Genomic DNA, 57,671 nt, shown 5'->3' on the forward strand with positions numbered 1-57,671 from the left:
CGGGCGCTGAGCCCCTGGAGCACCGGTTCACCCTCACGGTAGCCAAGGGCCACCTCGTGCAGCTCAAAGCCGGTGACCGGCCCGAAATCCTCCTCCGGCTCCGGCAGCTGCTGCTGTGGTGCGCTGCTCACCCCACGGTCGGCCAGGGTCTGGCGCAGTTCGGCCAGTGCCCGGGCCTGTTGGATCGAGGCGACGCAGGCGGCGGCGGGTTCGGACAGGGCCAGGGCCAGCAGGGCGGCCACCGCGGTCAGTTCGGGCGTCACCTCGCTCAGGGCCACGCAGGCGGTGGCCAGCACGGCTCCGGTCAGGGTCATCAGGTTCGCCCCGACGCCCTGGCCCAGGGCGTGCCAGCTGGCCTTGCGGGTGTTTTCCCGCTCGGTGTGCCGCAGCCGGGCCAGCAGCTCCCCCAGGGAGCCGTTGGCCCGCAGCGAGGCCCGGTTGCGCAGAATGGCCAGCACGCGTTCGTTGACCTGCAGCCGGTGCTCCAGCTGCTCGGTGGTGCTGCGCCCCTCGATGCGGCGGATCAGCGGAACAATGACAATGAGCATCAGCAGCAGCGCGCCCAGTCCCGCATACCCGAAGGTCGGCTGGATCAGGAAGAGCACCACGATGCCCAGCAGCCAGACGATCAGGGCCTGCAGGGGCGGGAAGACCACCCGGGTCAGCAGGTCGCGCAGTTCATCGACCTCGGCCAGGAAGAAGCGCAGCACCACCGGGGAACGGGAGACGACGCCCCAGCTGGCGGGCTTGGCCACCATGGCGTTCCAGATCTTTTCCCGCAGCTCGGCCGCGTACCCCAGCACCGCGTCGTGGATGGCCAGCTGCTCCAGGTAGCGCAGCGCCGCCCGGCCAATGCCCAGGGCGCGCACGCTCACGATCGCCACCATCAGGTGCAGCACCGGGGGCATGTAGCTGGCCTTGACGATCAGCCAGCCGCTGACCGCGGAGAGGGCCACGGCGAAGAGCACCGACAGCACCCCCAGTAGCACGGCCTTGCGGGCCCCGGTGTAACGGGTCAGCAAATCCCGCACCGGGGTGAATCCGGTCGCCTGCTGTCCGCGCGGCGGCCGGGGCGCCTGCGGCAGCGCCGCCGGTTCGTCCTCATCCACCGGGGCGGTGGTGGCCGTCGGTGCGGTGCCGGGCACCTGGCGGGCGCCCAGCAGCGGGTCGTGGCTGGCCACCAGGACCGCGCAGCCGGCAGGCAGTTCGCCCAGCAGCCGGCGCACCACGGATGCGTTGCGCGCATCCAGGTGGGCGGTCGGCTCATCGGCCAGCAGCAGCCGGGTGCCGGGTTCGCTGTGGATGCGCAGCAGGGCGCGCAGCACCTCAAGTCGGCGCAGTTCGCCCGGGGAGTATTCGGCGATGGGCCGCTGCAGCATCGTGTGCAGCCCCAGCTCGTGGGCCAGACGCTGGATCTGTTCGGCACTGGCCTGGGGCGCATCCAGGGCCAATTGCCGTACGCCGGTGTCCTGGCTGAATTCCGGGTGCTGGCTGATCAGCGCGAACCCGCCGCGCAGCCGCAGCCGGCCGCTGGTCTGCTCGGCGTCCAGCGCGTTGGCGCTGGCCCCCTCGGCGATGGCCTTGAGCAGGGTGCTCTTCCCGGTGCCGCTGGCCCCGTCCAGCAGCAGGCGCTGGCCCGGTTCCAGACGCAGCGTGTAGTTGCGGTAGAGCGGCGCCTCGGTGCCGTAGCGGAAGGAAAAGTCCTCCAGCTCCAGGATCGGCTGACGGTTCCCGGCATCCAGGGGCAGCCGTTGGACGCTGATGGCCGGTTCGGGGTTCTGCCCCACCATCTGCTCGTAGCGCTGGTAGGCGGCCAGCCCGTCATCGGCGGCGTGGTAGGCCGAGCCGACCTCACGCAGGGTTCCGAAGACCTCGGGGGCCAGGATCAGCACGATCAGCCCGGCGGCCAGGTCCATGTGCCCGCCGACCAGGCGCAGGCCGATGAACACCGCCACCACCGCAACCGAGAGCGTGGAGATCAGTTCGAGCCAGAAGCTGGAGAGGAAGACCGTTTTCAGGTTCTCCATGGTGGCCTTGCGGTAGCGTCGGCCCAACCGGGCGATCGCCGTTCCCTGGGCGCGGGCCCGGCCCAGGCCCAGCAGGGCCGGCAGCCCCAGGGCCAGTTCATACAGCTGGTGGGCCAGCGCGTCGAGTCCCGCCTGGCTTTCGCGGATCTTCTCCTGGGTGTGCATGCCGATCAGGGCCATGAACAGCGGCACCAGCGGAATGGTGATCAGCAGCACGATGGCGCTGGTCAGATCCACGGTCAGGACATAGATCCCCAGCAGCGGCGGCAGCACCAGTGCGCTGACCATGGCCGGGATGAACTTGGTGAAATAGTCATCGAGCTTGTCGATGCCGTGCGCCGCCAGGGTGGCGGTCACCGGCACGGAGAACTTCTTGGACGCCACCGGGACGATGGTGCTGACCCCTGCGGTGCTCGCCACCAGCTGTTCGCGCATCCGCTCCTTCGCGCCCAACCCCATCCGCCGGGAGGACACGTTCAGCCCCCAGCCGCCAGCGGCCCGCAGCAGCGCGCCGGCCAGGGCCAGCCACAGCAGCCGCGGGCCGGCCGGCGCACCGGAGCCGGCCAGGGAGGCGATCCAGGTGCCCAACGCGAAGGCGAGCAGGATCAGCCCCAGGGCCTTGCTGATCGACCACACGGTCAGCAGCACCAGCTGCCGGCGCTGCAGCAGGTTTGAGGGCAGGAAGCGTGGTGCGGCCATCTTCTCTCCTTGGCGTTGGGCCATCGACGGTTACTTGACCACGGGGATGATCAGATGGGTCTCCGGGATGTGCTTTTCGTGGATGCGCTTGCGGAACACCCAGTAGCTCCAGGCCTGGTAGGCCAGGACCAACGGCACCCCGAACGCGGCCACGATGCTCATCAGCCGCAGCGTGTACGGCGTGCTGGAGGCGTTCATCACCGTCAGGTTGAACGCCGGGTCGATCGTGGAGGGAAGCACCACCGGGAAGGCGGCGGTGAAGATCGCCGCGACCCCCAGCGCCAGGGCCGCCCCCAGGGCGATGAAGGAGAATCCCTCGCGGCCCGACCGGGCGGTGCCCCAGGCGGCCACCATGGCCAGCGCGGCCAGCCCCAGCAGCGCCCAGGCGCCCATCGAGTCGTTGCGCAGCACCACCGCGAGCGCCCACAGCACCAGCGGCAGCAGGCCCAGCGGCAGCCACCTGACCAGCAGCGAGCCGCTGCGTTCGCGGATCGGCCCATCGGTCTTCAGGCGCAGGAAGGCCAGCGCCTGGATCAGGCAGTAACCCACGACCGCCAGGCCACCAAGCACCGCTTCCCAGCCGAACCAGGCGAACGCTCCGCCGACCCGGTCGCCGTTTTCATTCAGCGGCAGCCCCAGGGTGGTCAGCGCCAGCATGGCGCCCACACCGAAGGCGGCCACGAAGGAGCCCAGGCTCATTGCCAGGTTCCACATCCTCAACGCGGTGGCGGTGTGCGCCTTGCCGCGGTATTCAATGGATACGGCACGGAAGATCAGTGCGGCCAGCACGATCACCAGCGGCAGGTAGAGCCCGGAGAAGAGCGAGGCGTACCAGTAGGGGAAGGCGGCGAAGGTGGCCCCGCCGGCGGTCAGCAGCCAGACCTCGTTGCCGTCCCAGACCGGGCCGATGGTGTTGAGCATGACCCGGCGCTGGCGTTCATTGCGGGCCATCACCCCCATGAGCATGCCCACCCCGAGGTCGAAGCCCTCCAGGAAGAGGTAGCCAAGCCACAGGACGGCGATGACCACGAACCATAGTGTTGGAAGCCATTCCATTGTCAGTTTCCGTTCCCGCTAGTAGGCGAAGGACAGCACATCATCATCGTGCTTGTCCTCGTCCTTGCGCTCGTCGTTGTTCAGTTCGGGCATGGTGGAGGCCACCCCACCGCGGATAAACCGGGTGAGCAGCACGAGTTCGACCACCAGCAGCACTGCGTAGATCAGCGTCAGGCTGATCGTGGAGAAGAGCATCTCCCCCGCACTGACGGTCGGCGAGACCGCGGCGGCGGTATACATGAACACCTGGTCAATGCCGCCCATCTGCGGGTTCGGCGCCACCACGAAGGGCTGGCGTCCCATTTCGGTGAAGATCCAGCCGAAGGAGTTCGCCCCGAACGGGGCGGCGATGCCCAGCAGGGCCAGCCGGGAGATCCACTTGTTGTGCGGCACGGTGCCCTTGCGGGTGAGCCACAGGGCCACCGCGGCGGCGACGGCGCTCAACCCGCCCAGCGTGATCATCAGCCGGAAGCCCCAGTAGGTGACCTCCATGACCGGAACGTAGTTGATTTCCTGGCCGGCGTACTGACCCAGGTATTCCTCATCCGGGTAGTGGGTGCCGTACTTTTCCTGGTATTCGGGAATCAGCGTGTTCACGCCCTTGACCGGGGTTTCAAAGTCGCCGTTGGCCAGGTAGGAAAGCAGACCGGGCAGTTCGAAGACCGCGGTGACGTCATCGCAGCTGGTGCTGCCCTGGGTGCGGACATCGCCCAGCGTCAGCACCGAGAACCCGGTGCCGTCGTGGCAGGCGGCCTCGGCGGCGGCCATCTTCATCGGCTGCTGCTCGAACATCAGCTGGGCCTGGGTGTGCCCGGAGAAGGCCACCCCCAGGAAGGAGACCAGCGCCACCACTGCACCGATGCGCAGCGAGGAGAGCCACACCTTGTGGTCGGTCTTGTCGCGGTTGCGGCCCTTGCTCAGGTCTTCCCCGACGATGACGCGCCCGTTGGCGTCCACCGTGTCGACGCCTTCCGCGCGGCGACGGTACAGGTGGAACCAGGAGATGCCGAGCAGGAATCCGCCGGCCACGGCGAAGGCGCCAAAGACGGTGTGCGGGAAGGTGACCAGCGCCGTGTTGTTGGTGAACACGGCCCAGGCGTCGGTCATGACCGCGCGCCCGTCAACGATTTCGGTGCCCACCGGGTGCTGCATCCACGAGTTTGCGACGAGGATGAAGTAGGCCGAGAGGATGCTGGCCAGCGAAGCGGCCCAGATCGTGGCCAGGTGCAGCTTTGCCGGCAGTTTCTTCCAGCCAAAGATCCACAGTCCCAGGAAGGTGGATTCGACGAAGAACGCCAGCAGCGCCTCCATGGCCAGCGGGGCTCCGAAGACGTCGCCGACGAATCGGCTGTACTCGCTCCAGGCCATGCCAAACTGGAATTCCTGCACGATACCGGTGGCCACGCCCATGATGAAGTTGATCAGGAACAGCTTGCCCCAGAACTTCGTCATTCGCAGCCACTGTTCATTGCCGGTGCGCAGCCATACCGTTTGCAGCACCGCTACGACCAGCCCCAGCCCGATCGTCAGCGGCACCATCAGGAAGTGGTAGACGGTGGTGATGCCAAATTGCCACCGCGCAATTTCCAACGGGTCCATCGGTTTCCCTTCGAGTGTAAACACGTTTTCTACGGAACGTAGAAAAGCCGTTCACCACCACGATAGGCCAATTTCGACAAGACGTAGAAATCGCGGGTAACCGCCCTGTGGCCTGCAAAACAAGCCGCTGACCAAACCGCGTGATGCCAGCAACAGGCAAGCGGCAAATTTGCCCAGTTCTCAAGGTATGCCCAAGAAGCTATGTCCAAATGTGATTTTGGCAACAATAATCTACTCAGACCCGATTTTTACGAAGTGTAGAAAATTTGGTCAATCCCCTATAGAATGGACTGCACGATACGTTCGTTGGCGCTTAAAGGCACCGGACGTTTTAGCACTAGTAGGCAAGTGAGGTACTGCCCTGTGGCCAGCCTTGGCGATCTGGAACGCTCAGTCATGGAACTTCTGTGGGACTCCGCAGAACCACTGACCGCCAATGATCTGCGCGATGAACTCGCCGCACCCGGCGATGCTGCGAAGGAACTCGCAGTCACCACTGTGCTGACGGTACTCGCGCGGTTGGAAAAGAAGGGCCTCGTCGCCCGCGAACGCTCCACGCGTCCGCACCGCTACACGGCCTCGTCGACCCGCGAGGATCACACCGTGAACCTGCTCAACGAGGCATTGGGAACCGCCCAGGACCGCGAAGCTGTTCTGGCGCGCTTCATCGGCGGCATTTCCCCCGACGAAGCGGCGGCACTTCGTGCTATCTTGGACGCACCGAAAACCGTCTAAATCCTTCACGATATAGAGGGCTGAGTGCTTCTCACCTCATACTTTCTTGCGGCGTTGGCCATCGCATTAGCGTGGCCAACGCCGTTGGCGTTGGCCAAAGCGAAATGGCCAGCCCGCTCCCCGGTGGCCGCTGTCCTGTTGTGGCAGGCCATCGCCCTGGCCGGTGGGCTGTCAATGATCGGCTCCATGCTCGTGTGGGGTCTGACTCCACTGGGCGATGACCTGCTCAGTGCCCTGCACCAGGGATGGCGCTTGCTGCTCGGGGACCCCGATGCCCCGTCCCCCGGGGTGGTTCACCTCTTTGCGCTCAGCGCCGCACTGCTCTTTGCCACCCATCTGGTCCTGACCCTGCTGCGCGCGGCCTGGCGGATCTCCCGGCAGCGGGCCAAGCACCGCCAGCTGCTGATGCTGTTGACCAACCCCGCCGAGGACCGGCCCAATACCCTGGTTCTGGACCATGATGTGCCGGTTGCCTATTGCGTTCCGGGCATGACCCGCTCGGTCACCGTCCTGTCCCGTGGCCTTCTGGACCAGCTCTCCGAGACCGAACTGCAGGCGGTGCTGGCCCACGAGCGGTCGCATCTTGAACAACGCCACGACCTGCTGATCCTGGCCTTCACCGCCTGGCACGAAGCCCTTCCCTGGCTGCCGACATCGCGCCTGGCGTTGGACGCGGTGCGCCAGCTGACCGAGATGCTGGCCGATGACACGGCCCTGCAGAAGGTGCAACGCCCAGTCCTGTTGCGGGCCATCGTGACCGTCGCGTCCTCCGTGGCCCCCAACCCGATCCACGATCCCGCCCAGCAGGGCGGCTCGGGCGGCGACCTGGAAACCGTGCCGAACGGAGAATTGTCCTCCGGACGCCTGCAGCGCCTGCTCAATGATCCGAACCCGCTGAGTGTTTTTCAGACCACGGCGATCGTCTTTTGCTCACTGATGCTTTTGGTCTGCCCCACCGTGTTGCTGATTGCGCCCAAGCTGCTGGGCTAGACGCAATCACAACCGGCCGCGGCTGAAGTCCCGGAACACCGGGCAAAAGGAAACGCCGACCGGTCCCCACGGGTAATACCCGAGGCAAACCGGACGGCGTTTTCGCGGCTGGCACCCCTAAACGTCGATACGTTCGCGTTCCAGGTTGTCAGCGCCGGAGATTATGAACTCCTTGCGCGGTGCCACATCCGTGCCCATGAGCAGGTCGAAGATTTCCTCGGCCGCCTGGGCATGCTCCACGCCGACCCGGCGCAGCGTGCGGTGCCGGGGATCCATGGTGGTTTCGGCCAGCTGGTCCGCGTCCATCTCACCCAGGCCCTTGTAACGCTGGATCGGCTCCTTGTAGCGCCGACCTTCGGCCTCGATCTTTGCCAGCAGGCGGGTCAGCTCAGCTTCGGTATACGTGTAAACCACTTCGTTGCTCTTCGAACCGGGATTGATGATCTCAATCCGGTGCAGTGGCGGCACCGCGGCGTAGACCCGGCCCTCCTCCACCATCGGGCGCATGTACCGGTAGAAGAGGGTCAGCAGCAGGGTCCGGATGTGGGCACCGTCCACATCGGCATCGGTCATCAGGATGACCTTGCCGTATCGGGCCTGGTTGATGTCAAAGGTGCGGCCCGATCCGGCGCCGATGACCTGGATCATTGAGGCGCACTCCGCATTCGAGAGCATGTCCGAAATGGAGGCCTTCTGCACGTTGAGGATCTTGCCGCGGATGGGCAGCAGGGCCTGGAAGTCGCTGGACCGGGCCAGGCGGGCGGTACCCAGCGCACTGTCACCCTCAACGATGAACAGTTCGGAACGCTCGGTTTCCTTCGTCCGGCAATCCAGCAGCTTGGTCGGCAGGGATGAGGACTCCAGCGCGGTCTTGCGGCGCTGGGTTTCCTTGTGCACGCGCGCGCTCACGCGGGACTTCATCTCATTGACGACCTTCTCCAGCAGTGTGGCCGCTTCCTGCTTTTCTGCACGCTTCGTCGAGGCCAGGCGCTCGTTGAGCGCCTTCTCCACGACGCGGGAGACGATCTGGCGCACCTGCGAGGTACCCAGGATCTCCTTGGTCTGGCCCTCGAACTGCGGTTCGGCCAGCCGGACGGTCAACACGGCTGTCATGCCGGCCAGGACGTCGTCCTTCTCGATCTTGTCCTTGTTGCCGAACTTCAGTTTGCGGGCGTTGGCCTCCACGGCCTTGCGGAAGGACTTCAGCAGCGCCTGTTCAAACCCGGTCTGGTGGGTGCCGCCCTTGGGCGTGGCGATGATGTTTACAAACGTGCGCACCGTGGTGTCATAGCCGATCCCCCAGCGGACGGCGAGATCGACTTCGCAGACGCGCTGCAGATCTTCAATGTGGCTGCGCCCCTCGGCGTCGAAGACCGGCACTTTCTCATGGAATGAGCCGCTGCCCTGGATGCGCCAGATGTCGGTGACTGCCGAATCGCTGGAGAGGAAGTCCACGAATTCGCTGATGCCGCCATCGTGTTGGAAGACCTCCTCGTAGGGCCCGTCCTCACCCAGGGTGCCGGGCAGGCCGCGCTCGTCGCGCAGGGTCATGCGCAGGCCGGGCACGAGGAACGAGGTCTGCCGTGCGCGGTTTTGCAGGTCCTCGTAGGAGAAGCGGGCATCGGAGGTGAAAATGTTGTCATCCGCCCAGTAGCGGATGCGGGTCCCGGTGACGCCGCGCTTGGCCTTGCCCACCACGTCCGGTTCGGTGGCCTTCTTGAAGGCCTCGAAGGGAGCATCCGCCCGGGGTTTGCCGCGATCGGTGAAGCGGCCCGGTTCCCCGCGGCGGAACTGCATGCCGTAGGTCTTGCCTCCGCGGTCAACTTCCACGTCCAGGCGCGCCGAAAGGGCGTTGACGACCGAGGCGCCCACACCGTGCAGGCCGCCGGAAGCGGTGTAGGAGCCGCCGCCGAACTTGCCGCCGGCGTGCAGCTTGGTGAAGACGACCTCGATGCCGCTCAGGCCGGTCTTGGGTTCGATGTCCACCGGGATGCCTCGCCCGTCATCGCGCACTTCCACCGAACCGTCGTTGTGCAGAACGACGGAGATGGACTGGCCATAACCGCCCAAGGCCTCATCGACCGAGTTGTCGATGATTTCCCACAAGCAGTGCATGAGTCCGCGCGAGTCGGTGGATCCGATGTACATGCCGGGACGCTTGCGTACGGCTTCGAGTCCCTCGAGCACGGAAAGATGGCGGGCGTTGTAATTATCGGCTTTGGCCACGTGGTTACTAACTCCTACTGCTGCCTGACGGGGATCCTGCCCCCATTCTAGTCGTCAATGTGTTCGAATTCTGTGAGCCGGACACCCGTGAAAACGGGAACTTGGCCACTATGAGCTTATCCACAAGCAGTACGCGGTGAGCGAAAGAGCGGCCCGAGGGGCATAAAGTTCGGGCCATAACTGGTTGTATTGAATACACCAAGATTTAAGGAGGCTGGCAATGACTACTACAACTGCAAGTCGCGAACTCAATGCCCTCGACCGGTGCGACCGTTGCGGCGCACAGGCCTACGTAAGGGCCGTGCTAGCCTCCACAGGTGGCGAACTGCTGTTCTGTGCACACCACGCACGAGCCGTAGAGGATAAGCTTCGCCCGCTCACCTCGGAGTGGCAGGACGAAACTTCGCGGCTTTACGAGAAGCCGAAGGTGGACATCCAGGACTAGCTCGCGCCGTCCGTTGTCTGCCAAACGCTGGGATCCGCCGAAGGGCGGGTCCCAGCCTTTTTGTTATGGGCCAAATATTGCTCCGCAGCGCCAGTGCCGCTCAGCAACCGCCAAGCAAGGGCCGGCCACTCATCGGTGTGCGAATTGCAGCGAAATGTTGGGTTTAACGACCGCGGCGGACGAAGCCACAAAGAGCTTCGTCCGCCGCGGAACGATCGTTTTAGTCCAGGTAGTCGCGCAGCACCTGAGAGCGCGACGGGTGACGCAGCTTGGACATCGTCTTGGATTCGATCTGACGGATGCGTTCACGGGTCACCCCGTAGACCTTGCCAATTTCGTCTAAAGTCTTCGGCTGACCGTCGGTCAGGCCAAAGCGCATCGCCACAACGCCGGCTTCACGTTCCGAGAGGGTGTCCAGCACCGAGTGCAGCTGCTCCTGCAGCAAGGTGAAGGAAACCGCGTCGGCCGGAACCACGGCTTCCGAGTCCTCGATCAGGTCACCGAACTCCGAGTCGCCGTCTTCACCCAGCGGGGTGTGCAGGGAGATCGGTTCGCGACCGTACTTCTGGACTTCGACAACCTTTTCCGGGGTCATGTCCAGTTCCTTGGCCAGCTCTTCCGGAGTGGGTTCGCGGCCCAGGTCCTGCAGCATCTGACGCTGGACGCGGGCGAGCTTGTTGATGACCTCGACCATGTGCACAGGAATACGAATGGTTCGTGCCTGGTCGGCCATGGCGCGGGTGATCGCCTGACGGATCCACCAGGTGGCGTAGGTCGAGAACTTGAAGCCCTTGGTGTAGTCGAACTTCTCAACCGCACGAATCAGACCCAGGTTGCCTTCCTGGATCAGGTCCAGGAACAACATGCCGCGGCCCGTGTAGCGCTTGGCCAGCGAAACCACGAGGCGCAGGTTGGCCTCCAGCAGGTGGTTCTTGGCAATCTTTCCGTCGTGGATGATCTGTTCATAGTCCCAGCGCAGCCGCTGGTCCATTGACCCGTCGTCCTTGTTCAGCTTGTCCTGAGCGAACAGCCCTGCCTCGATGCGCAGCGCAAGATCCACTTCCTGCTCGGCGTTCAGCAGTGCGACCTTGCCGATCTGCTTCAGGTAGTCCTTGACCGGGTCGGCGGTGGCACCTGCCACCATCACCTGCTGCTGAGGGGCGTCGTCTTCGGACGAGCTGATGACGAAGCCAACGGAATCGTCTTCAGTCTTTTCTTCAGTTTCGGCGTTGTCGGTCTGAGCCTCGGTCTGCTCTTCGTTGTCAACGACTTCTTCTGAGGCCTTACCGGCGGCCTTGCTGCTTGCCTTGGCCTTGGTTGCGCGCTTCTTCGCGACAGGTTTCTCTGCCACAGCCTTGGCGTTGGCTTCCTCAGCCGCAGTTGCGTTGGCAGCCTTGCGCTTAGCGTTCGTCTCAGTTGATGACACGAATAACCTTTCTCACGATGCGTCCCAGATGCACCTACCGGTAACACCACTATGACCCTGTCAAGTCCGTTAGCGGAAATAAGGAGTTTCCGCCATGGCGACAGTCACGTATTTCAACGCATCTACGCCTTCTTTTGTTCCCGCTGTGAAAAGACGGAACGCAAAAGAACAATCGGACCTAACCGGGTCTGTTGTCCCATTATCCACGAATAACCACGTAGGCACCACTTGGCACGGCGGGATTTCGCGCTCCTAATGGAAACTTGAACGCCAGGCGCGTTGGGGATCAGTCGCCCACTCCGGCATGATTCCGCGGTAAAGCAGTTGCTGCAGCAACTGCGCAAGACGGTATTCAGGGTCACTATCCAAGGCGGTCCGCAAGAGCGCCATGGACATGCTTCCCCTGCCTTTGGCCCATTCAATCCACGCCAGGATGCACAGCAGCGCCGAACGCTGTCCGGCTCGCGCCACCCCCAATAGGTCTCGGCAGATGAACCACAGGTTCTCCAGCCGTTTCCACTCCGGAGTGTTCGCCCCACCGCCCAACAGGAAATCGGCCAGTTCCTGGGCGCGTTCCTCGGTGTCGCGCAGCGCCAGTTCACGCACCGCCGTGCGCGCCGCGACCGCACCCACGCCAGCCAAGTAGGGCAGGATGTCGCGCACGAGCCGGATTTCCAGGCCAGAGAGCAGCCGTGCCGCGACCAATGGTTCGGAGCGCATGGTTGCCTCGGACTGGTAGGCGTCTGTTTCCAGCAATGCCGCCCAGGTATCCAGGCAGTCGTAAATGTCGCCGTCGAGCGAATCGGCGAGGCTGCGGATGGTTCCGGCGTTCTCCCATTCCGGGACGCCCTGCCCGTCCCAGGGCTCGTGCAGTGGGGCGGAACCGGCCAGGACCATTCTGAGGTAAGTGTCGCTGAGTTCCGGGCAGGCCGGGTTCTCGCGCTCTTCTGGCACCGCCCCGTTGTAATTCCACACCATGCCCCGGTTAACAAACCACGCCTGATGCAGTGGCGTACGGCGCGCATCAAAGCTCTCGCTGAGCTCGGCAAGCAATTGGTGATAGGGCAGTTCCCGCCCGGTAGGTGACGGGTCGTTGGAGTACAGGACGCACAGTGCTCCGGTCAGCTGCGGCAGCTTTCCCACCAACTCGCAGACCTGCTCCACCCACGGCCGGCGCTCCCCCGCACTGTCGTGTTTTGGCAGATCAACGCGCAGGGTCGCTTCCAGCTTCTTGTCGACCATCAGCAACAGCACGGCCGATTCGGAGGGATGAAACCCCAGCGCGTGGGGCACGTAGGCAAGGATGTCTTCGGCGCGCTCCAGGGAGAGCGGCTCTTGTTCCGGTGTAGTAGTCATGACCCGACAGTGGGCCAAGACCGAGGTGCCCACGGAATCGGGGACCCCGAGTGTGGACAACTCGGGCCGCAGCCACCAGGGAAGCTAGTGGCCGGGATTTTGCTGGCGCCGCGCCTTCTTACGTGCCATGAGCATCCCGCTGATGCCCACGGCCACGAACACGAACTGGACGCACAAGGCCAGCTTGAACGCACCCAGGTTGTACAGTTCCCGTTCACCGCCGGCCAGCTGGAACTGGAAGTCCAGCAGCATGCCGATCAGGTACATGCAGATGAAGGCCCCGGAGAATCCTCCGACGTTGACCAGGCCCGTGGCTGTTCCCATCACGTGCGGCGGGTTGAAGGTACGGGCAAAGTCGAAGCCGATCACCGACGCCGGCCCGCCAGCGGCGATGCTGATCATCAGGATGATCAGCACCCACAGCGGCGCCCGTCCGGGCCACAGCAGCACCACGGCCCACATCACCGTCATCCCCAGCACGATGGTCAGGGCGATCAGCGACCGGCGGGTCGGATAGCGGGCGGTGAGGGCCCCGAGGATCGGGGCAAGGACAATCGCGACGACAACGAAGATCGACAACAGGCTGGAGGCCAGCGCTCCGGAGACCCCCTGGCCTTCGACGAGGAAGGGGAAACCCCAGGTAAGCATGAATACGTTGACCATGAACGCGGTGCTGAAGTGGGTCCAGAACCCCAGCCGGGTGCCCGGTTGCCGCCACGCCGCCGCCAGCCGCGCCCGGGTGCTCAGCGGGTCCTCTTCCCCGGTGCCACGCCATTCGTGCCCATTGTGCACAAAGGTGATGACCAGCAGCAGGGACACGAAGGCGATGACGGCAAGCATCGCAAATGCCGGGGTCCACCCGACGTGGATGAGCATCGCGTGGAACGGGAAGAGGCTGATCAGCTGGCCCAGCTGCCCTACCGTGCCGGTGATCTGGGTGAGCATCGGGATGCGGGAGCCGGAGAACCACATGGGCAGCAGCCGCAGCACCGAGACGAAGACCATGGCATCCCCGGCACCGACCAGCACACGCCCAGCCAGGCCCTGGGGCACGTTGTTCGCAAAGGCCAAGAATGCCTGGCCCAGGGTCATCAGGATCGCCCCGCCGACAATCATCCGGCGCGGGCCGACCTTGTCCAGGATCAGCCCGACCGGCACCTGGCCGGCCGCGTACACCAGCAGCTGGACGACCGAGAAGGTCGCCAGGATCGAGGCGGAGGCGTTAAAGCGTTCCGTGGCCTCCAGCCCGGCCACGCCGAAGCTGGTGCGCTGGGCGACCGCCGAGAGGTAGGCCAGCAGCGCCACCGTGTAGACGATCCAAGATTTTTTTGAATTCAGCTGGTCATGGCTCAAGGGGTCGGGTCACCGGAACCATCGGACGAACCTTCGGGGCCGTGCGGGTCATCGTCCGAATCGGCGCCCTCATCGGCGTCGGTGTGCGTGGCGTCCTCGTCACGGTCCTCGGGCAGGGGGCCGGTTTCGGCCAACCAGGCATCCAGGTCCTCGATCCCGGCCAGGAAGGATTCGGCGCGGGCAGCGATCTGCTCGGCGTCGGGAAGCTCATGGTCCTCATCAAGCAGCAGCGACCGCGGCTGGTGCTCCTGGGCGTGGGCGTCAAAGCGCTTCTCAAACCCGGCCACCATCTGGCGTACTTCGGTGTTCGCGTCGATCTGTTCGGCCAACTGTCCTTCGATCAGCCGGCCGGCTTCACGCAGGCTGTCGGTGGGTAGGGCCAGTTTCAGGGCCGCCCCCACAAATTCCAGGGCGGCCACGGCTACCGGCGGGTATTCGGCCTCGGCCAGGTAGTGCGGGGTGTGCAGCGAGTAGCCGACCACGTCGCGTCCGGCCTCGGCCAGGCGGATCTCCAGCAGGTCAGTGAAGGCGGCCGGCAGTTCGGCGGTCGGCGACCAGGTGGAAATCTGTTCGATCAGGTCCTTGCGGTTGCCGTGGGCGGTCACACCCACCGGACGGGTGTGCGGGACCGGCATCGGCAGCGAACTGGTGGAGACCACCGGACCGATGTTGAAGGCCTCGATCAGCGCCAGCAGCTGCGAGCTGAGCTCTTCCCATTTCAGGTCCGGCTCAACGCCGGTGAGGAACCAGAAGTCCCGGTCCATGCCATCGGTCATCAGGTACAGTTCGATGACCGGCTCCTGGTAGGCGGCGAAGTGGTCCCCCAGGTAGGTCACCCGGGGCCGCTGGGCGGAGTAGCACACCAGCTGATCGGCGTCGAAACGGGCCACCAGCTCGCCGGCCAGCTGCCCAAACAGCTCGTTGTGCACCTGCACGTGGGCGTTGCCCGCGTCGCTGGCCCCCTTGAGGGAAATGTACATTCCCAGCCCCTGCAGGCAGGGGTCATCGAGGTCTTCGGCCATCAGCTTCATCAACGACGAACTGGTCATTCCACCCCGATCCGAGATCAGCCGCCGGATCATTCCGACGGATCACTACTTGTCCTACCCGTTGGGCCAACGGCACCGTCGTGCACTTCGTGCACGCCTGCCTGCCACCCAACGATTCTTAGCAGAACCCGGGCCCCCGGGTCATACTCCAACGTCACATTCTATCTCTTCGGGGCAACAGCCACTGTGAACTGGGGCACGCGCGGGGTGTACCTCGGCTAACATCTACTAGAGGGACACGGTGCAGATGCCGCATGCCGCCATCCGCGGCGCCCGCTCCGCCCGGTCCCCTACCCTTACAGATCCTCAAACCCTACAAAGGCTTAGAAGGAATGATTTCGTGATCAACTCCAGCGATCTCAAGCTGACCGCAATCGGAACCGACATCAAGCGCAAGAACGCCGACGCACTGGTGCTGGGCATCTATAAGAGCGATGGGAAGGTTCACATCGCCGAATCGGTGCTTGACCCCCAGACCACCGCAGAACTGGAAAAGTCCCTGGCCGACATGGGCGTCGCCGCCAAGGCCGATGAACTGACCCGGATGCCGGCGGTGGAGGCCTCCAAGGCCAAGTACGTGGCCTTCATCGGCCTGGGAGTTGATTCGCTGCAGGAGCTGACCGACGAGAAGCTGCGCCGCGCCGCCGGTTCGGCCGCCCGCCAGCTGGGCAGCGTGAAGAGCGCCCTGTTCGCACTGCCCGCAGCCACCGTGGCGCGCGCCGCCGCAGTGGCCGAGGGCATCGCCCTGGGCAGCTACCGCTTCGAGAACTTCCGCTCGGAAAAGAACGAGAAGCCGGTGCTCAGCGACGCGATCGTGGTCACCGCCGCCTCCGCGGACAAGCAGCTGCCTGCGGCGCTGAAGCGCGCAGCGGTGCTGGGCCGCGCCGTGCGCGCCACCCGCGACCTGATCAACACCCCGGCCAACGCGCTGTACCCCGAATCCTTCGCCAACGCGGTCAAGGACTACGCCAAGTCGCTGCCGCTGAAGGTCACCGTGTACGACGAGAAGCGCCTGGCCAAGGACGGCTTCGGCGGGCTGATGGGCGTCGGCGGCGGCTCCGAGCGGGCCCCGCGCCTGGTCAAGGTCGAATACTCCCCGGCCAAGGCGAGCAAGCACCTGGCCCTGGTGGGCAAGGGCATCACCTTTGACACCGGCGGCATCTCGCTGAAGCCGGCCGCTGGCATGCACGCCATGAAGTCGGACATGTCCGGCGCGGCGGCCATGTTCCAGACCGTGGCCGGTGTGGCCGAGCTCGGCCTGGACCTGAAGGTCACCGCCTGGCTCTGCCTGGCCGAGAACATGCCCGGCGGGCGTTCGACCCGCCCGGGCGATGTCATCACCATCTACGGCGGCAAGACCGTGGAGGTGCTGAACACCGACGCCGAGGGCCGCCTGGTGCTGGCCGACGGGCTGGTCGCCGCCAGCGAGGAGAAGCCGGACGCGATCATTGACATCGCCACGCTCACCGGCGCCCAGATGCTCGCCCTGGGCCTGCGCACCGCGGGGGTCATGGGCGATGAGGCACTGCGCGACGAGCTGGTGTCCGCCTCCGATGAGGTCGGTGAGCTGGCCTGGCCGATGCCGCTGCCCGAGGACCTGCGCGCCTCAATCGATTCGCAGGTCGCCGACCTGGCCAACATTGGTGAACGCATGGGCGGGATGATGACCGCGGCCGTGTTCCTGCGCGAGTTCGTGGGCAAGGTCGATGAGACCCCGATCCCCTGGGCCCACATCGACTTCGCCGGTCCGGCCTTCAACGAGGCCAGCGCCTGGGGCTACACCCCGAAGAACGGCACCGGTTCACAGGTGCGCACGCTCATCGGATTCGCGGAGCGCTTCGCCACCCGTTAAACGGGATTGATGAGTCACGAAATACACCCCGGTGCGGGAGGCGTCACAGCTTCCCACACCGGGTTTCGTGCAAAAATATAGGGGAAACTGACTTTTCGCTGTCACGAGGTGACTGATGGCGGTTCACCGGACTAAGGTAAGTTTTGAAACATCACGGCACGCCGCCCTCCACCCTCCACCGGGAGGTGTTGTGCGCGGCGTGTCCCACCCGATCCCCGGTCGGCCAGAAGTCGACCAGATTAGCTATTACGAGGGAGCGTTCACGTGGCCGAATCGGCAGCAACGCAAGAATTCGATGTCCTCATCCTCGGTGGCGGTTCCGCTGGATACTCGGTCGCCCTGCGCGCCGTCCAGCTGGGCCTTACCGTTGGCCTGATCGAGAAGGGAAAGCTCGGCGGCACCTGCCTGCACACCGGCTGCATCCCGACCAAGGCCTACCTGCACTCGGCGGAGCTGGCCGACAACGCACGCGAAAGCGCCAAGTACGGCATCAACACCACCCTTGACTCCATTGACCTGGGTGCGGTGCGCAGCTACAAGGACGGCATTGTGGCCGGCAAGTTCAAGGGCCTGAGCGGTCTGCTGAAGATGAAGAAGATCAACGTCATCGAAGGCGAAGGCCGCCTGGTCTCCCAGGACACCATCGAGGTCAACGGCAACCGCTACAAGGGCAAGAACATCGTCTTGGCCACCGGTTCGACCTCCAAGACCTTCGGCCTGGAGATCGGCGGACGCGTGCTGACCAGCACCGAGGCGCTGAACATGGACACCATGCCCAAGAGCGCCATCGTGCTCGGCGGCGGCGTGATCGGCGTCGAGTTCGCCAGCGTGTGGAAGTCCTTCGGCGTGGACGTGACCATCGTGGAGGGCCTGCCTTCCCTGGTCCCGAACGAGGATCCGGCCATCATCAAGGTGCTGGAGCGCTCCTTCAAGAAGCGCGGCATCAAGTTCAACACCGGCGTCTTCTTCGAAAAGGTCGAGCAGGACGAGAACGGCGTGAAGGTCTCGCTGGCCGACGGCAAGACCCTGGAAGCCGACATCGTGCTGGTGGCCGTGGGACGCGGCCCGGTCACCGAGGGCTTCGGCTTCGAGGAGCAGGGCATCACCATCGACCGCGGCTTCGTGATCACCGATGAGCGCCTGCACACCGGCGTGGGCAACATCTACGCCGTGGGCGACATCGTCCCCGGCCTGCAGCTGGCCCACCGCGGCTACCAGCAGGGCATCTTCGTCGCCGAGGAGATCGGCGGCCTGAAGCCGACCATCATCGAAGACATCAACATCCCGAAGGTCACCTACTGCGAGCCGGAAATCGCCTCGGTGGGCTACACCGAGCCGAAGGCCAAGGAGAAGTTCGGCGCCGATCAGGTCGAGACCACCGAGTACAACCTGGCCGGCAACGGCAAGTCCTCGATCCTGGGCACCAGCGGCATCATCAAGATGGTGCGCGTGAAGAACGGCCCGATCGTGGGCGTGCACGGGGTCGGCAGCCGCATTGGCGAGCAGATCGGCGAGGCCCAGCTGATCGTGAACTGGGAAGCCTACCCGGAGGATGTGGCCCAGCTGGTCCACGCCCACCCGACCCAGAACGAGGCCCTGGGCGAGACCGCCATGGCCCTGGCCGGCAAGCCGCTGCACGGCTAGTTGCCCGTCATGAAGCAGCGTGTCCGCAACGGCACGCTGCTTCGTCCGCTAGGCTCGGAGGCAACGCCTCCATCAACCACGTGGGCTCGCGGGCCGCTTGAGGCAAGCCGGCACCGCGGACCAACCTAATAGCTTTTAAATTTTCAGAGGAGATACGGGAAGATGTCTGAAACCGTAAACCTGCCCGCATTGGGTGAGAGCGTTACCGAAGGCACGGTGACCCGTTGGCTCAAGCAGGTCGGCGATCGTGTCGAGGTCGACGAGCCATTGGTGGAAGTTTCCACCGACAAGGTCGACACGGAGGTGCCCTCCCCGGTTGCCGGCGTGATCGAGGAAATCCTGGTGGCCGAGGACGAGGAAGCCGAAGTCGGCGCGCCGCTGGTGCGCATTGGCGACGGCTCGGGCGCAGGCTCGGATTCCGGTTCCGATCAACAGCAGGCCGAGGAACCGGCCGCTGAGGAGCCGGCGCAGGAAGAGTCCGCACCGCAGCAGGAATCGGCCCCGGCCGCCGAGCAGTCCACCGAGTCGGCTCCGGCCGCTTCGGGTGACGCTTCGGGCACCGAGGTCACCCTGCCGGCCCTGGGCGAATCGGTCACCGAAGGCACCGTCACCCGCTGGCTGAAGCAGGTCGGCGACGACGTGGAGGTTGACGAGCCGCTGCTGGAGGTCTCCACCGACAAGGTCGACACCGAGGTCCCCTCCCCCGTGGCCGGCAAGCTGCTGGAAATCCGCGTGAACGAGGACGAGGAAGCCGAAGTGGGCGCCGTACTGGCCGTCATCGGCTCCGGCTCGGCCGCACCGGCCGCCAAGGAAGAGGCTCCGGCCCCGGCCCCGGCGGAGAAGAAGGAAGAAGCCCCGGCCCCGGCCGAGAAGAAGCAGGAAGAGGCTCCGGCCGCTCCGGCTGCTCCGAAGCAGGAAGAGGCCCCCGCAGCTCCGGCCCCGGCCGAGAAGAAGCAGGAAGCTCCCGCTGCCGCCCCGGCTCCGGCCACCGGCGGTTCCGAGGGCGCCGGCTACGTCACCCCGCTGGTGCGTCGCCTGGCCAACCAGAACGACATTGACCTGAGCACCGTGACCGGTACCGGTGTCGGTGGCCGCATCCGCAAGCAGGATGTGCTGGACGCGGTGGAGGCCAAGAAGGCCGCCGCCCAGTCCGCTCCGGCCGCTGCCGCGCCGTCGGCTCCGGCGGCCAAGGCCGCTCCGGCCGTCGAGGCCTCCTCGCTGCGTGGCACCACCGTCAAGGCTCCGCGCATCCGCCAGGTCATTGCCCGCCGCATGCGCGAGTCGCTGGATGTCTCCACCCAGCTGACCCAGGTCCACGAGATCGACATGACCCGCGTGGTCAACCTGCGGGCCAAGGCCAAGGCCGGGTTCAAGGCCACCAACGGCGTGAACCTGACCTACCTGCCGTTCATCGCCAAGGCCGTCGCCGAGGGCCTGAAGCAGCACCCGTCGCTGAACGCCGAGTACGACGAGCAGAGCCAGCAGATCACCTACCACAATGCCGAGCACCTGGCATTCGCGGTGGACACCGATCGCGGCCTGCTGGTTCCGGTCGTGGCCAACGCCGGTGACCTGAACCTGGCCGGCCTGGCCTCGAAGATCGCCGATGTCGCCGAGCGCACCCGCAGCAACAAGATCGGTCCCGATGAGCTGGCCGGTGGAACCTTCTCCATCACCAACATCGGTTCGGTCGGCGCGCTGTTCGACACCCCGATCATCAACCAGCCGCAGGTTGCCATCCTGGGCACCGGCGCGATCGTCAAGCGCCCGATGGTCATCACCGACGCCGAAGGCAACGACTCGATTGCCGTGCGCCACATGATGTACCTGTGCCTGACCTACGATCACCGCCTGGTGGACGGCGCCGACGCCGGTCGCTTCCTGCAGACCGTCAAGGCCCGCCTGGAAGGTGGCGCATTCGAAGGTGATCTTGGCCTCTAGGCCCTGATCGGCTCGTCTTGCCCAAGGCCCGCTGACACGCGTCACCGCGTGTTCCAGCGGGCCTTCGGCATTTCTACAATTTGTCGAAGCAGACTATTCTTGAAGCATGACTTTCCTGTTTAACGTTCTGGTAATGCTCCATATCCTGGGTGCTGCGGCCATCTTCGGCGGCTGGCTGGCCAACTTCAAGACCCCTACCGTCAACCTGTGGCAGTGGATCGGCGCACTGACCCAGTTGATCACCGGCCTGGCCCTGGTCGGCGTCATTGAAATGCAAGACGGCAACCTCAACCACATGAAGATCGGCATCAAGCTGGTCATCTCCATCGCCATCGTGGTGACCGCGTTCCTGGGCCGCAAGAAGGTCAAGGCCGGCGAGGAGGTTTCCACCGGCATCGCGCATGCCACCGGCGGCCTGGCCCTGGTGAACATCCTGATCGCCACCCTCTGGAACTAGTCCTCGACAGGCCCGGTTTCATACCCGCTCATGGGATCGCCGTTCGCGGCGGTCCCATTTGTCGTCTCCCGGGCAAGAATCCGCGAGATGAGCCACTGCCCGGTATGCTGGCGCAGTTCGAAGCGGACTCGCTCGGCCCGGGCCTGCTGGGCCCGGTGAACATCTTCCTCGCTCGACAGGCTTCGATAGGCGTACGGGTCAAGCACACTATGCGCCTCCAGGACTACGGTGTCCGGGAAGCTTCGCGCCACGACTTCGATCCTGCTCAGTCGGGTTCGCATCCCGGTGACCCCCAGGTCCATATCCTTCAATTCCTGCAGGACCCGGGCATCTTCACCCAGTTGTTTAGCTTCCGGCACATAGAGCTTGGAGAGCGCCTGATAGTCGCCCGAATTGAACGCCCGGTCCCGCGCGTGGGTCAGTTTCAACAAGGCTGCCCCGACGGCGTCCGGTGACTGAGCGCAGGGCGGCAACTGGGCATCGGACTGAATGGAGCAGGTTCGGGAAGCATCCACTGGTGCCTGCTCGCCGTTGGCGGCGTTGGCATCGGTTTGCGACTGCCAGTGATTCACCCCCAGCCCGGCAATGACGACCATGAACAAACCGAGCAATGCCGCGGCGATCAGCCGTCGACCACCGGGCGTGGGTTTCAGGGCGTGCCGGTCCTCGAAGCGTCGGGCTTGTTCCTGGGTGACTTCGGGCCGTTCCGGAACCAATCGTTGCCGACGCTCCGGCCGCGGACGCATGGCCCGGCGTCGGCCGCGGGGTGCTGGCGGATGAATGGTCGCCATCAGGTGTGATGCCTGGGCGGGAACCGATTCAGTCCAGTTCAGTGGTTCGGCCTGCCCGCTGGCGTACAGGCTGCGGGCGAATTGGTCGGCACTGGGACGCGCGGTCGGTTCCGGGTGCAGCGCATCCAGCAGCAGGTCCAGCACGGTTTCCGGCAGATCCTCAAACACCAGCGTCACCGGCGCACGCAGCGCCGGAGGGTCGGGGACCTTGGCGCTGAGCAAGTACCACAGGCAGGCTCCGAGCGCGTAGACATCCCGCGCCTCGCCGTTAGCTACCGCATCGGGCGCTGTTGCCGGTGATTCCCCTGCTTCGGGCGCGATGAACCCTGGGGTGCCAGCCCTGTGATTATTTTCGCCCAACAGGTTCACTTCTTGGAAGTCACAAAGCTTGGGCATCCCCTCGGCGGAGAGCAGGATGTTGTTCGGGGACACGTCCCCGTGCGCCAGCCCCTGGGAGTGCAGGCGCGCCACCGACTGGGCGACCGGAGCCAATGCGGTAATCACCTCCCCCAGCGGCAGTGGGCCGCGGGCAGCGACCATTTGGCCCAAGCTGCCCCCGGGACAGTATTCCACCAGCAGCGCCGGCCCCCGGTTGGTCATCACCGTGTCATGAACCTTGATGGTGTGCTGATCGTTGGGCCCGTCGGTCCCCTGCCGGATCGTGACCAGCGTTTCAGCCTGACAGGCCAACTTCATGACCAGAAAGCATTGGTCGGCTTCGCGCTGGACGAGCCACACCCGCGAATCTTGGGCATCGTCCAACGACCTGAGGGTCAGGTAGCCTTCGCATTCGGGCCACGCGAACGGGCTGAGTTCATATTCCATGACTCAGTTGTAAAGCAAACTTGTATTACGCGTTTAAGTTATCCACATTCGTTGTTTCGTTACCAACTCGAGCCCTTTACGCATTAGGCGTAGGCTGAAGCTCATGACGATCGAATTCGAACGACTCGGTCTAGGCGAATCGCTGGTTCCCTACAGGGAAGCCTGGGACTACCAAATACGTCTCCACGACGCCGTGGCTGCCGACGAAGAAACCCCCAGAATCCTTCTGCTGGAACACGAGGCGGTCTACACCGCTGGACGCCGTACCGAAGATGAGCAGTTGCCGCAGGACGGCACCCCCGTGGTTGAGGTTGACCGCGGTGGACAGCTGACATGGCATGGACCGGGGCAGCTGATCGGGTATCCGATCGTCAAGCTCAAGAAGATCAACGCCATCCGCCTGTATGTTGAAACCCTTGAAGAAGCCTTGATGAACGTCCTGGCCGAACTGGGCATCCGAACCGTCCAGATCAAGGGACGCTCCGGAGTCTGGGTTCCGGGTGACGGCGTGCAGCAGGACCGCAAGATTGCCGCCATCGGCATTCGCATCAACCATGGGGTGACCATGCACGGTTTCGCCCTGAACTGCTCCAACTCCCTGGAACCCTACGAGCAGATCATTGCCTGCGGCATTACCGATGCCGGGGTCACCTCGATCTCCCAGGAGCTGGGACGCACCGTGAATCCCGTAGACGTCGCCGACCGGGTGCAAGAAGAGCTGGACCGCCTGCTCACGCCCCAGGTTGTCACCTCCCTTCCCGTCGCTTAAGACCTTCCTACTTCCTCAGAAAGAGCAATACACATGAGTGTCGCCCCTGAAGGCCGTCGAATGCTGCGCGTCGAGCAACGCAACTCCAAGGTTCCGGTGGAACGCAAGCCGGAGTGGATCAAGGCCAAACTGAACATCGGACCGGAGTACGTCGGTCTGAAGAACCTGGTCAAGTCCGAAGGACTGCACACGGTTTGCGAAGAGGCTGGCTGCCCCAACATCTTCGAATGCTGGGAGGACCGCGAGGCTTCCTTCCTCATTGGCGGGTCGGAATGCACCCGTCGCTGCGATTTCTGCCAGATTGACACGGGCAAGCCCTCGGCGCTGGACCGCTCGGAGCCGTTCAAGGTGGCCATGAGCGTGAAGAAGATGGATCTGCGCTACGCCACCGTCACCGGCGTGGCCCGTGATGACCTGGAGGATGAGGGCGTGTGGCTGTACGCGGAAACCGTGCGCCGCATTCACCAGTTCAACGAGAACACCGGCGTGGAGCTGCTGATTCCTGACTTCTCCGGCAAGCCGGAGAACCTGGACGCGATCTGCGATTCGGCCCCGGAGGTCTACGCCCACAACGTGGAAACCGTGCCGCGCATCTTCAAGCGCATCCGCCCGGCCTTCCGCTATGAACGGTCAATGGACGTCATCACGCACGGTCACAAGCGCGGGCTGATCACCAAGTCCAATCTGATCCTGGGCATGGGCGAGACCCGTGAGGAAATTTCCGAGGCCATGGCGGACCTGCATGAGGCCGGCTGCGACCTGCTGACCATCACCCAGTACCTACGCCCCACCGAACGCCACCTGCCGGTGGACCGCTGGGTCAAGCCCCAGGAATTCCTGGAGCTGCAGCAGGAAGCGGAGGAGCTCGGGTTCCTGGGGGTCATGTCCGGCCCGCTGGTGCGTTCCTCCTACCGCGCCGGACGCCTGTGGGCCGGGGCAATGCGCAAGAAGGGCCGCGAGATCCCCGAAGCGCTGGCGCACATTGAGTCCTCGGGCAACACTCGCCAGGAAGCAGCCTCCCTGGTCACCAACTAGCGTTACTGCCCCACGAGGCGCCCTGTAACCCGAGCAAGGTCCCGATCACCACTGTGTGGTCGGGACTTTGCCGTTCCCGGATGGAACGCGGGCAGTGGACTCGGGTAGAATTGAGTCACTATGGCCAAAAACTCCGACAATGTCGCATCCAACACAGACCCGCAGCCCAAGCGTGGCCTGTTCTCGCGCAAACCAAAAGCCGATAAGCCGAATAAAGAGCCCGGTCGCCTGAAGCAAATGGGCCAGGTGTTCCAGATGACTCGTCGCAATGACCCGATGGTCGTGTGGTGGATGTTGCTGGCTGGCCTGGGTGTTGTTGCGGTGGGTCTGCTGATCGGCATCCTGCTGAACAACTGGATCACGATGCTGCTGATCTCGATCCCGTTGGGCTTGTTGGCGGCCATGTTTGTCCTCTCCCGTCGCGCCGAGAAGGCCGCGTTTACGCAGTTGGAGGGGCGCCCGGGTGCTGCCGGCGCCGCGATGAGCGTATTGCGCCGCGGCTGGATCCTGAAGCAGGAGCCGGTAGCCGCCAACCGCCACCAGGACCTGGTGTTCCTGGGTGTGGGCCGCGCCGGAGTTGTGCTGGTCACCGAGGGCCCGAACGGCCGTGTTCGCGAGCTGGTCAGCTCCGAGCGCAAGCGCATCGGCCGTGTGCTGCCCAACGTTCCGATCACCGTGATCAATGCCGGCAGCGGCGAGAACCAGACCCCGTTGCCTGAGGTCAGCAAGAAGATGAAGAAGCTTCCCAAGACCTTGTCGAAGCTTGAGGTCAGTGCAGTGGATAAGCGCCTGACCACCCTGAGCGCGAATCGTCTGCCGATTCCGAAGGGGATTGACCCGAACAAGGTGCGTCCGAGCCGTCGCGCCATGCGCGGGCGGTAAACCACCGAATGAAAGCGAGCCGTGCACCCACCAGGGTGCACGGCTCGCTTTCATTTAACCCCAGTGCTTTCCTGACCGGCCGGGTCTTTGCCGCGTGGATCGGGCAGGCTTAGCGGATGCTCACCAGAACGCTGCCTCCGGCGCGGTCGTGCAAGCCCCGCTGGTCGGCGTCCGCAATCAGAGCGGGAATGACCAGACACAGCAGCACCGAGCGCACCAGACCGGTCAGCGGCTTGATCGCGGTGCCGTCCATGGACTGGACCTGCATGCCCAGCGCCCGATGGCCGATCGAGTGGCCGGTGAATCCAACGGTGATGATCTGGCCCAGGCAGAAGAGCAGCAGGGTGGCCAAGGCGGCGGAATCAAACAGCCACCAGCTCACCAGCATTGCCAGCGCCCAGTCGATGATGATCGCCCCGACACGCCGGGGGAAGCGGGCAATTGAACCGGGCCCCCGCTCGGGCCGTCCCAGTCGCTGTCCGGGCCATTGCTGGGTGTTGAGCTGAGGGGGTCCTTCCAGCCAGGAACCCAAGTCTTTTCGTTCCACTCCCCCAGTTTATCGGGGTTCACTGTGCGAACCCATTGAGTGTGCCCGGCGGCACAGGACGGGCACTGTAACAGAAGCGAAAAACCCTGCTTTGTAACGCACAAGAAACAATAGAGACACCACTGGGAAACGGATCCTCGGTATTGTAGAGGAGTAGGCAAGGGCAAGCGATCATGATTTGACCGACTTGTTTACCGTTTCAATAGACCACAGGGAGTAACCTGCACATGTTTTCCAGTCCAGAAGAAGCTTTGGCGTACATCGCCGAGGAGGACGTCAAGTTCGTCGATATTCGCTTTACCGACCTACCGGGTGTGCAGCAGCACTTCAACGTTCCTGCCAAGTCAGTGGACGCCGACTTCTTTGTCAACGGCCAGCTCTTTGACGCGTCCTCGATTCGCGGCTTCGCCGGCATCTCCGATTCGGACATGCAGCTGATCCCGGATGTGAAGACCGGCTTCCTCGATCCGTTCCGGATCGAAAAGACCCTGGCATTCAACTTCTCCATCATCAACCCCCGCACCGGTGAGCCCTACCACCGCGATCCGCGCGGCGTGGCCGAGCGCGCCGAGGCCTACCTGGAATCGACGGGCATCGCCGACACCGCGTTCTTCGCCCCGGAAGCCGAGTTCTTCATCTTTGAAGACGTCCGCTACGAATCCAGTCCGCAGGGCGCGTTCTACCAGATCGATTCGGACGAGGCCCCTTGGAACACCGGCCGCAAGGAAGAAGGCGGCAACCAGGGCTACAAGACCCCGTTCAAGGGCGGTTACTTCCCGGTCTCCCCCACCGACAAGCAGGCCGACCTGCGCGACGCGATCTGCGTTGAGCTGGATAATGTCGGGCTGGAAGTTGAGCGCAGCCACCACGAGGTGGGTGCCGCTGGCCAGGCGGAAATCAACTACAAGTTCAACACCATGGTGCACTCGGCCGATGAGCTGATGCTGTTCAAGTACGTGGTGAAGAACGTGGCCGACGCCTGGGGCAAGTCCGCCACCTTCATGCCCAAGCCGGTCTTCGGGGACAACGGTTCGGGCATGCACGTGCACCAGTCGCTGTGGTCCAATGGGGACCCGTTGTTCTACGACGAGAAGGGCTACGCGGGCCTGTCCGACACCGCCCGCTGGTACATTGGCGGACTGCTGAAGCACGCCTCCTCGGTGCTGGCCTTCACCAACCCGACCGTGAACTCCTACCGCCGCCTGGTCAAGGGCTACGAGGCACCGGTGAACATGGTCTACTCGCAGGGCAACCGCTCGGCCGGTATCCGCATCCCGGTCACCGGGTCGAACCCGAAGGCCAAGCGCATCGAGTTCCGCGCCCCGGATGCCTCCTCGAACCCGTACCTGGCGTTCGCGGCCCAGCTGATGGCGGGCCTGGACGGCATCAAGAACCGCATCGAGCCGGCCGAGCCGATCGACAAGGACCTCTACGAGCTGCCCCCGGAGGAAGCCAAGGACATCCAGCGCGCCCCGGAGACCCTGGAGGAGGCACTGCTGGCCCTGGAGGAGGACTACGAGTACCTGCTCGAAGGCGGAGTGTTCACCGAGGACCTGATCCGCACCTGGATCGAGTACAAGCGCGAGAATGAGATCCGTCCGCTCTCGCTGCGCCCGAACCCGTACGAGTTCGAGCTCTACTACGGCTGCTAGCCCAAAGACGCTGTCCTCCGCCCTTCGGATCGCGGTGAGACGAGCGTAAAATTTACCGCAGGCATCGCCTGGGCCCCTGACCACGCGATGCCTGCGGTTTTTGCCTGCTAGGGTGAGGCGCATGGATAGCACCCAGTGGATGCCGGTTACCCGTGAGGACCGCGAGGTCGTCGGCTATCTGGAACCGGTGACCGAGGATTTCGACACCGTCCAGCCGCGCAGCGTTCTCGGCCACGCTGTGGGTCCGGCGTGTGACTTCCACTCCGGTGAAGAGCTGCTGCTGGAACGCGGCATCGCCGAGTTGGCGGCCAGTTGGCGGCTGCGCGATGCCCCACAGGGGCTGGAGGGCGACCTGGCGATCCTGGAGGTGGGCGGTAACGGGATCGTGCTTGCTGATGCCCTGCGTGCCAAGGCCCTGGTGGCCGGGGCCCGGGCCGTGGTGCAATGGCCGGACACCACTGGCCGGCTCACCCGCGCGCAGGGTTAACCGCCCCTAGTCCTCGAAACCATAGAAGCGCTTTTCAAAGATTGTCCGCGCCCGCCGGGTGGCCTTCAGGTAGTCGTCCTCCAGCTGGTAGCCCTGGTTCGGTTCGTAGCCGCACCAGCGTCCCACCGCCTCCATGTCCCGGGCCGAGCGCGGCAGCACGTCGCTGGAGCGCCCGGAGGTGATGATTTCGGCGCTGCGCACCTTGGTGGCCAGGGTCCATGCCATGTCCAGCGTCTTGACCTCCGATTTGGACAGGTACTTCAGTTCCGCCAAGGCCTTGAGCGCGGCGCGGGTCGTGGTGGTGCGCAGCTGCTCGTGTTCGCAGGCGTACTGCAGCTGGAAGAACTGGACCAGCCATTCCACGTCCGAAAGTGAACCGCGGCCCAGCTTCAGGTGCCGCGCCGGGTCGGCGCCGCGCGGCAGGCGTTCGGCCTCCACCCTGGCCTTGATCTTGCGGATCTCCTTGACCTCCGCCTCATCCAGTCCCCCGCCGTAGCGGATCGGGTTGATCAGCGCGATGAAGTCCTCACCCAATTGCCGGTCCCCGGCCATCGGTCGGGCGCGCAGCAGTGCCTGGCGTTCCCACACATCGGCCCAGCGTGCATAGTATTCGGCGTAGGAGTCCAGGCTGCGTACCAGGGCTCCGGTCTTTCCTTCCGGGCGCAGGTCCGCGTCGATCACCAGGCGCACCTCCGCCGGGATGGCCGGCTTGAGCGGCCGGGAGACCGCGGCGATCAGCGCGGTGACGATGCGCAGCGCCTGTTCCTGGGCCTGCTGGCCATCCGCCCCGGGCACCGGGCGCTGGACAAACATGACGTCCGCGTCGGAGCCGTAGCCGATCTCCTGCCCGCCCTGCCGGCCCATGGCGATGACCGCCAGGTCAGTGTGCTCCCCGTGCTCGGCAACATCCGCGGCGCGCAGCACCCGCAAAATGGCCTCCACGGCGACCGCGTCGATGTCCGAGAGCGCGTGGCCGACCCTGGAGACGTTCATCAGCCCGGCCGCGTCGGCCAGGGCGACGCGCAGGAATTCCTTGCGCCGGGCCACCCGCACCTGGCGGATCGCGGTGTCCGGCTGGCGGTTGCGCCGGATAATCGCGTCACTTTGCTGCTCCAGGGCGGTGCGGTCCAGCGGCTGCAGGGCGCTGTCATTGCCCAGCCAGGCCGCGGCGGTGGATTCCACGGCCAGCAGGTCGGTCAGAAAGCGGGTGTTGGACAGCAGTGCGCTTAGTCGTTCGGCGGCGGCGTTGGTGTCACGCAGCATCCCCAGGAACCAGTGGGTCTTGCCCAGCGATTCGCTCAGCCGCCGAAAGCCCAACAGCCCGGCGTCCGGGTCCACACCCTCGGCAAACCAGCCCAGCAGCACCGGCAGCAGCTGGCGCTGCAGCGCCGCCGAACGGGAGACGCCACTGGTCAGCGCCTCGATGTGGCGCATGGCCGCCTTCGGGTCCAGGTACCCCAGGGCGCGCAGCCGCGCCTGGGCGCTGGCCGGGGTCAGCCGCACCTCTTCGGTGGTCAGGTTCGAGCTGGTGACCAGCAGTGGGCGGTAGAAAATCAGTTCGTGCAAGGAGCGCACCAGCCGCTTGGTTTCATTCCAGCGCCGCATCAGCTGCGCGGCACTGGTCAACCGGGTGTCCCCGGCGCTGCGGATGGCCCGGGCCAGCACCCGTTGGGCGTGTTCGGTGCGCGGCATCAGATGCGTGCGGCGCAGCTGGGAGAGCTGGATGCGGTGTTCCAGCAGCCGCAGGAAGCGGTAGGCCTCATCGAAGTTCATCGCGTCGGTGCGTCCAATGAACCCCAGTTCGCTCAGCGCCTGGATGGCCAGGGTGGTGGTGGGCACCTGCAGCGCCTGTTCCACCCGTCCGTGCACCAGCTGCAGCAGCTGGACGGTGAACTCCACATCCCGCAGTCCCCCGGGGCCGAGCTTGATCTGCCACTCGACCTCGTCCTTGGCGATGTTGGCGCTGACCCGGCGGCGCATCTTCTGCACCGATTCCACGAACCCGTCGCGTTCGGAGCTGGACCAGACCATCGGGGAGATCATCCGCTCGTAGCGTTCGCCCAGTTCCCGGTCCCCGGCAATGGCTCGGGCCTTGAGCAGCGCCTGGAACTCCCAGGAATGCGCCCAGCGCTGGTAGTAGGCCTCATGGGAGGCCAGAGTGCGGGTCAGCGCCCCCTCCTTGCCTTCGGGGCGCAGGTTGGCATCCACCTCCCACAGCGGCGGTTCCCCGCCGGGCAGCATGATGGTGCGCGCGGTGCCGCTGGCCAGGGTGGTGGCGATCTCGGTGGCCTGCTGTTCTGCCAGTTCCCCCATCCCCTGGTGCACGTAGATCACGTCCACGTCGGAGATGTAGTTCAGTTCCCGGGCACCGCACTTGCCCATGCCGATGATCGCCAGGCGCACCTGGTCGACGTGGTGTTCTCCGTACTGTTCACTGGCTTCGGCCCGGCTGACGGCGAGCGCCGCTTCCAGGGCCGCGGCGGCCAGGTCCGCCAATTCGGCGGCGACCTGCGGCAGGATGTGCTGCGGTTGGCTGGAGCCCAGGTCCCGGTAGGCCAGGTCCAGCAGGGCCAGGCGGTAGGCGGTGCGCAGGGCGCGGCGGGCCGGTTCCCCGCGCTGCCCCGCCACCCAGTGTCCCGAAGGGCTGGGGTAGGCTTCCACGGCCTGCAGCAGCTGTTCAGTCAGCGCCTGGGGCGGGCGCGGCTGGAAATGCTGTTGCGGGGTGTGGGTGATGACCTGCAGGGCCTGCGGGCAGCGGATCAGGAATTCACCCAGCGCGTCGGAGGCTCCCAGCAGCCGGATGAGGGCCTGGCAGCTGTCCGGTTCACACAGCAGCCTGCCGGCCTGGGGGTGCTTGTCCACCAGGCGCACGGCCAGCAGCAGCGCCTGGTCCGGGTCCGGGGCGTGGGCCATGCTGCGCAGGATCAGGCCGCGGTCCAAATCGGCCAGTTCCGGCGAGTCCAGGAACTGCTTGGCCCGCGTGGTGTCCAGGAAGCCTGCGTTGATCAGTTCCCGCGAACTCGGTGTCATCGGCCTTTCTTCTTTCCCCCGTTGTGCCGCTCTGGCCCTAGAGCATGCCCAGGTAGCGGTTCAGCTCCCAGGGGGTGATTTCCTGGCGGTATTCCTCCCATTCGGCCCGCTTGTTGGCCAGGAAGGAGTTGAACACCTGCTCTCCGAGGATGTCGGCCATCAGCTCCGAGTCCTCCAGGGTGCGCAGCGCGTCGTGCAGCGAGCCGGGCAGCGGGTCATGTCCCGAGGCGCGGCGTTCGGCGGTGGACAGGCTCCACACGTCATCCTCGGTGGGGTCCTCCAGCTCGTAGCCCTCGTGGATGCCCTTCAGCCCGGCGCCCAGCAGGCACGCGTAGGCCAGGTACGGGTTCGCGGCGGAGTCGATGCCGCGGTATTCCACCCGGGCGCTTTGGCCCTTGCCGGGCTTGTACAGCGGCACCCGCACCAGGGCGGAGCGGTTGTTGTGACCCCAGGACAGGTGGCTGGGGGCCTCTCCCCCGCCCCACAGCCGCTTGTATGAGTTCACAAACTGGCTGGTGACCGCGGTCAGCTCCTTGGCGTGGTGCAGGATGCCGGCAATGAAGGAGCGGGCCACATCGGAGAGCTGGTATTCGCGCCCGGCCTCGAAGAAGGCGTTGGAGTCGCCTTCGAAGAGTGAAAAATGGGTGTGCATCCCACTGCCGGGGTGTTCGGCAAAGGGCTTGGGCATGAAGGTGGCGTACAGCCCCTTCTGCATGGCCATCTCCTTGATGACGGTGCGGAAGGTCATGATGTTGTCCGCCGTCTGCAGGGCATCGGCGTAGCGCAGGTCGATTTCGTTTTGCCCGGGGCCGGTCTCATGGTGGGAGAACTCCACCGAGATGCCCAGCGCTTCCAGGGTGGTCACCGACAGCCGGCGGAAGTCCTGGCCAACCCCGTCCGGGACGTGGTCGAAGTAGCCGGCGTTGTCGATCGGCACCGGGCGCCCGTGCGGTCCCAGCTCGGCGGACTGCAGCAGGTAGAACTCGATCTCCGGATGGGTGTAGCAGGTGAAGCCGAGCTTGGAGGCCTCGTCGAGCTGGCGCTTGAGCACGTGGCGCGGGTCCGCGGTGGAGGGGGTGCCCTCCGGGGTGAGGATGTCGCAGAACATGCGGCTGGTCGGCTCCACCTCACCGCGCCAGGGCAGCAGCTGGAAGGTGGAGGGATCCGGCTGCAGCAGCATGTCCGATTCGTAGATGCGCGAGAGCCCCTCGATGGAGGAACCGTCAAAGCCCAGCCCCTCGGCGAACGCGTCCTCCACCTCGGCCGGTGCCAGCGCCACGGACTTCAGTGAACCGACCACATCGGTGAACCACAACCGCACGAATCTGACGTCGCGTTCCTCAATGGTGCGCAGTACGAATTCCTGCTGACGATCCATCTCTTACCGCCTTGCCTGTCGGGTGCGTGCGCCGGGCCTGACTCGCCGCGGCCATTTCTGCTCTGTTGCAAGACTATACGTTTTTGCACCGCGACGCCGGTGCAAGCGGCCATGCCAGCGGGCATTGCCGGGCCCAAGTGCGCTAAGGTCTTGCTATGCCTCAACCCTATCTCTCAGACCCTGCCACGCGCCCTGCACGCATCCGCATCGGGCACCTGGCCGAAGCGAAGAAACGCGGCGAGAAGTTCTCGATGCTCACCTGCTACGACCGGATGCTGGCCGAAGTGTTCGACGAGGCCGGCATCGAGATCCTGCTGGTTGGCGACTCGGCGGCGAACACGGTCCTGGGCTACGACTCGACCCTGCGCATCAGCATGGATGAGATGATCACCTTCTCCAAGGCGGTGGTCAACGGCGCCAAGCGGGCGCTGGTCGTGGCCGACCTGCCCTTTGGCAGCTACGAGCAGGCCCCCGCCCAGGCGGTGGAATCGGCGGTCAGGCTGATGAAGGAAGCCGGGGTGCACGCGGTGAAGATGGAAGGCGACGCCCGCCATGCCGGGCACGTGCACGCCATGGTCGGCGCCGGGGTGCCGGTGATCGCTCACATCGGCTTCACACCGCAGTCCGAGCACGCCTTGGGCGGCTACCGGGTGCAGGGCCGCGGGGACGCGGCCGATGCGCTGCTTGAGGACGCGGTGGCGCTGCAGGATGCTGGCGCCTTTGCGGTGCTGCTGGAGATGGTGCCCAGCCCGGCCGCCGCGAAGGTGGAGGCGGCGCTGCGCGTGCCCACGATCGGCATCGGCGCCGGGAACTCGACCACCGGGCAGGTGCTGGTGTGGCAGGACATGCTGGGCCTGGGCTCCGGGCGCACCCCGCGTTTCGTGAAGAAGTATGCGAACCTGCGTGAAATCGTTTCCGGGGCGGTGGGCCAGTACCACCGGGATGTGGCCGATGGCAGCTTCCCCAGCGCGCAGTACGAATTCGACAAGTAGCCACAAAACCTACCCGCGCGTCCGGAACCGGCAGCGGCCGCCCCTGAGGCGGCCGCTGCCGGTTTTAACGGCTATTCGTCCTCTTCGTCTTCCGCGTCCCAGGCCTCATTGCGCGCCTGGACCTTGGCCATCGCGTTGCGGGCCTCGTCCTCCGTGGCATAGGGACCCAGCAGTTTCGTCCAATCGGACTGCGGGCCTTTTTCGATGCCCCCGGTTTCCACGTTGTACCAGTACTGGCCTTCGTTCATGGTCTCTTCCTTCCTTGTGTTGCCCGCTCTTGGCGCAGTGGCGCCCCCATCACACCCCTTGGTGGCGTGGAACAGTCACCGCTCTCACCGCCAGCCTAGTGCCCGGTCGGGTTGCTGTCATTGAACCTTGAAGCGCGCCCCCAGCGGGTGTGACACCGTTCCCAGCCCGACGGGTGTGCCCTAGCAGGCAGATTCTGCCGGGGCGCCATGGCTAGAATAAAAATATGACTACTGCCGCAACAGCCCCCATTGGAAACCTCACTCCAGGCGTCGTCGGCCCACAACTGAAGGTGCCGGCGGATATCGCCCGCCCCGAATACGTGGGCAAGCCGGAGCCGACCTCGCACCGCCACCCGGACGTCAACACCCCGGAGATGATTGAGCGGATCCGTGTCGCTTCGAGGATTGCGGCACAGGCGCTGGCCGAGGTGGGCAAGGCCTGCCAGCCGGGGGTGACCACGGCGGAACTGGACCGGATCGGGCACGAGTACATGATCGATCATGGCGCCTACCCCTCCACCCTGGGCTACCGGGGCTTCCCGAAGTCGGTGTGCACCTCGATCAACGAGGTCATCTGCCACGGCATCCCGGATGACACCGTGCTGCGGGACGGGGACATCATCAACATCGACGTGACCGCCTACATTGACGGCGTGCATGGCGACAACAACGCCACCTTCCTGGTGGGAGACGTGGATGAGGAATCTCGCCTGCTGGTGGAGCGCACCGAGAACTCGCTGAAGCGCGCCATCAAGGCGGTCATGCCGGGGCGCGAAATCAACGTCATCGGGCGCACCATTTCGGCCTACGCCAAGCGCTTTGGTTACGGCGTGGTGCGTGACTTCACCGGCCATGGGGTCGGCCCGGCGTTCCATACCGGGCTGATCATTCCGCATTATGACGCGGCCCCGGCTTACAACCAGCTGATTGAACCGGGTATGGTTTTTACCATTGAGCCGATGCTGACACTCGGAACGATCGAGTGGGACATGTGGGCCGATGGGTGGACTGTCACGACGAAGGACAAGAAGCGAACCGCCCAGTTTGAGCACACGCTGCTGGTCACCGACAATGGCGCCGAAATTCTGACCGCGCCGTAGCTGAGGTTTATTTTCCTTCCGTGTTTTAAAGGCTGAAAGGAGCCTCATGGTTCAGCAACGCGCCTCACAGCAGGAGCGCCTCGGGTTCGGCATCGACGTTGGCGGTACCGGAATGAAGGGCGGCATCGTTGATTTGACCACCGGGAAACTGGTGGGCAAGCGTTTCCGGATGCCCACGCCGAAGCCTTCACTGCCCGAGGCTGTCGCCGAGGTGGCCGCCGCGATCTACTCCGAGCTGCGCAGCCGGGAGGGCGCGCCGTTGGATGATGCTCCGCTTGGGATCGCGGTGCCGTGCATTGTGCACCATGGGGTGGCGCGTTCCGCGGCAAACGTGGACAAGTCCTTTATCGGCACCGACCTGGTGCAGTTGTTCGGAAAGACCCTGAGCCGAGATGTGGTCATGCTCAACGACGCCGACGCGGCCGGACTGGCCGAGGGCGAGTACGGTGCCGGGCGCAACGTGCCCGGCAGCGTGATGACCCTGACCCTGGGTACCGGGATCGGTTCGGCATTGCTGTTCAACGGACAGCTGGTGCCGAACTTCGAGCTGGGCCACCTGGAGTTCAATGGGGCCGAGGCCGAGGCCACCACGAGCGCCGCGGCACGCGAACGCGAGGAGCTGCCCTGGGACCAGTACGCCCAGCGTCTGAGCGCCTTCCTGCGCCACCTGGAGTTCCTGTTCTCCCCCGAGCTGTTCATCCTTGGCGGGGGGATCTCCAAGAACCCGGAGCGGTTCGTGCCGATGATCGACATCGACACCGAGCTGAAGGTGGCCACCAACGCGAACAACGCCGGTATCATCGGCGCGGCCCTGCAGGCCTCGCGCATCCGCTGACCCGCAAGGAAAAGCACCGCGCACGTACCGTGGAAGACAAACAACCTCGACCAGTTACTACTGGTCGAGGTTGTTGTTGCTTAAGCCGCCTCACGGACGTCAAGCCGCGGCCCTATTCGGCGGTCAGTGGCCGCTGGTTGCCGCGCGGAAGGTCGCTGCGCTCCTCACGCAGCTTGGCGATGGCGGACTCAAAGTCGCTCAGCGACGTGAAGTCCTGGTAGACGCTGGCAAAGCGCAGGTAGGCGACCTCGTCCAGGCGCTGCAGCGGTTCCAGGATTGCCAGGCCAATCTGGTGGGCCGGGATCTCCGCGGCCCCGGACATCCGTACGGTCTCCTCCACCTCCTGGGCGAGCACGGCCAGGTCGTGGTCGGTGACCGGGCGGCCCTGGCAGGCCTTGCGCACACCGTTGATGACCTTGGTGCGGGAGAACGGTTCAGCGGCCCCGGACTGCTTGATCACGTTCAGGCTGGTGGTTTCCAGGGTGGTGAAGCGGCGGGAGCAGGCGGTGCACTGGCGGCGCCGGCGGATCGACACCCCATCGTCGGCCACACGGCTGTCGACGACGCGGGAGTCGGGGTTGCGGCAATAGGGACAGTTCATTGCACCTCCAGGATGTTTCCGGGACACGGTCCCCCCTGGCCCTCATTGCGGCCACGGTTACCCGATGTCACCTAACAGTTTATCGTCTATTTACGCTGGCGTATTTGGACTGCGTCACCATGGGCGGGCAGGTCCTCGGCGTTGGCCAGGTTGATGACGTGTTCGGCCACCTCCCCCAGCGCCGCCTGCGGATAGTCGATGACCTGAATGGCCTTCAGGAAGGTGTTCACGTTCAGGCCCGAGGCGTGCAGTGCGGTCCCGGAGGTCGGCAGTACGTGATTGGATCCGGCGCAGTAGTCCCCGAGGCTGACCGGGGCGTAGTCCCCCACGAAGATCGCGCCAGCGGCGGTAATGCGCGAGGCGACGAACGTGCTGGATTCGGTCATGATTTCCAGGTGTTCGGCCGCGTAGGTGTTGCACACCTCGATGCCCTGCTCCACGTCGGCGACCAGGATGATCGCCGACTGGCTGCCGGAGAGGGCCGCACCGACCCGTTCGGTGTGCTTGGTGGCCGCCACCTGGCGTTCCAGGCTGGCCCGGACGGCCTGTTCCAGTTCCGCGGAGTCGGTGATGAGCACCGCGGCGGCGTTCTCGTCGTGCTCGGCCTGGGAAATCATGTCGGCGGCAACAAAGTCCGGGTTGGCACTGGCGTCGGCCAGGATCGCGATCTCGGTCGGCCCGGCTTCGGCATCGATGCCCACCACGCCCTTGACCAGACGCTTTGCGGTGGCGACAAAAACATTGCCGGGGCCGGAGATCACGTCGACCGGTTCAATGCCGCCGCGGGGATCGGCGGTGGCCGGCACCCCGTAGGCGAAGGCGGCCACGGCCTGGGCCCCGCCCATCGCGTGCACCTCGGTAATGCCCAGCAGTTTCGCGGCGGCCAGGATGGTGGGGTGGGGCAGGCCGCCGAACTCGCGCTGCGGCGGGCTGGCCAGGGCCAGTGACTGGGCACCGGCGGCCTGGGCGGGCACGGTGTTCATGATGACCGAGGACGGGTAGACGGCCAGCCCCCCGGGAACGTACAGGCCCACGCGTCGCATCGGCACCCAGCGCTGGGTGACCCGGGCTCCGTGCGGATACTCCACGACCGCGTCCTGGGGTACCTGCGCCGCGGCGAAGGCGCGAGCCCGCTCAATGGATTCCTCCAACGCCGCCCGTACCTTGGGATCCAGTTCATCCAGGGCCCGCTGCAGCTCCTCCTGCGGGACCAGGGTATGCTCCAGGCGCACCTTGTCGAACTTCTCGGACAGTTCCAGCAGCGCGGGCATCCCCTCACCGCGCACCTTGTCGATGATCTGCTGCACCGATTCGGCGGCGGTCTGCGAGTTCACCACCGGCCGTGGCAGCTGCGCCTTCAGTTCGGCGCGCTCCAGCCGGCGTGCCCGCCAGTCGATGGTGGCCAATTGCGGGAAGGGGTTCTGAGCTGAGGAAGTCACCCGTCCAGTTTAACCGTGCCCGCCGTTGGGTGCGGCAATAGTTACCCGGCCCGGTCACACAGGATCAGGCCGGGTACCTAGGCATCCAGGCAGGCCGGACCGAGAAGCACCTTCAGGTCCCCGAACAGTGCCGGGTTCGGGTTCACCCGGTAGTTCATGCCCAGGCGCATCAGCGAGGTGCCGCGCGAGCCGGAGAGCTTGACCCGCACCTCGGTGTTGCCCCGATGCGTGCGCAGCACGTCACCGAGCTGGGAGACCAGGGTTTCGGTGGCCTTGTGGGTGGGGATCGCAATGACCACCGGCCCGGTGCCGGTGGCGTCGGAGAGCTCCGGGATCATCATTTCCTGCGCGTTCAGGGTGATTGAACCGTCGTCGCGGCGCTGCACGCGTCCCTTGATGACCACAATCAAGTCTTCGGCCAGCACCTCGGCGATCGGCTGGTAGGCCTGGCCAAAGAACATGACCTCCATCGAACCGGAGAGGTCCTCCAGCTCGCAGCGGGCGTAGGGGTTGCCGGACTTCTTGGCAATCCTGCGCTGCAGGCCGGTGATCATGCCCGCGATGGAGATGATGTGCCCGTCGGAGGGGCCGTCATCGGAGATCACATGGGTGATCGACATGTCCGCGTACTGGTCCAGGGCCTGGCCCAGCCCCTGCAACGGGTGGTCCGAGACGTAGAGGCCCAGCATTTCGCGTTCGAATCCTAGCTTTTCCTTCTTGTCCCAGTCCGGCAGGTCAGGGATGCTTACGCTCATCGAGTCGGAGGCATCCTCGGTGCCCAGCGCGCTGAACAGGTCAAACTGGTTGGCGGCCTCATTGCGCTTGAGAGTGATCACCGAGTCCACGGCCTCTTCGTGGATCGCCACCAGGGCTCGGCGGTGGTGGCCCATGGAGTCGAACGCGCCGGCCTTGATCATCGATTCAATGGTGCGCTTGTTGCACACCACGGCCGGGACCTTGCGCAGGAAGTCGCTGAAGTCGGTGTAGGCGCCCTTCTCGGTGCGGGCCTCGACCATGCCCTCCACCACGTGGGTGCCCACGTTGCGCACCGCACCCATTCCGAAGCGGATGTCCTTGCCGACCGGGGTGAAGGTCAGGGCGGATTCGTTGACGTCCGGCGGCAGCACCGTGATGCCCAGGCGCCGGCATTCGTTCAGGTACATGGCCAGCTTGTCCTTGTCATCACCCACGGAGGTAAGCAGGGCCGCCATGTATTCGGCCGTGTAGTGCTCCTTGAGGTAGGCGGTCCAGTAGGACACCACCCCGTAGGCCGCCGAGTGCGCCTTGTTGAACGCGTAGTCGGAGAACGGCAGCAGGATGTCCCATAGGGTCTGCACCGCGGCATCGGAGTACCCGTTGTCGTTCATCCCCTGCTTGAAGCCGACAAACTGCTTGTCCAGTTCGGACTTCTTCTTCTTGCCCATCGCACGACGCAGGATGTCCGCCTGGCCCAGCGAGTAGCCGGCCAGCTTCTGGGCGATCGCCATCACCTGTTCCTGGTAGACGATCAGGCCAAAGGTGCCGCCCAGGATGTCCTCCAGCGGTTCGGCCAGCTCCGGGTGGATCGGCACCACGTCCTGCAGCCCGTTCTTGCGCAGTGCGTAGTTGGTGTGGGCGTTCGCGCCCATCGGTCCCGGGCGGTAGAGCGCCAGCACCGCGGAGATGTCTTCGAAGTTGTCCGGGCGCATCAGCTTCAGCAGCGAACGCATTGGACCCCCATCGAGCTGGAACACGCCCAGCGTGTCGCCGCGGGCCAGCAACTGGTACGTGGCCGGGTCATCCAGTGGCAGGGTCTCCAAATCCAGGTCGTCCCCGGTGTTGGCCTTGATGTTCTCGATCGCGTCGGAAATGATGGTCAGGTTGCGCAGGCCCAGGAAGTCCATCTTGATCAGCCCCAGGCCTTCGCAGGTCGGGTAGTCGAACTGGGTGATCACCTGACGGTCCTGCAGGCGGCGCATGATCGGGATGACGTCAATGATCGGATCCGAGCTCATGATCACCCCGGCCGCATGCACACCCCATTGGCGCTTGAGCCCCTCCAGGCCCTTGGCGGTTTCGAACACGCGCGCCGCTTCGGGATCGTTGGCGACCAGGTTGCGGAAATCCGCGGCCTCGGAGTAGCGCTTGGACTGCGGGTTTTCGATGTCGTTCAGCGGGATGTCCTTGGCCATCACCGCCGGAGGCAGCGCCTTGGTCAGCGTTTCACCCATCGAGAAGGGGTACCCCAGCACCCGGGAGGAGTCCTTCAGCGCCTGTTTGGTCTTGATCGAACCGTAGGTGACGATCATGGATACGCGCTCGTCACCGTACTTCTCGGTGACGTACTTGATCACTTCGGGGCGACGACGATCGTCAAAGTCGACGTCGAAGTCGGGCATGGAAACGCGCTCCGGGTTCAGGAAGCGTTCGAAGATCAGTCCGTGCTGCAGCGGATCCAGATCGGTGATGCGCATTGCGTAGGCGACCATGGAACCTGCACCGGAACCACGGCCGGGGCCGACGCGGATGCCGTTGTCCTTGGACCAGTTGATGAAGTCGGCCACCACCAGGAAGTAGCCGGGGAAGCCCATCTTGATGATGACATCCAGCTCGTAATCGGCCTGCTTGCGCACCTCATCGGGGATGCCATCCGGGTAGCGGTAGTGCAGGCCCTTGTCGACTTCCTTGATCAGCCAGCTGGTTTCGTCCTCCCCTTCCGGGGTTGGGAACTTGGGCATGTAGTTGGCGTTGGTGTCGAAGGAGACCTCGGCCCGTTCGGCGATGAGCAGGGTGTTGTCGCAGGCCTCGGGGAACTCGCGGAACAGTTCACGCATTTCCCGGGCGCTCTTGAGGTAGTAGCCAGAGCCGGAGAAGGCGAAGCGCTTGCCGCCCTGGTCGTAGGTGGGTTCATCAAGGGTGGAACCGGAGTTGATGGCCAGCAGCGCCTCGTGGGCCTTCGCGTCGGCTTCGTGCGTGTAGTGCAGGTCGTTGGTGGCCACCAGTGGGATCTGCAGTTCCTTGGCCAGGCGCAGCAGGTCCTTGGTGATCCGCCGTTCAATCTCCAGACCATGGTCCATGATCTCGCAGAAGTAGTTCTCCTTGCCGAAGATCTCCTGGAATTCGGCGGCGGCCGCCTTTGCGGCCTCGTACTGTCCCAGGCGCAGCTTCGTCTGGATTTCACCCGAGGGGCAGCCAGTGGTGGCAATCAGGCCCTTGGAGTGGTTGTTCAGCAGCTCGCGGTCCCAGCGCGGATACTTGCCGAAGACCGAATCCAGGGAGGCGATGGAGCTGCCCTTGAAGAGGTTGTTCATGCCTTCGTTGTTGTAGGACAGCAGCGTCATGTGGGTGTAGAGGCCACCGCCGGAGACGTCATCTCCCTTTTGCTTTTCCTCGGTACGCCATTTCACGCGCTGCTTGTCATCGCGCGCGGTTCCCGGCGTCACGTAGGCCTCGACCCCGATGATGGGCTTGATGCCGGCCCCGGTGGCCTGGCGCCAGAAGTCGAAGGCACCGAAGAGATAGCCATGGTCGGTGATGGCCATGGCTTCCATGCCCTGCCGGTTGGCTTCCTCGAAGAGCTCGCCAAGACGGGCCGCCCCGTCGAGCATCGAGTATTCGGTGTGGGTATGAAGATGAACAAATCCGTCGCGTGTGGCACTCACGCATCCAGTCTAGCCCTCGGCCCGCGCGGAATCAGCTCGGGCGCGGGTTGGGAAAAGCCACACTCGCGGGCGCGCATTTTTGCCTTGGACCCGGCACGCTCCGCATACGGAAACCGCTGGGTGTGGCAACAAAAACTAGTAGGTACCTTCGCGCAACAGTTCCAGGGCCCCCGCCAGGTCGGCCGGGTATTCGCTGACGAATTCGACCCATTGCCCGGTAGCCGGATGGGCGAACCCCAGCTGATGGGCGTGCAGCCATTGACGCGTCAGGCCCAGCGCGGCCGCGAGCTTTGGATCGGCGCCGTAGGTCTGATCCCCGGCGCACGGATGACCGAACGCGGAGAAATGCACACGGATCTGGTGGGTTCGTCCGGTTTCCAGTTCGACCTCGACCAGGCTGGCCCGGCCAAAGGCCTCCTCCACCTTGTAGTGGGTGACCGAGTTGCGCCCGCCATCAAGGACCGCGAACTTCCATTCGAAACCCGGATGCCGGCCGATGGGCGCGTCGATCGTCCCTTCCAGGGGGTCGGGCAGACCCTGGACGACCGCATGGTAGATCTTCTTTGGGGTGCGTTCCTTGAACGCCCGCTTCAGCTCCGTGTAGGCCCGCTCGGTTTTTGCCACCACCATCAGGCCGCTGGTCCCCACGTCCAGCCGGTGCACGATCCCCTGCCGTTCCGGGGCGCCGGAGGTGGAGATGTTGTAGCCCTCGGCGGCCAAGGCCCCGACGACGGTGGGTCCGACCCACCCGGGTGAGGGGTGGGCGGCTACGCCCACCGGCTTGTCGATCACCACGAAGTGTTCGTCATCGGCGATGATCTTTAGGTTCTCCACCCGTTCCACCCTCACTTTCAGTGGGTCTTCTTTGGCCGGCAGGTTGACCACCAGCTGGTCCCCCGCCTTGAGCTTCGGGGATTTGCTGATGGTCCTTGCGTTGACTTGCACCTGTTTACTGCGGCACAGTTCGGTGGCCTCGGCCCGTGGGATTTGCAGCTGCCGGGCGATGAAGACATCGGCCCGGCTTCCCTGGTCTTCGTCCGGGACCTGCAGTCGGTGCACTGCGGCGGGGCGGTCCTGGCTCATTGTGGCTGATCCGTTCCCGTGGCCGTCTGGGTATTCTTGCCAGCTCCGTTCATCGGGACGTCACGCAGCAGCAGGATCGCCACCACGATCATCGAGCAGACGATGAAGGAGTCGGCGACGTTGAAGATGGCAAAGCCCGGTACGGAAATCATGTCGACGACGTGTCCGAAGCCCAGGCCGGGAGCACGGAAGATCCGGTCAATGAGGTTTCCACCGACTCCTCCCAGCAGCGCGCCGAGGGTCAGCGCCCAGGACAGGGTGCGCACCTTGCGGATCAGCAGGTAGATCACGTAGCAGAAGACCGCGGCCTGCAGCAGCGCGAAGACGATGGTGAAGTTCTCTCCGAAGGAGAACGCGGCGCCGGGATTCAGGATGTAGTGGATGTTCAGGATCCCGGGGATCACCGGAATCGACTCGCCCAGTTGCATCGTTGATTCGATATAGAGCTTGGTTCCCTGATCCAGGATCAGGGCCAGTACGGCCAGGCCGAAGCCCAGTGCGAGGAACCTGCCGGCGGAGCGGCGGGGATCCGGGGCGGCCGCGGGTGAGTTGTTTTCCATTCGTACCCTTTGTCAACGACGTGTTAAACGACAACGGTGGTGACCGGATGTCCGGTCACCACCGTCAACTGTACTGACTAGCTTTTCAAGTCAGCAAAACCGGTTGGTTAGCTGTTCTTGGTCGTGCTGTCGATCGATGCCTGGGATTCCAGGTCACGCAGCTGGCCTTCGATGTAGGTCTTCAGGCGGGCACGGTAGTCGCGCTCGAAGCCTCGCAGCTGTTCCAGCTTGCGTTCCAGGACGGACTTCTGCTGCTCCAGGGCCGAGAGAGTCTTGCGGCTCTTCTCCTCGGCCTCGGTGACCATGGTGTTGGCTTCGGTCTTGGCATCAGCGATGATCTTGTCGCGCTGCTCCACACCGGAGGCCACGTACTCATCGTGCAGACGCTGTGCCATGGCAAGCACGTTGGCTGCGGATTCCGCGGTGTCGGTCCGGGCACCGGTTTCGGCTGCCGGAGCGGCCTTCGGAGCCTCGGCCTTCTTTTCCTCGGCAGGCTTTGCAGCAGGTGCCTCGGCCTTCTTCTGCTCGGCAGGCTTTGCAGCTGCGTCGGCCTTCTTCTCCTCGGCAGGCTTGGCAGCAGGTGCCTCGGCCTTCTTTTCCTCGGTGGGCTTGGCAGTCGGGGCTGCTGCCACCGGGGCCGGCACGGACTGCTCCTTGGAGGAGGAAACATCCTCACCCAGGGCAGACAGGCGGCGGCGGAGCTCGTCGTTCTCAGCGTTCAGGCGACGCAGTTCTACGACGATCTCGTCGAGGAAATCATCTACCTCGTCCTGGTCGTAGCCTTCGCGGAACTTGGTCGGCTGAAACCGCTTATTGACTACGTCTTCTGGCGTCAAAGCCATTGGGTCACCTCAATACTGGGATCTCTTCCGCACGACCTAGGTTGCCCTGCGAAACACTTACCTTGTTCAATACTACGACCGGTGTAGTCGAAGCACCATTTTTTAAAGGATATAACGTTTTGGTCACTAAACACGAAAACGACATCTAGTGGCCGTGTCATTCATTTTGAACCTACCGCGTCAGCCCCGTAAGGACAATCTGCGAACAGGTCCGACAAACACTAAATTCCGACGCTGTACCCGAGATTGCCGACGATCGCCTTGGCGATCACGACGACGATGAACAGCACCAGGAAAGACAGGTCCAAACGTATTCCGCCCAAGTCAAGAGGCTTAATACGCTTGCGCAGCCAACGCAGTGGCGGGTCGGTGATCGTTACCACGACCGTGGCTGCGACCAGAGCAATTCCCTTCGGGCTCCAGTGCCGGGCAAAACTTTCAGTAACATCCAACACAATTCTCATTAACAGCAGAATTTGAAGAATGCTCAGCGCGAGATAAAGAATCCCGAATAGCATCGTGGCGTTCTCGCTCCTTGGCGGTTAGCTCTGATTGAAGAAAGTTGCCTGGGCTTCGGACTGCTTACGGTCCTCGCCCAGCACCTCTACAGTAGCCGGTGAGAGAAGGAACACCTTATTGGTGACGCGTTCGATGGAGCCATGCAGGGCGAAAACCAGTCCTGCGGAGAAATCTACGAGGCGCTTGGCATCGGTTTCGCCCATGTCGGTGACGTTCATAATCACCGGGATACCGTCACGGAAGTTCTCACCAATGATTTTGGCATCATTGTAAGAACGAGGGTGCACGGTTGTAATCTGACGCAATTCGGAATCCTCATCCCTAACCGAAGGGGCACGTTTGATGGGAGTGACAGGAGCCCGGTACTCGGTTTCCTGCTCATACTGATCTGGTTGCGGAATCGCTGCTCGGGCAGCAGGGGTTGGGCCTGCTGCTTCGGTCGGTCGCTGGGGAGCTTCCTCTTCCACGACTCGCACCTGGGCGCGCTGCTCAGGCTCGCGGGCAGGAGCTTCCTCGTGCTCGACCGCATCGGCCAAGCCAAGGTAGACCATTGCTTTACGTAGTCCGTCCGCCACGATACTCTCCTCGTTTCCCGTACATGCAACCCCAGTGCATGATTCCGCTAGTTCGACGCTACCGCACTGGATTCGGGTAGCAACGTAAATCTGTTCAATTCTCTGCGGTGTGTCGCAGGGAGCTAGTTTTCTCGCCAGATGATGCCGGCGAAGCGGCCGCTGTGACGGTCCCGACGGTAGGAGTAGTACTCCGGATTTTCCAGGGTACATATCCCACTGTTGCGCACCTCGACGGCCAGATCGCGAAGTTGCCCCGCGGCGGCCCTTGGCAGGTCCAAGGCCGGGGTGTCCCAGCTGGTGATGCTGCCGATGCCCGGCACCCGCGCCTCTGACTCCTCGAGCATTTCGTTCGGCACCTCGTAGCAGCGCCCGCAGATCGCCGGGCCGATAACGGCCTCAATGCGGGTGGCGCCCAGCTCGGTGAGCTGCTTGACGGTTTCGGACAGGATTCCGTCCAGTAGTCCCCGGCGTCCGGCGTGAACCGCGGCGGTGGCGCTGGAGTTGTTCTGCGGGTTGTGCCCAACGAACAGCACCGGCAGGCAGTCGGCGACCATGACGGCCAAGGGCGTTGTCCCCGTGGGGCTGATCAGCCCGTCACAGGTGGCCGCCGCGCTTTCCGCGCCTTGCTGTTCGGCGTTTAGCACGGTGGCCGAGTGAACCTGGTTCATGAAGGTCAGGGAAAAGCTTCGAACCCCGATCCGCTCCTCCAGCCTGGCACGGTTGGCCCGCACCAGTTGCGGGTCATCATTCACGTGCAGGGCGAGGTTGCCCTCGGCCTGGGAGGTGAATGCCAGGTGGATCTGCGGATCGAGGTTCGATGCGTAATGTAGCACTGCGTTCAGGTTCCGGTGCGGACTACTTCAGGAAGTCCGGCACGTCCAGATCGTCGTTGGAGCCGTTCAGGTCCGAATCGACAACGTCGGGAAGGTCCTGGAAGTCCCTGGAGGATTCCGATTCGGGCTTGCGCTCGGGGATGGCGGCGGCGACGGGCTTCTCGGCTGGCTTGGCCGAGACGCTCTCCGCGGCCGCTTCAGCCGGCGGCGGGGTGGTGATCGACTGGGCCGGCAGCTTCGCCATCGGCTTGCTGGTGGCATCCACGGAGTCGAAGCCGGCGGCGATCACGGTTACGCGTGCCTCATCACCCAGGGCGTCGTCGATGACGGCACCGAAGATGATGTTGGCTTCGGGGTGGGCCACTTCCTGGACCAGGCGGGCTGCCTCGTTGATTTCGAACAGGCCGAGGTCCGAGCCGCCCTGGATGGAGAGCAGCACGCCATGGGCGCCGTCGATGGAGGCTTCCAGCAGCGGGGAGGCGATCGCCAGTTCGGCGGCCTTGACCGCGCGGTCCTCACCGCGGGCCGAGCCGATGCCCATCAGCGCCGAGCCGGCACCCTGCATCACCGACTTCACGTCGGCGAAGTCGAGGTTGATCAGGCCCGAGGTGGTGATCAGGTCGGTGATGCCCTGCACACCGGAGAGCAGCACCTGGTCGGCCTGGCGGAAGGCGTCAAGCACCGAGACGTTGCGGTCCGAGATGGACAGCAGTCGGTCGTTCGGGATGACGATCAGGGTGTCGACTTCGTCGCGCAGCGCCTCGATGCCGGCCTCGGCGGAGTTCGCACGGCGGCGGCCTTCGAAGGTGAACGGACGGGTGACCACACCAATGGTCAGTGCGCCCAGCGAGCGGGCGATGCGGGCCACGACCGGGGCGCCACCGGTACCGGTGCCGCCGCCTTCGCCGGCGGTCACGAAGACCATGTCCGCACCGCGCAGGACGTCTTCGATCTCCTCGACGTGGTCCTCGGCCGCCTGACGCCCAACATCCGGGTTGGCGCCGGCACCCAGGCCGCGAGTTAGTTCGCGTCCCACGTCGAGCTTCACGTCGGCGTCGCTCATGAGCAGTGCCTGGGCGTCGGTGTTGATGGCGATGAATTCAACGCCCTTCAACCCGACTTCGATCATTCGATTGACCGCGTTTACACCGCCACCGCCGATGCCGACGACTTTAATGACCGCGAGGTAATTCTGTGGAGCTGCCACGTCCCGCTTCCCTTGTTAGTTGTGCTACATGAATCACGAAACCAGCGCGAAACCTTCACCCTTAGCCTTAAGGTTTGGCTTCTGTCAAGCTATCGTTATAAGAACGCTATGAGTCGCGCCGGTCTAGTGCAACGACCGCTTGGGGGCGTGTCGTTTTCTACTACGTTCCATCTTTCCAGAATTTTCGCCCAAGTTGCTTCTCCCACACCCACGGCGCGCCAGTTAATGCGGGCAATCCGCGACGCCTAGTAGGTCACCGGATTTTCCGGATTGGAGATGTCCACCACCTTGGGCGGGTTGCTGGACGCGGATAGCTCCTTTAGGAAAATCTGGGCGACTTCGTTCTTCAGCTCTGGCTTGTCTCCCTCACCCCAGATCAGCGTGCGTTTCTTGGGAAGGTTCAGTTCCACGAAGTCCGCCTGGGTCAGCGTCGCGGAGCTCACCTGTTCCAGAACCTTGTTGTCGATGGTGCTCAAAACACCGGTCAACAGCTTGAAGGCTTCGGGATCCTTGGTGCGTTCCGAGGCCGTGATGCCCGGTAATTTATATTTTGCGTCCTTGCCCACTTTTTTCAGTTTGCGCCCGTCCGCGGCCACCAGGTAACGGTCCTTGCCCTCGATGAGCACCGCCACCGGCTCTGCCTCCACGAGCTCCACCTTCAGGGTGTCGGGCATCTGGGCGCGCACGACCACCTCATCCAACGCCGGCTCCTGCCCAATCAGCTCCATCACCTTGGATTCGGAGATCCGCGGCAACGGGGTGCCTTCCAGGCTGGAGAGGCGTTCGGTGACCTTCTGCTCGTCAATCAGCTTGGTGCCGGTGACCTGGATGTGCTTGGCCGCCAGCACCGGGCTGAAGCTGAGCACCAACACCGCGGCCAGGCTGAGCAGCACCACCGCTCCGGCGACGATCAGCATCACCCGGCGGCGTTTCCTCTCCGGCGGTTCGGGCAGCGGCAGGACTTTTGCGCTTTGGTTCATGGTCCTCCCGCCGCTTAGTCCTGCTGTTCGCGCATGGCCTGGACAATGCGCGGGCCCAGGTGGGTTACGTCCCCGGCGCCGATGGTCATGATCACGTCCCCGGGAGCCGCGGATTCCACGACCCGCACAATGGCCTGCTCGTTGTCCAGCACCGCGCTGGGCACTTCGATGCGGTCGGCGATCAGCTCGCTAGTGACCCCCTCGATCGGATCCTCCCGGGCGGCATAAATGTCCAGCACGCTGACCGTGTCGGCCAGGGAGAGCGCCTCGGCGAACTGCCGGTAGAACTCGTAGGTGCGGCTAAACAGGTGTGGCTGGAAGATCACATGCAGCTCCCCCTCGTCGGCGACGGCTCGCCCGGCGCGCAGTGCCGCGGCCACCTCGGTCGGGTGGTGGGCGTAGTCGTCGTAGACGCGGATGGAGGCGACCTCGCCCTTGAATTCAAAGCGGCGGGCCGCGCCGGTGAAGCTGGCCAGCGCGTCCAGCGCCTCTTCGACCTCCAACCCCACGTGCATGCCTACGGCCAGGGCGGCGGCGGCGTTGAGCAGGTTGTGCTCGCCGGGGATGGCCAGGTTCAGCTCGTGCTCCTGCCCGCTGCCCCATTCCACGGTGGCCACGAAGCGTTCCCCAACCGGGTGGGCGTCGCTGAGCCGGCGGTCGGCGGTGTCGGAGAAACCATAGGTCTGCACCCGCAGTCCGGGCCGCTCGCGGCGCATGGTGCGCGCCAGCGCGGCGGCGCCGGGATCATCGGCGCAGCAGATCAGCAGCCCGTCCTCGGGCAGCAGCCGGGCAAAGTCCTCGAACGCCCGGTGCACGGCCTCTGCGGTGATGTAGTGGTCCAGGTGGTCGGCTTCGATGTTGGTAACCACGATGACGTCGGGCCGGTAGTTCAGGAACGAGCCGTCGGATTCGTCGGCTTCGGCCACGAAGATCGAGCCCTGGCCCAGTTCGGCGTTCACCCCGAGGCTGGCGATGTTGGCGCCGACCGCGAAGCTGGGGCTGGTCCCGGCGGTGCGCAGCATGTGCGCGGTCAACGCGGTGGTGGTGGTCTTGCCGTGGGTGCCGGCCACGGTGACCGTGTGGTGTCCGGCCATGGTGGCGGCCAGTCCCTCGGAGCGGTGCAGGATCCGCAGCCCGCGGGCGACGGCCTCATCGTATTCGGGGTTGCCCGGCTTGATGATGGAGGAGATGACCACCGTCTGCGCGTCCTGCAGGTTCTGCGGGTCGTAGCCGACGTGCACGCGCGCCCCGCGCTCTTCCAGCTCCCGCAGGACCGGCAGGTCCTTCGCGTCGCTGCCGGAGACCGTGACGCCGGCATCCAGCAGCAGCCGGGCCACGGCCGAGACCCCGACCCCGCCGATTCCCATCAGGTGAACCTTGCCCAAATCCGAGACCTTGTGCTGCATTTGCTGCGCCATTGCTACCCTTCCTCAGTGTTCTGCCCGCCGGCGGTGCCGGTGGTGTCCTGCCCGGCCGCGCCCGCTTCGATTTCCTCGATGACCATGCGGGCCATCACCTCGGCCGCGTCGCGCCGGCCCTGCCCCGCCGCGGCCCGGGCCATCACCTGCAGCCGCGGCGCGTTGGAGAGCAGCGGCAGCACGGATTGGCGCACGTAGTCGGGGGTGAAGTTGGCATCCTCGACCAGCAGCGCGCCGCCGGCGGCGACCAGTTCACGGGCGTTGAGTTTTTGCTCGCCGTTGCCGATGGGCAGCGGCACCAGGATGGAGGGCACCCCGGCCACCGCCAGCTCGCACACCGTTCCGGCGCCGGAACGGCACACCATCAAATCCGCGGCGGCGTAGGCGTAGTCCATGCGGTCCACGTACTCCACCTGCGTGTACCCTTCGGCGCGCAGCGGCTGCCCGGAGTCATCAAGCACCGGCTTGCCGCGCCCGGTGATGTGCACGGTGTGGATCCCGGCCGCGGCCAGCGCCGGCAGGGCGGCGGCGATGGTCCGGTTGATGTTCAGCGCCCCGGAGGAGCCGCCGGTGACCATCAGCACCGGGGCCTGGGTGTTCAGTCCAAAGTGCTGCCGGGCCTGCTCGCGCAGCGCCGCACGGTCCATGCGGGCCACGTTCGAGCGCATCGGCATCCCGATCTGGGTGGCGTTGGGCAGCCCGGTGCCGGCGAACGTGGTGGCCACGACCTTGGCGGTCTTGGCGCCCAGCTTGTTGGCCATGCCGGCCACCGAGTTCGCCTCGTGCACGAAGATCGGAAGCTTCAGGCGCCGGGCGGCCAGGTAGGCCGGGGTGCACACGTAGCCGCCCACCCCGATCAGCCCCTGGGCCTGTTGCTCGCGCAGGATCTTGGCGGCTTGGCGCACGGCGGCCGGGAAGGCGAACGGGAAGCGGAACAGGCTCGGGGAGATCGAGCGGGGCATGGGCACCTTGGGGATCAGTTCCAGGCGGTAGCCGGCCTCGGGCACCAGCCGCGTTTCCAGGCCCCCGGCGGTGCCGATCGCGGTGATCTGCGCCTCGGGGCGCTCATCGCGGATCGCGTCGGCGATGGCGAGCATCGGTGAGATGTGTCCGGCGGTCCCCCCGCCGGCGACCACAAGTTTCATGGGCTCACTCATGATGCTGGGCTAACTCCTTGTGCTTGGTGGAGGCAGTGCGCGCACTGCCCGGATGGGCCGGATGGCGCACCGGCCGGGCGGCGGCTTTCACCCCGCCCGGGGCTGTGCCTTCTATTCTGCCGTCTTTGGCGCGGAAACCGGGGCCTTGGGCTCGGCGCGTTTCTGGTCGCGCGCTGCCGAGAGCACATATCCCATGGCCAGGGTGACGGCGAGCATGGCCGAACCGCCGGAGGAAATGAACGGCAGCGGCACGCCGATCACCGGCAGCAACCCGCTCACGGTGCCCAGGTTGATGAAGGACTGGCCAATGACCCAGGCCATCAGGCAGGCCATCAGGATGCGGGTGTACAGGTCGGTGGCGCGCACCGCAATCCGGTACATGGCCAGGGCCAGCAGGCCGAAGAGGATCAGCACCAGCAGCACCCCAAGGAAGCCGAACTCCTCGCCCAGGATGGAGAAGATGAAGTCGTTCTGCGCCTCTGGCACATAGGACCACTTCATGCGCGACTGTCCCGGGCCGACCCCGAACCAGCCGCCGGAGGCGAAGGCCTGGATGCCCATGGAGGACTGGTAGCAGATCGCGTCCCCCGGGCCGCAGTCGATGCCCAGCCAGGCCAGGATGCGCGCACGGCGGTTTTCCGAGAGCATGACCATCCCGGAGACGCCGACCAGACCGACCGCCCCGATGCCCAGCAGCAGCTTCATCCGCAGCCCGGCCATGAACATGGCGGTGGCGATGATCATGATCAGCACCAGGCCGGTGCCCACGTCGCGCCCGACCAGCACCAGGCCCAGGATGCCCACCCCGACCGGGAAGGCGACCGGGATCATGATGTGCTTGTAGTCGTGCAGCAGTGACTGCTTCTTCTCCAGCATGTAGGCGGAGAACACGGCCAGCGCCAGTTTGGCGAACTCACTGGGCTGCATGCCGATTCCGGCCACGCGCAGCCAGTTGCGGTTGCCCAGTACGGTGTGCCCCAGCGGGGTGAAGGCCACCGCGAACAGCGCCACCCCGGCCAGCAGGATCGCCGGCACGGCGGCCTTGCGCAGCGTGGCGGGCTTGAAGAACTGCATGGCGAGCATCGCGGCGATGCCCACCCCGGCGAAGACCGCCTGGTTCAGGGCGACGGTGAACCCGTCCTGCCCGCGGGCGATGGCCTCCACGGAGGCCGAGGACTGCACCATCAGCACCCCGAAGACGGCCAGCGCGATCGTGGAGACCATCACCAGGGTGTAGTCGATCGATGCGCTGGTGCGGCTGCCGGACTCGATGCGCCCCAGCACCCGTTGCGGCCACGGGGGCCTGGGCGTGGTGCCGTTACGCGGTGTTGAGGTGCGCTTGTTCACCGGTGTCCTCCCCCGTTGCCTGTTGCCTGGTTAGTTGCCTTCTCCGCTCTCATCTGCCGGGTCCGGGGCTGCCGGATCGGTGGTGAGCGGGTCGTGTTCCATCAGATCACTGACCGCGCTGATGAACGCGTTGCCACGCTGCGCGTAGGAAGTGAATTGGTCGATGGAGGCCGCGGCCGGGGCCATCAGCACCGTGTCCCCGGCGGTGGCCAGGGTGTGGGCCCGGCGCACCGCTCGGGTCATCACGGTCGGCCCGGCCGGCAGGGTTCCGTCCGCAGCGGTGGCGGCCGCGGTGATGTCCTCGACGGGGACCGCCGGGGCGTGCTTGGCCAGGGCCTGGCGCAGGGCGTCGTTGTCGGTGCCGATCAGCAGCACGTGGCGCAGCCGCGCGGCGTGCTTGGCCACCAGCTGGTGGTAGTCCACGCCCTTGGAGACTCCCCCGGCGATCCACACCACCTTGGTGAAGGCGCTCAGCGAGGCGTCGGTGGCGTGCGGGTTGGTGGCCTTGGAGTCATTGATCCACAGGATGTCCTCGCGCCGGGCGACCGCCTGGATGCGGTGGGCCCCGGCGTCAAAGCCGCCCAGCCCCCGGGCCACGGCCTCGGCCGGCACCCCATAGGCGCGGGTCAGGGCCGCGGCGGCGGCGGCGTTCGCGGCGGTGTGCCGGGGAACAATTTCCCCGATCTGCTCCAGGGCGATCAGTTCCACCGCGGAGCTGTGCCGTTCCTCGATGAAGGCGCGGTCCACCAGCAGCCCCTCGACGATGCCCACCATGGACACCGCCGGGGTGTTGGTGGTGAAGCCGATGGCGCGGCAGCCCTCGATCACCTCGGCGTTTTCCACCATCGTGATCGTTTCTTCCTGCTCCACGTTGAAGATCGCGGCGATCTGGGTGCGCGCGTAGATCTTGGCCTTGTCGGCCTTGTACGCCTCAAAGCTGCCGTGCCAGTCCACATGGTCCTCGGCCAGGTTCAGCACCACGGAGGCCAGCGGGGAGATCGAATGGGTGAAGTGCAGCTGGAAGCTGGACAGCTCCACCACCAGGACCTCAAAGCCCTGCGGGTCGCGCACGGCATCCAGGATCGGGGTGCCCACGTTGCCCACCGCAATCGCCTTCTTGCCGGCGGCCAGCAGGATCGATTCGGTCATGCCCACGGTGGTGGTCTTGCCGTTGGTGCCGGTCACCGCCAGCCACTTCGGGGCCGGGCGGCCGGCGCGGGTCTGCACCCGCCAGGCCAGTTCCACGTCGCCCCAGATCGGGATGCCGGCTTCCGCGGCCTCGGCCAGCACCGGGTGGCGCGGGTTCCAGCCCGGGGAGGCGATGACCAGCTCGGGCTGCTGCCCGTCCACCTGCGGTAGCCCGGTGACGTGCTCGGCCCCCAGCAGCACCTGCTGGGCCCCGACGATCTTCAGCGTGTCGGCGCGCTGCACGTTCACCGCGTCCTCGCGTCCGTCCACCACGGTGACCAGGGCGCCGAGTTCGATCAGGGTGTCGGCGGCGGAGAAGCCGGACAGGCCCAGGCCCGCCACGACCACGCGCAGGCCCTTCCAGTTCGCATCCCAGCTGGTTAGTTCGTCCAGACGTTCACTCACAGTGCCACAACCCATTCAGAGTAGAAGAGCCCCAGCCCGGCGGCGACGAACAGCCCGGCCAAGATCCAGAAACGGACCACCACGTTCTCCTCGGACCAGCCGGAGAGCTCAAAGTGGTGCTGCAGCGGCGCCATCTTGAAGACGCGCTTGCCGCCGGAGAGCTTGAAGTAGCCGACTTGGATGATCACCGACAGGGCGATCATCACGAACAGCCCGGCGATGATGACCAGCAGCAGCTGGGTGCGCGAGAGGATCGCCATCGCGGCGACCGCGCCGCCGATGGCCAGCGAACCGGTGTCCCCCATGAAGATCTTCGCCGGCTTGGCGTTCCACCACAGGAAGGCGACCAGGGCGCCGGAGATTGTGGCGCCCAGCAGCGCCAGGTCCAGCGGGTCGCGCACGGTGTAGCAGACCTGGGCGGGGGTGGGGATGGTGCAGGCCTGGTTCTGCTGCCAGATGCCCATCAGGGTGTACGCGCCAAAAACCATGATGGAGGCGCCGGTGGCCAGCCCGTCCAGCCCGTCGGTGAGGTTCACGCCGTTGGTGGTGGCGGTGACGATGAAGTTCGACCAGATCACGAACAGCACCAGCCCCAGCATCGGGCCGGCAAAGGCCAGGTCGATGTTGGTGTCGCGCAGGAAGGAGATGGCGGTGGAGGCCGGGGTCAGGCCCTTGTCGTTGGGGAACTGCAGGGCCAGCACGGAGAAGCTGACGCCCACCACGGCCTGCAGCACGATCTTCTGCCAGGCGCGCAGCCCCAGGGAACGCTTCTTGGCGATCTTGATGAAGTCATCCAGGAAGCCGACCAGGCCCATCCCGCCAAAGAGCAGCAGCACCAGCAGACCGCTGGGGGTGATGCCGGCGCTGGCCCGGCCCAGCAGGGCCAGGATGCCGTGGGTGGCGAAGTAGCTGATGAACACGCTCAGCACGATCACCACACCGCCCATGGTGGGGGTGCCGGACTTGACCGAGTGCGAGTTCGGTCCGTCGTCGCGGACGACCTGGCCGTATTGCTTCTTGGTCAGCAGGCGGATGTACAGCGGCATGACCACCATGGTCAGCACCAGGGCGATGCCTGCCCCCAAAATTAATGCGATCACGCTTTGCGGCCTTCCTTTACCTCTGCGGCAATCTCATCTCCGAGGAAACGCAGCCCCGCACCGTTTGATGACTTGAACAAGACAATGTCTCCGGGTTCCAGCTGCTCGTTCAGCAGCTGTCGTGCCTCGTCGAGGTCTTCAACGTAGTGGGCTTCCTCTCCCCAGCTGCCCTCCAGGACCGCCGAGTTGTAGGCCGGTTTGGCTTCACGGCCCACGACCACCAGCTTCTTGATGTTCATGCGCACGGCCAGGCGCCCGAGCTTGTCGTGCTCCAGCACCGAATCCGGGCCCAGTTCCAGCATGGAGCCAAGCACGGCCCAGGTTCGCCGGGCCACCCCCTGCTCGTTGGGCAGACCCAGTTCGGCCAGGGTGATCAGGGCGGCGCGCATCGAGTCGGGGTTCGCGTTGTACGCATCGTTGATGATGCTCACCCCGTCGACGCGTTCAATGCGCTCCATGCGCCAGCGGCTGCCGGCCTGCAGGCCGTCGAGGGTCGCGGCGATCTGCGCCGGGGCCAGGCCCAGCACGTAGGCGGCGCTGGCTGCGGCGGTGATGTTGGTGACGTGGTGTCTGCCCAGCAGTCCGCTGGTGATCCGGTGGGTGGAGCCGTCCGGGAAGTTCAGCACCAGGCTGAGCCGGCCGTTGGCGTCGGTGTCGGCCTCGCTCGCCCACACGGCCGCATTCGCCGGGGCCTGGTTGGCGGCACCGAAGTACTGCACGTCGGCTTCGGTGCGCGAGGCCATGCGGGCCACCCGCGGGTCCTCGACGTTCAGCAGCGCGGTCCCGTTGGCGGGCAGCGCCTCAACGAGTTCGCCCTTGGCCTTCTCGATGTTCTCCACCCCGCCGAACTCGCCGGCGTGGGCGCTGCCGACGCAGAGCACCACGCCCAGCTGCGGCTTGACCATGCCGGTCAGGTAGGTCAGGTGTCCGATCCCGGTGGCGCCCATTTCCACGACCAGGTACTTGGTCTCTTCGGTGGCGCTGAAGATGGTCAGCGGCACCCCGACCTCGCCGTTGTAGGAGCCGATTGGTGAAACGGTGGGGCCGGCGGTGGACAGCAGGGCCGCCAGCAGGTCCTTGGTGGTGGTCTTGCCGGCCGAACCGGTGATGCCCACGACGACCGCGTCGTTGCGTTCCTTGAGGAACTTGACGATGTGGGCGGCAATCAGGCCCATCGCCTCCACCGCGTCCGGCACGATGATCGCCGGGTGCGGCTGACGCTGTTCGGTCAAGGTTTCGCGTTCGGCCAGGGCGGCGATCGCCCCGGCCTGAAGCGCCTGGTCGATGAAGGCGTGCCCGTCGGAGAATTCGCCGGGCTTGGCAACGAACAGCGCCCCGGCGCCGACCTCGCGCGAGTCGGTGGTGACGGAGCTGATGACCCCGGCCGGGTCCAGGCTCTGGCTCGCCCGCCCGCCGGTGATATCAAGGATTTGTTGGATGGACAGTTCAATCATGGCATTTAGGACTTTACACTCAGGCGGGTTAGTCAATCGTCTGTGCGATCGGCGAAAGGGGCGTGAATCCGTGTTTCGACAGCGCCTGGGCCAGCTCCTGGCGGTCATCCAGCGCAACGTCGATTCCGGCGACTTCTTGGCTAACTTCGTGTCCGCGCCCGGCCACGAGGATGGCGTCGGCCGGGTTGGCCAAACTCACAGCGAACTCCACGGCGGCATCGCGTGGCGCGACGTTGTACAGCTTGACGCCGTGGCCGCCCGCGTCGATTTCCGCCTGGGCGCCGGCGGCCACCTGTTCGCGGATCTGCGCCGGGTCCTCGTCGTGCGGGTCGTCGTCGGTGACGATGACGATGTCGGCGTTGCGTACCGCCACCGCGCCCATGTCCGGGCGTTTGGTGGTGTCCCGTTCCCCGGTGGCCCCGAAGACGATGATGCGCCGTCCCCCGTCGCCGGGGCGCAGTGAACCCAGCGCCTTGATCAGCGCATCGGAGTTGTGGGCAAAGTCGACCACGGCCACCGGCTGCTCGCTGATGACCTGCATCCGCCCCGGCACCGACAGGGAAAGCGGGTCGTGGGCGTCAAGCACCTGCTGCAGCCGCTGGGGGTCGACCCCGCTGGCCAGGACCATGCACACGGCCAGGGCCGCGTTGGCGACGTTGAACAGGCCCGGCAGCCCGGTGCGCAGCGCCAGGCGCTGTCCGTCCCGGTGGCGCAGTGTGAAGGCGTGGCCCAGCCCGCTGGGGGCCAGCTCCTCCACCACCCACTGGGCGGCCGGGTTTGCGGCGTCCAGGCTGAGCGTGGTCACCGGGACGCGGGCGTTCTTCGCCAGTTTGCGGCCGTACTGGTCATCGACGAGCACCACGGCCTGCTCGCAGCGTTCGGGTTCAAAGAGCCGGGCCTTGGTGGCGAAGTACTCTTCCATGGATCCGTGCAGGTCCAGGTGGTCCTGGGTGAGGTTGGTGTATCCGGCGACGGCGAACTTCAGCCCGGCCACCCGGTTGTAGCTCAGCGAGTGGCTGGAGACCTCCATGGCCACCGCCTGCACGTCCTGCTCCCCCATCCGGGCCAGCAGGCCGTGCAGCTGGGTGGATTCGGGGGTGGTGAGCACGCTGGGGATGATGCGCCCGCGAACGGACATTTCGATGGTGCCGATCAGCCCGGTGTTGCGGCCCAGGGCCTCCAGCAGGGAGCGGATCATGAAGGTGGTGGTGGTCTTGCCGTTGGTGCCGGTGACCCCGAAGAGCTCCGGTGTGCCGGCATCGGTGCCGTAGACGGCGGCGGCTGCGGTGGCGGCGATGGCCCGCACGTCCGGGACGATGCCCACCGGCACCTGGGCCTGGCTGCCGATCAGCTCCTGTCCGGCGGCGTCGGTGATGACCGCCAGCGCCCCATTGGCCAGGGCGTCGGGGAGGAACTGGGCACCGTGGCGCTTGGCCCCGGAAATCGCCAGGAACACGTCCCCGGGCTGCACGGTCTGCGGGTTCAGGCTCACGCCGGTCAGTTCCAGGTCCTGCCCGGCGCCGGAGGTGCTCTGCGCCTGCACGGCGGCGCACAGTCGGGCCCAGGAGATCGCCGTGCGGGCCGTGGGGCGCAGGTGGCGTTCGAGCTCGCGCGGTGATTCCGGCTGGTGGTTTACCAAGGTTTCTTCTGTTCCTTACCGACAAAGACGTTATAGGTATCGGGTTCCGTGGAGGACGGGGGCACGTTGAAGGTGTTCAGCGTGTGGCTCATGACCTCGGTGAAGGTGTCGGCCACCGAGAAGTTGCGCCAGTTGCCCTTGGGCCGGTACATGGTGGCAACGACCACGAACTGCGGATCATCCAGCGGGGCGACCCCGGCGAAGGAATAGGTGTAGCCGTCGTAGCCGCCGGATTCGCCGGCGGCCTGACCGGTACC

At 65.2% G+C, this 57,671-nt stretch carries 47 protein-coding genes (2 of these 47 running past the window's edge); 15 read left to right on the forward strand and 32 right to left on the reverse strand.

The genetic code is table 11. From position 1 onward, the window contains the following. The 3 genes in view from cydC to FDN03_RS13680 are tightly spaced (at most 30 nt apart) and all read right to left on the reverse strand, a layout consistent with a single transcriptional unit that may run on beyond the window. Nucleotides 1–2,726, reverse strand: partial view of a thiol reductant ABC exporter subunit CydC gene (cydC, locus tag FDN03_RS13670; RefSeq protein ID WP_171021259.1) — the 5' portion only. It extends 598 nt beyond the left edge of the window; 2,726 of the gene's 3,324 nt are visible here — the first part of the coding sequence; its start codon is at nt 2,724–2,726; its stop codon lies beyond the left edge, outside the window. Between the two features lie 30 nt (nt 2,727–2,756). Beyond that, complete coding sequence (cydB, locus tag FDN03_RS13675; protein ID WP_138178000.1) at nt 2,757–3,782, reverse strand: cytochrome d ubiquinol oxidase subunit II; 1,026 nt, start codon at nt 3,780–3,782, stop codon at nt 2,757–2,759. 18 nt (nt 3,783–3,800) lie between these two features. Further along, nucleotides 3,801–5,381, reverse strand: coding sequence for a cytochrome ubiquinol oxidase subunit I (locus tag FDN03_RS13680; RefSeq protein WP_138178002.1), 1,581 nt, complete (start codon nt 5,379–5,381; stop codon nt 3,801–3,803). A gap of 363 nt (nt 5,382–5,744) precedes the next feature. Here FDN03_RS13680 and FDN03_RS13685 point away from each other — a divergent pair, with 363 nt between their 5' ends. After that, nucleotides 5,745–6,116: a BlaI/MecI/CopY family transcriptional regulator gene (locus FDN03_RS13685; protein ID WP_054820860.1), complete on the forward strand. Its 372-nt coding sequence runs from the start codon at nt 5,745–5,747 to the stop codon at nt 6,114–6,116. 24 nt (nt 6,117–6,140) lie between these two features. Continuing rightward, nucleotides 6,141–7,106, forward strand: coding sequence for a M56 family metallopeptidase (locus FDN03_RS13690; protein ID WP_138178004.1), 966 nt, complete (start codon nt 6,141–6,143; stop codon nt 7,104–7,106). A 117-nt stretch (nt 7,107–7,223) separates the two neighbouring features. Here FDN03_RS13690 and FDN03_RS13695 read toward each other — a convergent pair whose 3' ends face one another. Continuing rightward, nucleotides 7,224–9,332 carry a DNA topoisomerase IV subunit B gene (locus FDN03_RS13695; protein WP_138178006.1) on the reverse strand — a complete coding sequence of 703 codons (2,109 nt, stop codon included), beginning with the start codon at nt 9,330–9,332 and terminating at the stop codon, nt 7,224–7,226. Between the two features lie 220 nt (nt 9,333–9,552). Between FDN03_RS13695 and FDN03_RS13700 the strand changes: the two genes are divergently transcribed. Further along, nucleotides 9,553–9,777, forward strand: coding sequence for a hypothetical protein (locus FDN03_RS13700; RefSeq protein WP_054820859.1), 225 nt, complete (start codon nt 9,553–9,555; stop codon nt 9,775–9,777). 220 nt (nt 9,778–9,997) lie between these two features. Here the strand turns inward: FDN03_RS13700 and FDN03_RS13705 are convergent, their stop codons facing one another. From FDN03_RS13705 to FDN03_RS13720, 4 genes are all read right to left on the reverse strand, one after another. After that, a complete protein-coding gene (locus FDN03_RS13705) occupies nt 9,998–11,203 on the reverse strand; it encodes an RNA polymerase sigma factor (RefSeq protein WP_138178008.1) in 1,206 nt (401 codons plus the stop codon). Between the two features lie 252 nt (nt 11,204–11,455). Next, entirely contained in the window at nt 11,456–12,559 is a 1,104-nt protein-coding gene (locus FDN03_RS13710; protein WP_138178010.1) for a DUF4192 family protein, read from the reverse strand. A gap of 84 nt (nt 12,560–12,643) precedes the next feature. Continuing rightward, a complete protein-coding gene (locus tag FDN03_RS13715) occupies nt 12,644–13,912 on the reverse strand; it encodes an MFS transporter (RefSeq protein ID WP_138178012.1) in 1,269 nt (422 codons plus the stop codon). Further along, a complete protein-coding gene (locus FDN03_RS13720; RefSeq protein ID WP_138178014.1) occupies nt 13,909–14,961 on the reverse strand; it encodes a PAC2 family protein in 1,053 nt (350 codons plus the stop codon). The genes FDN03_RS13715 and FDN03_RS13720 overlap by 4 nt, the downstream gene beginning before the upstream one ends. Nucleotides 14,962–15,301: 340 nt before the next feature. Between FDN03_RS13720 and FDN03_RS13725 the strand changes: the two genes are divergently transcribed. The 4 genes from FDN03_RS13725 (at nt 15,302) to FDN03_RS13740 (ending at nt 20,855) form a co-directional block, all read left to right on the forward strand. After that, nucleotides 15,302–16,813, forward strand: coding sequence for a leucyl aminopeptidase (locus FDN03_RS13725; protein WP_138178016.1), 1,512 nt, complete (start codon nt 15,302–15,304; stop codon nt 16,811–16,813). Between the two features lie 264 nt (nt 16,814–17,077). Beyond that, a complete protein-coding gene (gene lpdA, locus FDN03_RS13730; protein WP_138178017.1) occupies nt 17,078–18,457 on the forward strand; it encodes a dihydrolipoyl dehydrogenase in 1,380 nt (459 codons plus the stop codon). Between the two features lie 162 nt (nt 18,458–18,619). Further along, nucleotides 18,620–20,398: a 2-oxoglutarate dehydrogenase, E2 component, dihydrolipoamide succinyltransferase gene (gene sucB, locus FDN03_RS13735; RefSeq protein ID WP_138178019.1), complete on the forward strand. Its 1,779-nt coding sequence runs from the start codon at nt 18,620–18,622 to the stop codon at nt 20,396–20,398. Nucleotides 20,399–20,504: 106 nt separating this feature from the next. Continuing rightward, on the forward strand, nt 20,505–20,855 hold the full coding sequence (locus FDN03_RS13740) for a hypothetical protein (RefSeq protein ID WP_138178021.1): 351 nt from the start codon (nt 20,505–20,507) through the stop codon (nt 20,853–20,855). Here the strand turns inward: FDN03_RS13740 and FDN03_RS13745 are convergent. Next, entirely contained in the window at nt 20,852–22,471 is a 1,620-nt protein-coding gene (locus FDN03_RS13745) for a protein kinase (RefSeq protein ID WP_138178023.1), read from the reverse strand. The genes FDN03_RS13740 and FDN03_RS13745 overlap by 4 nt on opposite strands. Before the next feature lie 103 nt (nt 22,472–22,574). Here FDN03_RS13745 and lipB point away from each other — a divergent pair, with 103 nt between their 5' ends. The 3 genes from lipB to FDN03_RS13760 all read left to right on the forward strand — a co-directional run bounded on the left by lipB (nt 22,575) and on the right by FDN03_RS13760 (nt 25,157). Then, nucleotides 22,575–23,240, forward strand: coding sequence for a lipoyl(octanoyl) transferase LipB (gene lipB, locus FDN03_RS13750; protein WP_138178025.1), 666 nt, complete (start codon nt 22,575–22,577; stop codon nt 23,238–23,240). Nucleotides 23,241–23,273: 33 nt separating this feature from the next. After that, nucleotides 23,274–24,275: a lipoyl synthase gene (gene lipA, locus FDN03_RS13755; protein WP_138178027.1), complete on the forward strand. Its 1,002-nt coding sequence runs from the start codon at nt 23,274–23,276 to the stop codon at nt 24,273–24,275. Between the two features lie 120 nt (nt 24,276–24,395). Continuing rightward, complete coding sequence (locus FDN03_RS13760; RefSeq protein ID WP_054820886.1) at nt 24,396–25,157, forward strand: DUF4191 domain-containing protein; 762 nt, start codon at nt 24,396–24,398, stop codon at nt 25,155–25,157. Nucleotides 25,158–25,266: 109 nt separating this feature from the next. Here FDN03_RS13760 and FDN03_RS13765 read toward each other — a convergent pair whose 3' ends face one another. After that, complete coding sequence (locus FDN03_RS13765) at nt 25,267–25,704, reverse strand: RDD family protein (protein ID WP_054820885.1); 438 nt, start codon at nt 25,702–25,704, stop codon at nt 25,267–25,269. Between the two features lie 227 nt (nt 25,705–25,931). Here FDN03_RS13765 and glnA (FDN03_RS13770) point away from each other — a divergent pair, with 227 nt between their 5' ends. Both glnA (FDN03_RS13770) and FDN03_RS13775 read left to right on the forward strand, forming a co-directional pair. Continuing rightward, nucleotides 25,932–27,356 carry a type I glutamate--ammonia ligase gene (glnA, locus tag FDN03_RS13770; protein ID WP_138178029.1) on the forward strand — a complete coding sequence of 475 codons (1,425 nt, stop codon included), beginning with the start codon at nt 25,932–25,934 and terminating at the stop codon, nt 27,354–27,356. A gap of 121 nt (nt 27,357–27,477) precedes the next feature. Continuing rightward, on the forward strand, nt 27,478–27,843 hold the full coding sequence (locus FDN03_RS13775; RefSeq protein WP_138178031.1) for a hypothetical protein: 366 nt from the start codon (nt 27,478–27,480) through the stop codon (nt 27,841–27,843). A gap of 6 nt (nt 27,844–27,849) precedes the next feature. Here the strand turns inward: FDN03_RS13775 and FDN03_RS13780 are convergent, their stop codons facing one another. Together FDN03_RS13780 and glnA (FDN03_RS13785) are read right to left on the reverse strand one after the other, a co-directional pair. Beyond that, nucleotides 27,850–30,873 carry a bifunctional [glutamine synthetase] adenylyltransferase/[glutamine synthetase]-adenylyl-L-tyrosine phosphorylase gene (locus FDN03_RS13780; protein WP_138178033.1) on the reverse strand — a complete coding sequence of 1,008 codons (3,024 nt, stop codon included), beginning with the start codon at nt 30,871–30,873 and terminating at the stop codon, nt 27,850–27,852. Nucleotides 30,874–30,910: 37 nt separating this feature from the next. Beyond that, nucleotides 30,911–32,251 carry a type I glutamate--ammonia ligase gene (gene glnA / locus FDN03_RS13785; protein ID WP_138178035.1) on the reverse strand — a complete coding sequence of 447 codons (1,341 nt, stop codon included), beginning with the start codon at nt 32,249–32,251 and terminating at the stop codon, nt 30,911–30,913. Between the two features lie 155 nt (nt 32,252–32,406). Between glnA (FDN03_RS13785) and panB the strand changes: the two genes are divergently transcribed. Beyond that, a complete protein-coding gene (panB, locus tag FDN03_RS13790) occupies nt 32,407–33,243 on the forward strand; it encodes a 3-methyl-2-oxobutanoate hydroxymethyltransferase (protein WP_138178037.1) in 837 nt (278 codons plus the stop codon). Between the two features lie 71 nt (nt 33,244–33,314). Here the strand turns inward: panB and FDN03_RS13795 are convergent, their stop codons facing one another. Further along, nucleotides 33,315–33,491, reverse strand: coding sequence for an SPOR domain-containing protein (locus FDN03_RS13795; RefSeq protein ID WP_138178039.1), 177 nt, complete (start codon nt 33,489–33,491; stop codon nt 33,315–33,317). Between the two features lie 224 nt (nt 33,492–33,715). Between FDN03_RS13795 and map the strand changes: the two genes are divergently transcribed. Beyond that, nucleotides 33,716–34,591 carry a type I methionyl aminopeptidase gene (gene map, locus FDN03_RS13800; RefSeq protein ID WP_138178041.1) on the forward strand — a complete coding sequence of 292 codons (876 nt, stop codon included), beginning with the start codon at nt 33,716–33,718 and terminating at the stop codon, nt 34,589–34,591. 46 nt (nt 34,592–34,637) lie between these two features. After that, nucleotides 34,638–35,426, forward strand: coding sequence for a polyphosphate--glucose phosphotransferase (ppgK, locus tag FDN03_RS13805; protein WP_138178043.1), 789 nt, complete (start codon nt 34,638–34,640; stop codon nt 35,424–35,426). 112 nt (nt 35,427–35,538) lie between these two features. Here ppgK and nrdR read toward each other — a convergent pair whose 3' ends face one another. From nrdR to FDN03_RS13900, 19 genes are all read right to left on the reverse strand, one after another. Beyond that, entirely contained in the window at nt 35,539–36,027 is a 489-nt protein-coding gene (gene nrdR, locus FDN03_RS13810; protein ID WP_054821459.1) for a transcriptional regulator NrdR, read from the reverse strand. Nucleotides 36,028–36,113: 86 nt separating this feature from the next. Next, the gene (hisD, locus tag FDN03_RS13815; RefSeq protein ID WP_138178045.1) at nt 36,114–37,466 is read right to left on the reverse strand and encodes a histidinol dehydrogenase; all 1,353 of its coding nucleotides are present in this window, start codon (nt 37,464–37,466) and stop codon (nt 36,114–36,116) included. Between the two features lie 77 nt (nt 37,467–37,543). Continuing rightward, complete coding sequence (gene dnaE, locus FDN03_RS13820; RefSeq protein ID WP_138178047.1) at nt 37,544–41,107, reverse strand: DNA polymerase III subunit alpha; 3,564 nt, start codon at nt 41,105–41,107, stop codon at nt 37,544–37,546. Between the two features lie 135 nt (nt 41,108–41,242). Continuing rightward, entirely contained in the window at nt 41,243–42,190 is a 948-nt protein-coding gene (locus tag FDN03_RS13825) for an RluA family pseudouridine synthase (RefSeq protein ID WP_138178049.1), read from the reverse strand. Further along, the gene (lspA, locus tag FDN03_RS13830) at nt 42,187–42,750 is read right to left on the reverse strand and encodes a signal peptidase II (RefSeq protein ID WP_138178051.1); all 564 of its coding nucleotides are present in this window, start codon (nt 42,748–42,750) and stop codon (nt 42,187–42,189) included. The genes FDN03_RS13825 and lspA overlap by 4 nt, the downstream gene beginning before the upstream one ends. Before the next feature lie 107 nt (nt 42,751–42,857). Further along, the gene (locus FDN03_RS13835; protein ID WP_138178053.1) at nt 42,858–43,592 is read right to left on the reverse strand and encodes a DivIVA domain-containing protein; all 735 of its coding nucleotides are present in this window, start codon (nt 43,590–43,592) and stop codon (nt 42,858–42,860) included. A gap of 221 nt (nt 43,593–43,813) precedes the next feature. Beyond that, nucleotides 43,814–44,110 (reverse strand): YggT family protein, encoded by a 297-nt coding sequence (locus tag FDN03_RS13840; protein ID WP_138178055.1) that lies wholly within the window; start codon nt 44,108–44,110, stop codon nt 43,814–43,816. A 24-nt stretch (nt 44,111–44,134) separates the two neighbouring features. Continuing rightward, entirely contained in the window at nt 44,135–44,686 is a 552-nt protein-coding gene (gene sepF, locus FDN03_RS13845) for a cell division protein SepF (protein ID WP_138178057.1), read from the reverse strand. A gap of 122 nt (nt 44,687–44,808) precedes the next feature. Then, nucleotides 44,809–45,519: a peptidoglycan editing factor PgeF gene (gene pgeF, locus FDN03_RS13850; protein ID WP_138178059.1), complete on the reverse strand. Its 711-nt coding sequence runs from the start codon at nt 45,517–45,519 to the stop codon at nt 44,809–44,811. Nucleotides 45,520–45,541: 22 nt separating this feature from the next. Beyond that, a complete protein-coding gene (ftsZ, locus tag FDN03_RS13855) occupies nt 45,542–46,726 on the reverse strand; it encodes a cell division protein FtsZ (RefSeq protein ID WP_138178061.1) in 1,185 nt (394 codons plus the stop codon). 245 nt (nt 46,727–46,971) lie between these two features. Continuing rightward, nucleotides 46,972–47,706: an FtsQ-type POTRA domain-containing protein gene (locus tag FDN03_RS13860; RefSeq protein ID WP_138178063.1), complete on the reverse strand. Its 735-nt coding sequence runs from the start codon at nt 47,704–47,706 to the stop codon at nt 46,972–46,974. Between the two features lie 14 nt (nt 47,707–47,720). Continuing rightward, nucleotides 47,721–49,124, reverse strand: a complete 1,404-nt coding sequence (gene murC / locus FDN03_RS13865) for a UDP-N-acetylmuramate--L-alanine ligase (RefSeq protein ID WP_171021260.1) — start codon at nt 49,122–49,124, stop codon at nt 47,721–47,723. A gap of 2 nt (nt 49,125–49,126) precedes the next feature. After that, nucleotides 49,127–50,281 (reverse strand): undecaprenyldiphospho-muramoylpentapeptide beta-N-acetylglucosaminyltransferase, encoded by a 1,155-nt coding sequence (murG, locus tag FDN03_RS13870; protein ID WP_138178065.1) that lies wholly within the window; start codon nt 50,279–50,281, stop codon nt 49,127–49,129. 111 nt (nt 50,282–50,392) lie between these two features. Further along, the gene (locus tag FDN03_RS13875; RefSeq protein WP_249354581.1) at nt 50,393–51,628 is read right to left on the reverse strand and encodes a putative peptidoglycan glycosyltransferase FtsW; all 1,236 of its coding nucleotides are present in this window, start codon (nt 51,626–51,628) and stop codon (nt 50,393–50,395) included. A gap of 30 nt (nt 51,629–51,658) precedes the next feature. Beyond that, a complete protein-coding gene (gene murD / locus FDN03_RS13880) occupies nt 51,659–53,236 on the reverse strand; it encodes a UDP-N-acetylmuramoyl-L-alanine--D-glutamate ligase (protein ID WP_138178067.1) in 1,578 nt (525 codons plus the stop codon). Then, nucleotides 53,218–54,321 carry a phospho-N-acetylmuramoyl-pentapeptide-transferase gene (gene mraY / locus FDN03_RS13885; RefSeq protein ID WP_138178069.1) on the reverse strand — a complete coding sequence of 368 codons (1,104 nt, stop codon included), beginning with the start codon at nt 54,319–54,321 and terminating at the stop codon, nt 53,218–53,220. The genes murD and mraY overlap by 19 nt, the downstream gene beginning before the upstream one ends. Beyond that, nucleotides 54,318–55,775, reverse strand: a complete 1,458-nt coding sequence (gene murF, locus FDN03_RS13890) for a UDP-N-acetylmuramoyl-tripeptide--D-alanyl-D-alanine ligase (RefSeq protein ID WP_138178071.1) — start codon at nt 55,773–55,775, stop codon at nt 54,318–54,320. The genes mraY and murF overlap by 4 nt, the downstream gene beginning before the upstream one ends. A 28-nt stretch (nt 55,776–55,803) precedes the next feature. Then, nucleotides 55,804–57,414 (reverse strand): UDP-N-acetylmuramoyl-L-alanyl-D-glutamate--2,6-diaminopimelate ligase, encoded by a 1,611-nt coding sequence (locus tag FDN03_RS13895; RefSeq protein WP_138178073.1) that lies wholly within the window; start codon nt 57,412–57,414, stop codon nt 55,804–55,806. Continuing rightward, nucleotides 57,408–57,671, reverse strand: the final stretch of a protein-coding gene (locus FDN03_RS13900) for a penicillin-binding protein 2 (protein WP_249354583.1). It continues 1,554 nt past the right edge of the window; the window shows 264 of its 1,818 coding nt (coding positions 1,555–1,818); the start codon falls outside the window, past its right edge — the gene reads right to left on this strand; the stop codon is at nt 57,408–57,410. Before FDN03_RS13900 ends, FDN03_RS13895 begins: the two co-directional genes overlap by 7 nt.

Origin of the sequence: Glutamicibacter sp. V16R2B1 (genome assembly GCF_005774635.1) — a bacterium.
Taxonomy (GTDB): Bacteria; Actinomycetota; Actinomycetes; order Actinomycetales; family Micrococcaceae; genus Glutamicibacter; species Glutamicibacter creatinolyticus.

Excerpts from the sequence above, each read along its gene's own strand:
- cydB (WP_138178000.1), bottom strand. The coding sequence starts at position 3,782 with ATGGAATGGCTTCCAACACTATGGTTCGTGGTCATCGCCGTCCTGTGG.
- FDN03_RS13680 (WP_138178002.1), bottom strand. The coding sequence starts at position 5,381 with ATGGACCCGTTGGAAATTGCGCGGTGGCAATTTGGCATCACCACCGTC.
- FDN03_RS13700 (WP_054820859.1), top strand. The coding sequence starts at position 9,553 with ATGACTACTACAACTGCAAGTCGCGAACTCAATGCCCTCGACCGGTGC.
- FDN03_RS13710 (WP_138178010.1), bottom strand. The coding sequence starts at position 12,559 with ATGACTACTACACCGGAACAAGAGCCGCTCTCCCTGGAGCGCGCCGAA.
- FDN03_RS13720 (WP_138178014.1), bottom strand. The coding sequence starts at position 14,961 with ATGACCAGTTCGTCGTTGATGAAGCTGATGGCCGAAGACCTCGATGAC.
- sucB (WP_138178019.1), top strand. The coding sequence starts at position 18,620 with ATGTCTGAAACCGTAAACCTGCCCGCATTGGGTGAGAGCGTTACCGAA.
- FDN03_RS13740 (WP_138178021.1), top strand. The coding sequence starts at position 20,505 with ATGACTTTCCTGTTTAACGTTCTGGTAATGCTCCATATCCTGGGTGCT.
- FDN03_RS13745 (WP_138178023.1), bottom strand. The coding sequence starts at position 22,471 with ATGGAATATGAACTCAGCCCGTTCGCGTGGCCCGAATGCGAAGGCTAC.
- lipB (WP_138178025.1), top strand. The coding sequence starts at position 22,575 with ATGACGATCGAATTCGAACGACTCGGTCTAGGCGAATCGCTGGTTCCC.
- lipA (WP_138178027.1), top strand. The coding sequence starts at position 23,274 with ATGAGTGTCGCCCCTGAAGGCCGTCGAATGCTGCGCGTCGAGCAACGC.
- FDN03_RS13760 (WP_054820886.1), top strand. The coding sequence starts at position 24,396 with ATGGCCAAAAACTCCGACAATGTCGCATCCAACACAGACCCGCAGCCC.
- glnA (WP_138178029.1), top strand. The coding sequence starts at position 25,932 with ATGTTTTCCAGTCCAGAAGAAGCTTTGGCGTACATCGCCGAGGAGGAC.
- FDN03_RS13775 (WP_138178031.1), top strand. The coding sequence starts at position 27,478 with ATGGATAGCACCCAGTGGATGCCGGTTACCCGTGAGGACCGCGAGGTC.
- FDN03_RS13780 (WP_138178033.1), bottom strand. The coding sequence starts at position 30,873 with ATGACACCGAGTTCGCGGGAACTGATCAACGCAGGCTTCCTGGACACC.
- glnA (WP_138178035.1), bottom strand. The coding sequence starts at position 32,251 with ATGGATCGTCAGCAGGAATTCGTACTGCGCACCATTGAGGAACGCGAC.
- panB (WP_138178037.1), top strand. The coding sequence starts at position 32,407 with ATGCCTCAACCCTATCTCTCAGACCCTGCCACGCGCCCTGCACGCATC.
- FDN03_RS13795 (WP_138178039.1), bottom strand. The coding sequence starts at position 33,491 with ATGAACGAAGGCCAGTACTGGTACAACGTGGAAACCGGGGGCATCGAA.
- map (WP_138178041.1), top strand. The coding sequence starts at position 33,716 with ATGACTACTGCCGCAACAGCCCCCATTGGAAACCTCACTCCAGGCGTC.
- ppgK (WP_138178043.1), top strand. The coding sequence starts at position 34,638 with ATGGTTCAGCAACGCGCCTCACAGCAGGAGCGCCTCGGGTTCGGCATC.
- nrdR (WP_054821459.1), bottom strand. The coding sequence starts at position 36,027 with ATGAACTGTCCCTATTGCCGCAACCCCGACTCCCGCGTCGTCGACAGC.
- FDN03_RS13825 (WP_138178049.1), bottom strand. The coding sequence starts at position 42,190 with ATGAGCCAGGACCGCCCCGCCGCAGTGCACCGACTGCAGGTCCCGGAC.
- lspA (WP_138178051.1), bottom strand. The coding sequence starts at position 42,750 with ATGGAAAACAACTCACCCGCGGCCGCCCCGGATCCCCGCCGCTCCGCC.
- FDN03_RS13835 (WP_138178053.1), bottom strand. The coding sequence starts at position 43,592 with ATGGCTTTGACGCCAGAAGACGTAGTCAATAAGCGGTTTCAGCCGACC.
- FDN03_RS13840 (WP_138178055.1), bottom strand. The coding sequence starts at position 44,110 with ATGCTATTCGGGATTCTTTATCTCGCGCTGAGCATTCTTCAAATTCTG.
- FDN03_RS13860 (WP_138178063.1), bottom strand. The coding sequence starts at position 47,706 with ATGAACCAAAGCGCAAAAGTCCTGCCGCTGCCCGAACCGCCGGAGAGG.
- murC (WP_171021260.1), bottom strand. The coding sequence starts at position 49,124 with ATGGCGCAGCAAATGCAGCACAAGGTCTCGGATTTGGGCAAGGTTCAC.
- murG (WP_138178065.1), bottom strand. The coding sequence starts at position 50,281 with ATGAGTGAGCCCATGAAACTTGTGGTCGCCGGCGGGGGGACCGCCGGA.
- murD (WP_138178067.1), bottom strand. The coding sequence starts at position 53,236 with ATGGGTTGTGGCACTGTGAGTGAACGTCTGGACGAACTAACCAGCTGG.
- murF (WP_138178071.1), bottom strand. The coding sequence starts at position 55,775 with ATGATTGAACTGTCCATCCAACAAATCCTTGATATCACCGGCGGGCGG.